The organism is Alkaliphilus flagellatus, from assembly GCF_018919215.1.
Lineage (GTDB): Bacteria > Bacillota > Clostridia > Peptostreptococcales > Natronincolaceae > Alkaliphilus_B > Alkaliphilus_B flagellatus.
The window spans coordinates 1-57671 of the sequence record NZ_JAHLQK010000008.1; the positions used below are offsets into that span (position 1 = coordinate 1).

At 34.2% G+C, this 57671-nt stretch carries 73 protein-coding genes and 3 other annotated features (1 of these 76 running past the window's edge); all 73 genes read right to left on the minus strand.

Features of this window, described 5'->3' with window-relative positions; translation table 11 throughout:
* Positions 1–916: 916 nt before the first annotated feature.
* Positions 917–1105, minus strand: a complete 189-nt coding sequence (locus KQI88_RS16890; protein WP_216419409.1) for a hypothetical protein — start codon at positions 1103–1105, stop codon at positions 917–919.
* Between the two features lie 218 nt (positions 1106–1323).
* Positions 1324–1716, minus strand: a complete 393-nt coding sequence (gene rpsI, locus KQI88_RS16895; RefSeq protein ID WP_216419411.1) for a 30S ribosomal protein S9 — start codon at positions 1714–1716, stop codon at positions 1324–1326.
* Between the two features lie 29 nt (positions 1717–1745).
* On the minus strand, positions 1746–2174 hold the full coding sequence (rplM, locus tag KQI88_RS16900) for a 50S ribosomal protein L13 (protein ID WP_216419413.1): 429 nt from the start codon (positions 2172–2174) through the stop codon (positions 1746–1748).
* Positions 2175–2301: 127 nt separating this feature from the next.
* Positions 2302–3048: a tRNA pseudouridine(38-40) synthase TruA gene (gene truA / locus KQI88_RS16905; protein WP_216419415.1), complete on the minus strand. Its 747-nt coding sequence runs from the start codon at positions 3046–3048 to the stop codon at positions 2302–2304.
* 25 nt (positions 3049–3073) lie between these two features.
* Positions 3074–3874 carry an energy-coupling factor transporter transmembrane component T family protein gene (locus KQI88_RS16910; RefSeq protein WP_216419417.1) on the minus strand — a complete coding sequence of 267 codons (801 nt, stop codon included), beginning with the start codon at positions 3872–3874 and terminating at the stop codon, positions 3074–3076.
* Positions 3867–4730: an energy-coupling factor transporter ATPase gene (locus tag KQI88_RS16915; RefSeq protein WP_216419419.1), complete on the minus strand. Its 864-nt coding sequence runs from the start codon at positions 4728–4730 to the stop codon at positions 3867–3869. The genes KQI88_RS16910 and KQI88_RS16915 overlap by 8 nt, the downstream gene beginning before the upstream one ends.
* Positions 4715–5554: an energy-coupling factor transporter ATPase gene (locus tag KQI88_RS16920; RefSeq protein ID WP_216419420.1), complete on the minus strand. Its 840-nt coding sequence runs from the start codon at positions 5552–5554 to the stop codon at positions 4715–4717. The genes KQI88_RS16915 and KQI88_RS16920 overlap by 16 nt, the downstream gene beginning before the upstream one ends.
* 353 nt (positions 5555–5907) lie before the next feature.
* Entirely contained in the window at positions 5908–6249 is a 342-nt protein-coding gene (gene rplQ / locus KQI88_RS16925) for a 50S ribosomal protein L17 (protein WP_216419422.1), read from the minus strand.
* Between the two features lie 22 nt (positions 6250–6271).
* Positions 6272–7219 carry a DNA-directed RNA polymerase subunit alpha gene (locus tag KQI88_RS16930; RefSeq protein WP_216419424.1) on the minus strand — a complete coding sequence of 316 codons (948 nt, stop codon included), beginning with the start codon at positions 7217–7219 and terminating at the stop codon, positions 6272–6274.
* 62 nt (positions 7220–7281) lie between these two features.
* A complete protein-coding gene (rpsD, locus tag KQI88_RS16935) occupies positions 7282–7905 on the minus strand; it encodes a 30S ribosomal protein S4 (RefSeq protein WP_212375637.1) in 624 nt (207 codons plus the stop codon).
* Between the two features lie 23 nt (positions 7906–7928).
* A complete protein-coding gene (gene rpsK / locus KQI88_RS16940) occupies positions 7929–8330 on the minus strand; it encodes a 30S ribosomal protein S11 (RefSeq protein ID WP_212375634.1) in 402 nt (133 codons plus the stop codon).
* 22 nt (positions 8331–8352) lie between these two features.
* Positions 8353–8724, minus strand: a complete 372-nt coding sequence (gene rpsM, locus KQI88_RS16945) for a 30S ribosomal protein S13 (RefSeq protein ID WP_212375631.1) — start codon at positions 8722–8724, stop codon at positions 8353–8355.
* A gap of 219 nt (positions 8725–8943) precedes the next feature.
* On the minus strand, positions 8944–9057 hold the full coding sequence (gene rpmJ / locus KQI88_RS16950; RefSeq protein WP_013382261.1) for a 50S ribosomal protein L36: 114 nt from the start codon (positions 9055–9057) through the stop codon (positions 8944–8946).
* 16 nt (positions 9058–9073) lie between these two features.
* On the minus strand, positions 9074–9292 hold the full coding sequence (gene infA / locus KQI88_RS16955) for a translation initiation factor IF-1 (RefSeq protein ID WP_212375628.1): 219 nt from the start codon (positions 9290–9292) through the stop codon (positions 9074–9076).
* Between the two features lie 21 nt (positions 9293–9313).
* Entirely contained in the window at positions 9314–9598 is a 285-nt protein-coding gene (locus tag KQI88_RS16960) for a KOW domain-containing RNA-binding protein (protein ID WP_216419426.1), read from the minus strand.
* A 22-nt stretch (positions 9599–9620) separates the two neighbouring features.
* On the minus strand, positions 9621–10367 hold the full coding sequence (gene map / locus KQI88_RS16965) for a type I methionyl aminopeptidase (RefSeq protein ID WP_216419428.1): 747 nt from the start codon (positions 10365–10367) through the stop codon (positions 9621–9623).
* Entirely contained in the window at positions 10367–11017 is a 651-nt protein-coding gene (locus KQI88_RS16970; RefSeq protein WP_216419430.1) for an adenylate kinase, read from the minus strand. Before KQI88_RS16970 ends, map begins: the two co-directional genes overlap by 1 nt.
* 72 nt (positions 11018–11089) lie before the next feature.
* A complete protein-coding gene (secY, locus tag KQI88_RS16975; RefSeq protein ID WP_216419432.1) occupies positions 11090–12364 on the minus strand; it encodes a preprotein translocase subunit SecY in 1275 nt (424 codons plus the stop codon).
* 1 nt (position 12365) lies between these two features.
* Positions 12366–12809 (minus strand): 50S ribosomal protein L15, encoded by a 444-nt coding sequence (gene rplO / locus KQI88_RS16980; protein ID WP_216419435.1) that lies wholly within the window; start codon positions 12807–12809, stop codon positions 12366–12368.
* A 17-nt stretch (positions 12810–12826) separates the two neighbouring features.
* Positions 12827–13006 (minus strand): 50S ribosomal protein L30, encoded by a 180-nt coding sequence (gene rpmD / locus KQI88_RS16985; protein WP_212381975.1) that lies wholly within the window; start codon positions 13004–13006, stop codon positions 12827–12829.
* Positions 13007–13019: 13 nt separating this feature from the next.
* Positions 13020–13526: a 30S ribosomal protein S5 gene (rpsE, locus tag KQI88_RS16990; RefSeq protein WP_216419436.1), complete on the minus strand. Its 507-nt coding sequence runs from the start codon at positions 13524–13526 to the stop codon at positions 13020–13022.
* A gap of 18 nt (positions 13527–13544) precedes the next feature.
* Positions 13545–13913: a 50S ribosomal protein L18 gene (rplR, locus tag KQI88_RS16995; protein WP_212381971.1), complete on the minus strand. Its 369-nt coding sequence runs from the start codon at positions 13911–13913 to the stop codon at positions 13545–13547.
* 19 nt (positions 13914–13932) lie between these two features.
* Complete coding sequence (gene rplF, locus KQI88_RS17000; RefSeq protein WP_216419438.1) at positions 13933–14472, minus strand: 50S ribosomal protein L6; 540 nt, start codon at positions 14470–14472, stop codon at positions 13933–13935.
* Between the two features lie 29 nt (positions 14473–14501).
* Complete coding sequence (rpsH, locus tag KQI88_RS17005) at positions 14502–14900, minus strand: 30S ribosomal protein S8 (RefSeq protein ID WP_212381967.1); 399 nt, start codon at positions 14898–14900, stop codon at positions 14502–14504.
* 23 nt (positions 14901–14923) lie between these two features.
* Positions 14924–15109 carry a type Z 30S ribosomal protein S14 gene (locus tag KQI88_RS17010; protein WP_212381965.1) on the minus strand — a complete coding sequence of 62 codons (186 nt, stop codon included), beginning with the start codon at positions 15107–15109 and terminating at the stop codon, positions 14924–14926.
* Positions 15110–15126: 17 nt separating this feature from the next.
* Complete coding sequence (gene rplE, locus KQI88_RS17015; RefSeq protein WP_216419440.1) at positions 15127–15666, minus strand: 50S ribosomal protein L5; 540 nt, start codon at positions 15664–15666, stop codon at positions 15127–15129.
* A gap of 28 nt (positions 15667–15694) precedes the next feature.
* Positions 15695–16006: a 50S ribosomal protein L24 gene (rplX, locus tag KQI88_RS17020; protein WP_216419441.1), complete on the minus strand. Its 312-nt coding sequence runs from the start codon at positions 16004–16006 to the stop codon at positions 15695–15697.
* A 17-nt stretch (positions 16007–16023) separates the two neighbouring features.
* Positions 16024–16392, minus strand: a complete 369-nt coding sequence (gene rplN / locus KQI88_RS17025) for a 50S ribosomal protein L14 (protein ID WP_212381958.1) — start codon at positions 16390–16392, stop codon at positions 16024–16026.
* Between the two features lie 26 nt (positions 16393–16418).
* Positions 16419–16673 carry a 30S ribosomal protein S17 gene (gene rpsQ, locus KQI88_RS17030; RefSeq protein ID WP_216419443.1) on the minus strand — a complete coding sequence of 85 codons (255 nt, stop codon included), beginning with the start codon at positions 16671–16673 and terminating at the stop codon, positions 16419–16421.
* Between the two features lie 33 nt (positions 16674–16706).
* The gene (gene rpmC / locus KQI88_RS17035) at positions 16707–16910 is read right to left on the minus strand and encodes a 50S ribosomal protein L29 (protein WP_212381954.1); all 204 of its coding nucleotides are present in this window, start codon (positions 16908–16910) and stop codon (positions 16707–16709) included.
* Positions 16900–17343 carry a 50S ribosomal protein L16 gene (gene rplP, locus KQI88_RS17040; protein ID WP_216419445.1) on the minus strand — a complete coding sequence of 148 codons (444 nt, stop codon included), beginning with the start codon at positions 17341–17343 and terminating at the stop codon, positions 16900–16902. The genes rpmC and rplP overlap by 11 nt, the downstream gene beginning before the upstream one ends.
* Before the next feature lie 32 nt (positions 17344–17375).
* Complete coding sequence (gene rpsC, locus KQI88_RS17045; protein ID WP_216419447.1) at positions 17376–18098, minus strand: 30S ribosomal protein S3; 723 nt, start codon at positions 18096–18098, stop codon at positions 17376–17378.
* 19 nt (positions 18099–18117) lie between these two features.
* Positions 18118–18450: a 50S ribosomal protein L22 gene (gene rplV / locus KQI88_RS17050; RefSeq protein ID WP_212381948.1), complete on the minus strand. Its 333-nt coding sequence runs from the start codon at positions 18448–18450 to the stop codon at positions 18118–18120.
* Positions 18451–18483: 33 nt separating this feature from the next.
* The gene (rpsS, locus tag KQI88_RS17055) at positions 18484–18765 is read right to left on the minus strand and encodes a 30S ribosomal protein S19 (protein WP_216419448.1); all 282 of its coding nucleotides are present in this window, start codon (positions 18763–18765) and stop codon (positions 18484–18486) included.
* Positions 18766–18808: 43 nt separating this feature from the next.
* Positions 18809–19639, minus strand: a complete 831-nt coding sequence (gene rplB, locus KQI88_RS17060; RefSeq protein WP_216419450.1) for a 50S ribosomal protein L2 — start codon at positions 19637–19639, stop codon at positions 18809–18811.
* A 35-nt stretch (positions 19640–19674) separates the two neighbouring features.
* Positions 19675–19965, minus strand: coding sequence for a 50S ribosomal protein L23 (gene rplW, locus KQI88_RS17065; protein ID WP_212381941.1), 291 nt, complete (start codon positions 19963–19965; stop codon positions 19675–19677).
* Positions 19965–20588: a 50S ribosomal protein L4 gene (rplD, locus tag KQI88_RS17070; protein WP_216419452.1), complete on the minus strand. Its 624-nt coding sequence runs from the start codon at positions 20586–20588 to the stop codon at positions 19965–19967. The genes rplW and rplD overlap by 1 nt, the downstream gene beginning before the upstream one ends.
* A gap of 26 nt (positions 20589–20614) precedes the next feature.
* Entirely contained in the window at positions 20615–21247 is a 633-nt protein-coding gene (gene rplC, locus KQI88_RS17075) for a 50S ribosomal protein L3 (RefSeq protein WP_216419454.1), read from the minus strand.
* A 95-nt stretch (positions 21248–21342) separates the two neighbouring features.
* Positions 21343–21657: a 30S ribosomal protein S10 gene (rpsJ, locus tag KQI88_RS17080; RefSeq protein ID WP_212381936.1), complete on the minus strand. Its 315-nt coding sequence runs from the start codon at positions 21655–21657 to the stop codon at positions 21343–21345.
* A 340-nt stretch (positions 21658–21997) separates the two neighbouring features.
* Positions 21998–23191: an elongation factor Tu gene (gene tuf, locus KQI88_RS17085; RefSeq protein WP_216419456.1), complete on the minus strand. Its 1194-nt coding sequence runs from the start codon at positions 23189–23191 to the stop codon at positions 21998–22000.
* A gap of 99 nt (positions 23192–23290) precedes the next feature.
* Positions 23291–25363: an elongation factor G gene (fusA, locus tag KQI88_RS17090; RefSeq protein ID WP_216419458.1), complete on the minus strand. Its 2073-nt coding sequence runs from the start codon at positions 25361–25363 to the stop codon at positions 23291–23293.
* A gap of 81 nt (positions 25364–25444) precedes the next feature.
* Positions 25445–25915: a 30S ribosomal protein S7 gene (rpsG, locus tag KQI88_RS17095; protein WP_212381932.1), complete on the minus strand. Its 471-nt coding sequence runs from the start codon at positions 25913–25915 to the stop codon at positions 25445–25447.
* 143 nt (positions 25916–26058) lie between these two features.
* A complete protein-coding gene (gene rpsL / locus KQI88_RS17100) occupies positions 26059–26481 on the minus strand; it encodes a 30S ribosomal protein S12 (protein ID WP_216419460.1) in 423 nt (140 codons plus the stop codon).
* Positions 26482–26587: 106 nt separating this feature from the next.
* Positions 26588–26830 carry a ribosomal L7Ae/L30e/S12e/Gadd45 family protein gene (locus KQI88_RS17105; protein ID WP_216419462.1) on the minus strand — a complete coding sequence of 81 codons (243 nt, stop codon included), beginning with the start codon at positions 26828–26830 and terminating at the stop codon, positions 26588–26590.
* A 132-nt stretch (positions 26831–26962) separates the two neighbouring features.
* Positions 26963–30502, minus strand: coding sequence for a DNA-directed RNA polymerase subunit beta' (gene rpoC / locus KQI88_RS17110; protein ID WP_216419465.1), 3540 nt, complete (start codon positions 30500–30502; stop codon positions 26963–26965).
* 97 nt (positions 30503–30599) lie between these two features.
* Entirely contained in the window at positions 30600–34322 is a 3723-nt protein-coding gene (rpoB, locus tag KQI88_RS17115; RefSeq protein WP_216419522.1) for a DNA-directed RNA polymerase subunit beta, read from the minus strand.
* A 553-nt stretch (positions 34323–34875) separates the two neighbouring features.
* Positions 34876–35241, minus strand: coding sequence for a 50S ribosomal protein L7/L12 (gene rplL / locus KQI88_RS17120; protein WP_212381924.1), 366 nt, complete (start codon positions 35239–35241; stop codon positions 34876–34878).
* A 61-nt stretch (positions 35242–35302) separates the two neighbouring features.
* Positions 35303–35806 carry a 50S ribosomal protein L10 gene (gene rplJ, locus KQI88_RS17125; protein ID WP_216419467.1) on the minus strand — a complete coding sequence of 168 codons (504 nt, stop codon included), beginning with the start codon at positions 35804–35806 and terminating at the stop codon, positions 35303–35305.
* Between the two features lie 44 nt (positions 35807–35850).
* Positions 35851–35981: a sequence feature (ribosomal protein L10 leader region), on the minus strand.
* Positions 35982–36050: 69 nt separating this feature from the next.
* The gene (rplA, locus tag KQI88_RS17130) at positions 36051–36749 is read right to left on the minus strand and encodes a 50S ribosomal protein L1 (protein WP_216419469.1); all 699 of its coding nucleotides are present in this window, start codon (positions 36747–36749) and stop codon (positions 36051–36053) included.
* Between the two features lie 68 nt (positions 36750–36817).
* Entirely contained in the window at positions 36818–37243 is a 426-nt protein-coding gene (gene rplK / locus KQI88_RS17135; RefSeq protein WP_212381918.1) for a 50S ribosomal protein L11, read from the minus strand.
* Positions 37244–37323: 80 nt separating this feature from the next.
* A complete protein-coding gene (nusG, locus tag KQI88_RS17140; protein ID WP_212381916.1) occupies positions 37324–37842 on the minus strand; it encodes a transcription termination/antitermination protein NusG in 519 nt (172 codons plus the stop codon).
* 59 nt (positions 37843–37901) lie between these two features.
* On the minus strand, positions 37902–38120 hold the full coding sequence (gene secE, locus KQI88_RS17145; protein WP_212381914.1) for a preprotein translocase subunit SecE: 219 nt from the start codon (positions 38118–38120) through the stop codon (positions 37902–37904).
* A 40-nt stretch (positions 38121–38160) separates the two neighbouring features.
* Entirely contained in the window at positions 38161–38310 is a 150-nt protein-coding gene (rpmG, locus tag KQI88_RS17150) for a 50S ribosomal protein L33 (protein WP_012158354.1), read from the minus strand.
* 257 nt (positions 38311–38567) lie between these two features.
* Entirely contained in the window at positions 38568–39761 is a 1194-nt protein-coding gene (gene tuf / locus KQI88_RS17155; protein ID WP_216419456.1) for an elongation factor Tu, read from the minus strand.
* Positions 39762–39937: 176 nt separating this feature from the next.
* Positions 39938–40579, minus strand: coding sequence for an RNA polymerase sporulation sigma factor SigH (gene sigH, locus KQI88_RS17160; protein WP_212381912.1), 642 nt, complete (start codon positions 40577–40579; stop codon positions 39938–39940).
* An 87-nt stretch (positions 40580–40666) separates the two neighbouring features.
* Entirely contained in the window at positions 40667–41179 is a 513-nt protein-coding gene (locus KQI88_RS17165) for an NYN domain-containing protein (RefSeq protein WP_216419471.1), read from the minus strand.
* Between the two features lie 15 nt (positions 41180–41194).
* Positions 41195–41941 carry a 23S rRNA (guanosine(2251)-2'-O)-methyltransferase RlmB gene (gene rlmB / locus KQI88_RS17170; RefSeq protein ID WP_216419473.1) on the minus strand — a complete coding sequence of 249 codons (747 nt, stop codon included), beginning with the start codon at positions 41939–41941 and terminating at the stop codon, positions 41195–41197.
* 28 nt (positions 41942–41969) lie between these two features.
* Positions 41970–42746, minus strand: coding sequence for an FAD-dependent thymidylate synthase (gene thyX / locus KQI88_RS17175; protein ID WP_408629731.1), 777 nt, complete (start codon positions 42744–42746; stop codon positions 41970–41972).
* 1 nt (position 42747) lies between these two features.
* A complete protein-coding gene (locus KQI88_RS17180; RefSeq protein WP_216419476.1) occupies positions 42748–43125 on the minus strand; it encodes a hypothetical protein in 378 nt (125 codons plus the stop codon).
* Positions 43126–43127: 2 nt separating this feature from the next.
* Entirely contained in the window at positions 43128–43568 is a 441-nt protein-coding gene (locus tag KQI88_RS17185; RefSeq protein ID WP_216419477.1) for a Mini-ribonuclease 3, read from the minus strand.
* 18 nt (positions 43569–43586) lie between these two features.
* Entirely contained in the window at positions 43587–44981 is a 1395-nt protein-coding gene (gene cysS, locus KQI88_RS17190; RefSeq protein ID WP_216419479.1) for a cysteine--tRNA ligase, read from the minus strand.
* Positions 44981–45646 (minus strand): serine O-acetyltransferase, encoded by a 666-nt coding sequence (cysE, locus tag KQI88_RS17195; protein WP_216419481.1) that lies wholly within the window; start codon positions 45644–45646, stop codon positions 44981–44983. The genes cysS and cysE overlap by 1 nt, the downstream gene beginning before the upstream one ends.
* Before the next feature lie 56 nt (positions 45647–45702).
* Positions 45703–45922, minus strand: a binding site (T-box leader).
* 5 nt (positions 45923–45927) lie between these two features.
* A complete protein-coding gene (gene gltX / locus KQI88_RS17200) occupies positions 45928–47406 on the minus strand; it encodes a glutamate--tRNA ligase (RefSeq protein WP_216419483.1) in 1479 nt (492 codons plus the stop codon).
* A gap of 76 nt (positions 47407–47482) precedes the next feature.
* The gene (locus KQI88_RS17205) at positions 47483–48355 is read right to left on the minus strand and encodes a DUF1002 domain-containing protein (protein WP_216419485.1); all 873 of its coding nucleotides are present in this window, start codon (positions 48353–48355) and stop codon (positions 47483–47485) included.
* Between the two features lie 105 nt (positions 48356–48460).
* The gene (locus KQI88_RS17210) at positions 48461–49879 is read right to left on the minus strand and encodes a sensor histidine kinase (RefSeq protein WP_216419486.1); all 1419 of its coding nucleotides are present in this window, start codon (positions 49877–49879) and stop codon (positions 48461–48463) included.
* A gap of 2 nt (positions 49880–49881) precedes the next feature.
* Positions 49882–50592: a response regulator transcription factor gene (locus tag KQI88_RS17215; protein ID WP_216419488.1), complete on the minus strand. Its 711-nt coding sequence runs from the start codon at positions 50590–50592 to the stop codon at positions 49882–49884.
* Between the two features lie 261 nt (positions 50593–50853).
* Positions 50854–51642, minus strand: coding sequence for a TraX family protein (locus KQI88_RS17220; RefSeq protein WP_216419490.1), 789 nt, complete (start codon positions 51640–51642; stop codon positions 50854–50856).
* 298 nt (positions 51643–51940) lie between these two features.
* Positions 51941–53383 (minus strand): proline--tRNA ligase, encoded by a 1443-nt coding sequence (gene proS / locus KQI88_RS17225; protein WP_216419492.1) that lies wholly within the window; start codon positions 53381–53383, stop codon positions 51941–51943.
* 62 nt (positions 53384–53445) lie between these two features.
* Positions 53446–53658: a binding site (T-box leader), on the minus strand.
* A 171-nt stretch (positions 53659–53829) separates the two neighbouring features.
* Positions 53830–55026, minus strand: coding sequence for an ABC transporter permease (locus KQI88_RS17230; protein ID WP_216419494.1), 1197 nt, complete (start codon positions 55024–55026; stop codon positions 53830–53832).
* Positions 55019–55744, minus strand: coding sequence for an ABC transporter ATP-binding protein (locus tag KQI88_RS17235; protein WP_216419496.1), 726 nt, complete (start codon positions 55742–55744; stop codon positions 55019–55021). Before KQI88_RS17235 ends, KQI88_RS17230 begins: the two co-directional genes overlap by 8 nt.
* A 9-nt stretch (positions 55745–55753) precedes the next feature.
* Positions 55754–56233: a 2-C-methyl-D-erythritol 2,4-cyclodiphosphate synthase gene (gene ispF / locus KQI88_RS17240; protein WP_216419498.1), complete on the minus strand. Its 480-nt coding sequence runs from the start codon at positions 56231–56233 to the stop codon at positions 55754–55756.
* Between the two features lies 1 nt (position 56234).
* On the minus strand, positions 56235–56945 hold the full coding sequence (gene ispD, locus KQI88_RS17245; protein ID WP_216419500.1) for a 2-C-methyl-D-erythritol 4-phosphate cytidylyltransferase: 711 nt from the start codon (positions 56943–56945) through the stop codon (positions 56235–56237).
* A 224-nt stretch (positions 56946–57169) separates the two neighbouring features.
* On the minus strand, positions 57170–57671 hold the 3' end of the coding sequence (locus KQI88_RS17250; RefSeq protein WP_216419502.1) for a PIN/TRAM domain-containing protein. It continues 605 nt past the right edge of the window; only the last 502 of its 1107 coding nucleotides appear in the window; its start codon lies beyond the right edge, outside the window; the stop codon is at positions 57170–57172.

Here is a 57671-nt window from a genome sequence, read left to right on the forward strand (position 1 = left end):
GTTTAATCTTACTGGATTATTGTCACAATCTCCTAGAGTTTCAGCTTTAACTTCAACGCAAGATGTCTTACATTCAGGTTTTTTGTGTATTATAGCATTTTCAAATCTATTATTATGACAATCTACATCTCTTTTATTTACGAAAACTTCTCTATTATTCAATTTAATTTCCTCCTATCAGTCTTTTATGATGTCTAAAATCCTATTGTCCTCTTACCTAGTACATAGTATTCTGTCATTATATTTTGGTGAATTTTATTTAAGAATTTTTTAAAGTTACTTAAGTTTACACAAGATTTCTTTACAATCTTTCATTTAAAAACCATGGTACAACAATATTTGATCATATTAAATGATTGGACATAAAGGTACTCTAGCTAAAACTAGTTTTATATCAGAAAAGTTGCTTATTGCTTTGCTTCTTTCCCAATACAAGTATATTGTAGATTTGAAAAAATGTTCCTATAAAAATTTTTAAAAATGTGCATCTCTAGTTCGACTCTATTTTTAAAATATTTGTACAAATCAAGGTATTAATATAATTTTGTTCTATAGCATACATTCCATATAGCTCAATATAATGTAGTATAAAACGGCATAAAAACTGTGTATGTTTTACAAATCATTAATAGAGATCTGAAACCATGTACTACTCAAATAGATCCACTAAGTTTACTACCTTAATTGAGGATCCTTTAGCATAAGAGATTGTTTAGGCAATTTGTCGATACTAGGCAAGTTGCCTTTTTATAATCCCTACCAATCTTTTAATTTGTTATATACCAAAATCATCAGTTATTTCATAAGAGAATCCATAGAGTTTTGGTAAGTAAGCATGTATTATAGCATATGATATTTTTTATGCAGAATAAAAAATAGGGTAAAGCCTAAGCTCTACCCTTATTCATCTACCTTTTTAGCATCCAAAAATTCCACGTCCACAAAATAGTACAACAAGTAATAGGAAGAAGAAAAGTAGGCTATCTCCTGATCCTTTAAAAATACCACAGTTACAGAAAATTATCACCAATATCAAGAAGAAGAAAAGTAAACTACTTTGAGTTCCTCCAAACAAACCACCTAAACCTAGATTACATTCACCCATATATTACACCTACCTTTTCGAATTTTAGGTACCGCTAAATACACAACCTTTTTCTCTTTCAGTCCTAAGACTATCTATAGTTGTAATATATATTATGAAATTATCTATAAATTGTTCTATATTTTTCTATAAAAAATAAAAAGGGGGAACCTAAGTTACCCCAACATTAATAAATCCCCCAAACATCAATGTTTGAGGGATTTTGTATTTTATAAATATTATCTCTTTGAGAATTGTGGTGCACGTCTTGCTGCTTTTAAACCGTATTTCTTTCTTTCCTTAGCTCTTGCATCTCTAGTTAAGAAACCAGCTTTTTTAAGAGTTCCTCTTAATTCTTCATCAGACTTTACTAATGCTCTAGCGATTCCGTGTCTTAAAGCTCCAGCTTGTCCAGTGTATCCTCCACCTGCCACTGTTGCGATTACATCGAATCTACCTAATGTTTCTGTAATTGTTAGAGGCATTCTAACATCTCTCTTTAAAGTTTCATATTTAAAATATTCTTCGATATCTCTGTTGTTTATTTTAACATTTCCTTCACCAGGAACTAATCTTACTCTAGCGATAGATTGCTTTCTTCTACCTGTTCCGTAATAAGCTACTCTTGCCATCCATAACTCCTCCTTTCAAATTTCCTACTTTATATATCTAATGCTTCTGGTTTTTGAGCTTCGTGATTGTGGTTTGGTCCAGCATATACTTTTAATTTTGTAAGCATTTGTCTTCCAAGTCTATTTTTTGGAAGCATACCTTTTACCGCATTGTAAACAAGCTTTTCAGGTTTTTCAGCAAGAAGTCTTCTAAAAGAAACTTGTTTTAATCCACCTGGATGTCCTGTATGATAAGTATAGAAAGATTGATCTAATTTCTTACCAGTTAAAACTACCTTCTCTGCATTAACAACGATTACAAAATCACCAGTGTCTACATAAGGTGTAAATTCTGGCTTGTTTTTTCCTCTTAAAATTGTAGCGATTTCTGTTGAAAGTCTACCTAAAGTTTTTCCTTCAGCATCGACAATATACCACTTTCTTTCAACTTCATTCGGTTTTGCCATATATGATTTCATTGTTTTCCCTCCTTGTAAATCATCGATTTTTAAATGTTATCTTGTTTTTGTCACGTTCTATATATGTGTCAAGATCCGGGGCAGTGGATCATATTTACACACTCTCGTATATTTTAATACAATGCGCCTAGTGTGTCAAGGGGTAAAATACCTTATCTAAAAATAATCCTTGGGGTGGCGCTGTATGACCTGCCACTGTTCTATCCTTGGTTTCAAGCGCCCTATTAATATGCTCTATCGATATTTTTCCCATACCAACTTCCACTAAAGTCCCTGTAATAATTCTAACCATATTGTATAGAAAACCATCGCCCTCTATATAAACATATAGACTATTATCTTTAATTATAATATCTAAATTTCGGATAGTTCTCACTGTATTTTCAACACTACTGCCACTGGACATAAAGCCTCTAAAGTCATGGGTTCCTAGTAAAAGTTTTGCTCCATCTCTCATTTTTTTATGGTCTAACTTATAATGGACATGATAGCTATAGTTCCTAAGTAAGGGGTTTCTATACCTACCTTCATAAATATGATAAATATATCGTTTGCCAATAGCACTATACCGAGCATGAAAATCCATAGGAACCTCCATTGCATTAATAATAGAAATATCATTTGGTAGGTTGCTATTAAAAGCTAATGGAAGCCTATCTACTGGAATATTGCTTTCAAGTATAAAACTTGCCACTTGACCATAGGCATGAACACCAGCATCTGTTCTTCCAGACCCATTAATACTAAGTTCTTTACCTGTAAGTTTTTTTAGAGCTCTCATTATTTCTTCCTGTATTGTTCTACTATTAGGTTGAATTTGCCATCCACTATAGTTTGTTCCATCATATTGAATTTCGACCATAATGTTTTTCATTGTATCATTCCTAACGGCTAACATCTTATAATGCAACTCGATGAAAAATTAAAACTGCTAATAAAAATGTGGTTACTACTAGAGCTACTGTATCTTTCCCTGTCATTTTTAATTCCTTCATTCTAGTACGATTTTCGCCACCACGATAGCATCTTGCTTCCATAGCCATGGCTAATTCATCAGCTCTTCTAAATGCACTAATAAACAAGGGAACTAATAAAGGTACTAAGCTTTTTGCTCTACTAATAATATTCCCACTTTCGAAATCAGCTCCACGAGCCATTTGTGCTTTCATAATCTTATCAGTTTCTTCAAGTAAAGTAGGGATAAACCTAAGAGCAATTGTCATCATCATAGCTAACTCATGGGCTGGTACACCTATCTTTTTAAATGGGTTTAATAGATGTTCTATCCCATCTGTTAGTGCTATTGGTGAAGTAGTTAATGTTAATAAAGAAGTTCCCATAACTAATAATACTAGTCTAATAGCCATAAAAAACGCCTGATATAAGCCTTCTCTTGTCATAACTAAAGGGCCTAGATTGAAAATAGGTTCTCCTTGTGTCATAAATATATTAATTATAAATGTAATTATTATTATTATTCTTAAAGGTTTTAATCCTTTAATAATGTATTTTATAGGTATTTTAGATATATATACAGAAACAAATATAAAAGCAATAATATAAGCATAAGGAATAAAGGTATTAATAATAAATAATCCTATTATTAATGCAAAGGTAATCAGTATCTTAGTCCTCGGGTCTAATTTATGAACATAGGACCCTGTTGGATAATATTGACCAATTGTAATGTCTTTAAGCATTTTTATTACTCCTTATCCATTTTAAAATTTCTTCCTTAGCTTCTTCCACTGTAAATATATCTTCCCTTAGCTCAATACCCTTTGCCTTTAACGCTCTAATTAAATAGCTTATTTGTGGAACTCCAAGTCCTATAGATTCTAAGGTTTCTACCTGTTGGAATACTTCTCTAGGATCCCCAAGAAGTGCAATCTTTCCTCTATGCATAACAATAATACGGTCTACTAGCTTTGCAATATCCTCCATACTATGAGATACTAAAATAACCGTATTTTTATATTGGCTATGCAGCATTTTTATTTCTTCTAAAATTTCATCCCTTGTTCTAGGATCTAAGCCTGCCGTAGGTTCGTCTAATATTAACACTTCTGGTTTCATAGCGAATACTCCAGCAATAGCTACCCTTCTTCTTTGACCCCCACTTAGTTCAAATGGAGATCTGTCTTTTAATTCTTCAAATGAAAGCTTTACAAATTCCATAGCCTCCTTAATCCTTTCTTCTACTTCAGATTCTGATAACCCTAAGTTCAGAGGTCCAAAGGCAATATCCTTATATATTGTTTCTTCAAATAGTTGATGTTCTGGATATTGAAAAACTAAACCAACCTTTTTTCTTACATCTCTTAACTTAACTGATTTGTCGGTAATATCAGTACCACTAATAATAATTTTACCAGAAGTGGGTTTTATCAATCCATTTAAATGCTGAGTTAAAGTAGACTTACCTGATCCAGTATGACCTATGAGACCTATAAATTCTCCAGATTTAATCTCAACATTAACATTATCTAATGCCTTAGTTTCAAATGGGCTACCTGGGTTATATACATATGTTAAATTTTCTATTTTAATTGACATAATCTCATCACCATTTCATCAACAGTTAATATATCTTGAGGTAAATCAATTCCCTCTTTTATCAATTCATTAGTTAAGTCTGTTATTTGAGGTACATCTAATCCTAACTCTTTTAACTGCTCAACTTTAGAGAACACTTCTTTGGGTTTACCTTCCAAAACTATTTGCCCATTTTCCATTACTATAACCCTATCTGCATCTACAGCTTCTTCCATAAAGTGGGTAATATGAACTATTGTAATATTTTCTTCTTTATTAAGCTTTTTTATAGTATTAATTACTTCCTTACGACCCGATGGATCTAACATCGCAGTTGGCTCATCAAAGATTATACAATTAGGTCTCATAGCAATGACTCCTGCAATAGCAATTCTTTGTTTTTGTCCACCAGATAATAAATGTGGAGCTTTACCTCTATATTCTAGCATATCTACAATATTAAGAGCTTCTTCTACTCTTCTTATAATCTCTACTGGAGGAACACCTAAGTTTTCAGGCCCAAATGCAACATCTTCTTCTACAATTGTAGCTACAATTTGATTGTCAGGATTTTGGAATACCATTCCAGCTGTCTGCCTAATATTCCATATGTTTTCTTCCTCTTTTGTATTTAATCCTTTAACAAGTACGTCTCCCTTTGTAGGTAATAAAAGAGCATTCATATGTTTAGCCAAAGTTGACTTTCCTGAACCATTGTGTCCAATTACTACCACAAATTCACCGGACTCAACCGTAACTGTAACATCATTTAGGGCTAGCATACCTTCATCATCATTATTTTTATACTGAAATTGTATATTATTAACCTCTATCATTTTACTCATCCTATAGTCCCTTCTTTATTTTCATATAATCATACGTCAAAATCTAAACATCTTATATTATAACTTATTTTCTACTTGTTGACTATGATTTATGTGTAAAAAGTCGTCTATCACTATGGAAGCAACTCCTATCACACTTATAATTATGCTATTATTTTTACAATACTTCATGCCCATCTTAAACTTTTAACCTAGTTCAAAATTTCAAGTGCTTAGGATTTATTTTTAATTTAAAGTTATCAAAACTCACCAATCTACTGCTTCTATAGAGAATCTTAATGATTAAAGGATTATACTTGTTTAAACAATAAAAAAACAGGGACTAAGCCTATTAACTTAATCCCTCCTATCTATTATACTAATTCGATGATTACCATCTCTGCAGCGTCGCCTTTTCTTGGTCCAAGCTTCATAATACGTGTATATCCACCATTACGCTCTTGATATTTTGGCGCAATTTCATCAAATAAATTCTTAACTACAGTTTCTTCTGTTATAAAGCTAAGAACTTGTCTTCTAGCATGTAGATCTCCTCTTTTTGCAAGAGTAATCATTTTTTCAGCTAGTCTTCTTGTTTCTTTAGCTCTTGTTTCTGTTGTTTCAATTCTACCGCTTTTTAATAAACTAGTTACTAGGTTTCTAAGCATTAAATTTCTATGAGCGCTTACACGTCCTAATTTACGATAATGTGCCATGTCTATCCCTCCTTACTACATCCTATTCATCGCTAGGTTTTAATCCAAGACCTAACTCGTCAAGCTTTTTCTGAACTTCTTCAAGAGACTTTCTTCCAAGGTTTCTTACCTTCATCATATCCTCTTCAGACTTTTGAGCAAGTTCATCTACTGTATTAATGCCTGCACGTTTCAGACAGTTATAGGATCTTACTGAAAGGTCAAGCTCTTCTATAGTCATTTCAAGAACCTTTTCCTTTTTATCCTCTTCTTTCTGTACCATGATCTCTACATCATTAACATGCTCAGTTAATGTAATGAATAGATTTAAGTGTTCATTCATTATCTTTGCTGCCAAAGATATAGCTTCATCAGGCATAATACTTCCATCGGTAAAGACTTCAATAATCAGTCGATCATAGTCAGTAACTTGACCTACCCTTGTGTTCTCAACATAATAACTAACCTTTGTTACAGGAGTAAATATTGAGTCTATAGGTAGTACACCGATAGGCATTCCTGGGGTTTTGTTGTTTTCTGCTGGTACATATCCTCTTCCTTTAGCAATGGTTAATTCCATTGTTAGAGTTCCATCACTATCTAAGGTAGCAATATGCATTTCTGGACTAAGGATTTCAACGTCTGCATCTGCAATGATATCACCTGCAGTTATAGTTCCTTCGCCTTTTGCTTCAATACGAACCGTTTTAGGCTCATTTCCGTGCATACGAATAGACAAGCCTTTTAAGTTAATTATAATCTCTGAAACATCCTCTTTTACACCTGGGATTGTAGAAAATTCATGTAAGACACCATCAATTTTTACAGACGTTACCGCCGCCCCAGGTAATGAAGATAACATAATTCTTCTTAGGGAATTCCCTAATGTGGTTCCATAACCTCTCTCTAGCGGCTCCACTGTAAACTTTCCATAGGTATTTTCTTCATTAATCTCTACTACTTCTACCTTTGGCTTTTCCATTTCTATCATTGATTTGAACCCTCCTTTAGCATTTTCTCTATTATATTGAGGGCAACTGATTCTAAAAATTATTATTTAGAGTATAGCTCTACGATTAAGTTTTCTGCGATTGGTAAATCTATATCTTCTCTTGAAGGTAATGAAACTATTTTTCCCTCTAATTTTTCTGCATCAGCTGTTAACCAATTTGGAACATTTCCTTTAAAGTTTTCAGCTAAAGCTTTGAATTTATTTGATGACTTAGACTTTTCAGCAACAACAATAGTATCTCCTGCACTAACTAAATATGAAGGGATATCTACTTTTTTACCATTTACTAAAAAGTGTCCATGAACAACTAATTGTCTAGCTTCTGCTCTAGAAGCTCCAAAACCTAATCTATAAACAACGTTGTCTAGACGAGTTTCTAATATTCTTAAAAGGTTTTCACCTGTAATACCAGCTTGCTTATCAGCCATCTCAAAGTATTTTCTAAATTGAGACTCTAATACACCATAGAATCTTTTTGCTTTTTGTTTTTCTCTTAATTGAATTCCATAGTTTGATAGTTTTTTTCTACTGTTACCGTGCTGTCCTGGAGCATAAGCTCTTTTAGAAATTGCACATTTATCTGTGTAGCATCTATCGCCTTTTAGGTATAATTTCATACCCTCTCTACGACATAATCTACATACCGCTTCTGTATATCTTGCCATTTACTTACACCTCCCGATCTTCATTAAACTCTTCTACGTTTTGGCGGTCTACAACCGTTATGTGGAATTGGAGTTACATCTTTAATAAGGTTAACTTCAAGTCCTGCAGCTTGTAGTGAACGAATTGCAGCTTCTCTTCCTGCACCTGGTCCCTTAACATAAACTTCTACAGTTTTTAATCCGTGCTCCATAGCAGCCTTAGCAGCAGTTTCTGCAGCCATTTGAGCAGCGAAAGGAGTTGATTTTCTTGATCCTTTGAATCCTAATTGACCTGCACTAGCCCAAGAAATTACATTTCCTTGCATGTCAGTTAAAGTAATAATTGAATTGTTAAATGTTGATTGAATATGTGCTTGACCACGTTCTATATTTTTACGTTCTCTTCTTCGAGTACGAACGCCTTTTTTCTTAGCTACCTTTGCCATTCTCGCTGTACCTCCTTACCTACTATTTTTTCTTCTTACGACCAACAGTTTTCTTAGGACCTTTTCTTGTACGAGCATTAGTTTTTGTCTTTTGTCCTCTTACTGGCAATCCTTTAATATGTCTTAATCCTCTATAACATCTGATCTCTTTTAATCTCTTAATGTTTAAAGCGATTTCTCTTCTTAAATCCCCTTCAACATGATGATCTGAGTCGATAATTTTTCTTAAGTTATTTACTTCTTCCTCTGTTAAATCCTTTACTCTTGTATCAGGATTAATACCTGCAGCAGCTAATATACCATTTGATGTTTTTCTACCGATACCAAATATATATGTTAAGCCAACTTCAACTCTTTTATCTCTTGGCAAGTCAACACCAGCTATTCTAGCCATATTGATTTACACCTCCTAATTCTATTGTTCCACCATCTTATATTCTCTGTATTACTAGTCTTTTTCTAATGTAAATTTAGATTTAAAATGAATATTTTGTATCGCAATAGCTTTTGGGGAATCAGTTAGAAACTGACGCAGCCGCTCCCGCAAGCTTATAACTACAATACTGTATTATACTATAAAACAACTGAAAGTTCCAGTAGTATTTAAACTAGTTTAACCTTGTTTTTGTTTGTGTTTAGGATTTTCGCAGATAACCATAACTCTGCCATTCCTTTTGATTATTTTACACTTTTCACAAATTGGTTTAACCGATGGTCTAACCTTCATTGTTATCCCTCCTTGACTACTTCTTTCGCCATGTTATTCTACCACGAGTCAAATCATATGGAGATAACTCTACCGTAACCTTATCCCCAGGCAGAATCCTAATAAAGTTCATTCTTAATTTTCCTGATATGTGTCCTAAAACCTCATGACCATTTTCAAGTTCTACAATAAACATCGCATTTGGTAATGCTTCTTTTACTGTACCTTCTAATTCAATTACATCTTGCTTCGACATTGAGCAATCAAACCTCCATTTCTAACCCCAGGATTTTACACCTAGTCTTTCAAGCTCTCTACGTATAAAGGCATTATTTATTTTCTCATTGTTTAAAATTGCATCTTTAATTTCTTTAGATACAATATTCAACTTTGCCAAGTGTTTAATCTTTTTTTTCTTAGGTCTATCTATTCTTCTTAATGATCCATCAACAATTAAGACATGATTGTTATCAGCTTTACCAAACACGACAAAAACTCTTCCCTGATCACGTCCAGTTTTTGACTTAACTATTTGTCCTATGTCTAAATCAGTTTGTTCCATATAGTCACCTCATTTGTCTGGATTATAGCTTTGTAAGAATCTCAGGTTCTCCATCCGTAATTGCTACGGTATGTTCGTAATGAGCTGAGTATTCACCATCTAAGGTTACTACTGTCCAACCATCTGAAAGTACTTTAACTTCGTAGGTTCCTATGTTAATCATTGGTTCTATAGCTAAGACCATTCCTTCTTTTAATCTTGGTCCTTTTCCTGGAGGACCATAGTTAGGAATTTGTGGTTCTTCATGCATACTTGTACCGATTCCATGGCCTACGTAGTTTCTAACCACTGAAAAACCCCTGTCTTCAACATGGGTTTGAATAGCATAGGATATATCTGATAACCGATAGCCTAACTTTGCAAACTTAATTCCCTCATAAAAGCTTTGCCTAGTTACTTCTATAAGCTCCTGTGCTCTCTGACTAATCTTTCCTATGGCATGAGTTTTTGCAGAGTCACCATAATAACCTTTGTAGAGTGCCCCGATATCTATACTGATAATATCGCCATCTTCTAGTGTTTTTAATCCAGGTATACCATGGACTACTTCGTGATTAACGGAGGCACATATGCTAGCTGGAAAACCTCCATATCCTTTAAATGCAGGAATTGCTCCTTTTTTAAGAATATGTTTTTCAGCTATCGCATCTAGTTCCTTTGTCGTAATTCCCGGTTTTATTGCCTCTCTAACAAGTTCATGGGCTTCAGCAACAATTTTTCCAGCTTCTCGCATTAATTCAATTTCTTGACGCGATTTTATATATATCATTATAGCTCGCTCCCTAAAGAGGTCACAATATCTTCAAACACTTCATTTATTCTTCTGTCGCCATCTATAGTAACTAGCTTATCTTGTTTACTGTAGTACTCTATTAATGGAGTTGTTTCCTTCAAATAAACTTCGATACGTTTTGTTACTGTCTCTTCGTTATCATCATCTCGTTGATAAAGATTACCACCGCATTGGTCGCAATTTTCTCCCTTTGTTGATGGATTATATTTTACGTGGAATGTGGCACCGCATTCTCTACATATTCTTCTTCCAACGGCTCTTTCCACTAAAATGCCTTTATCAACTTCTATATTTATTACTCTATCTAAGGCTCCATCCATATTTGCTAACACTTTATCTAAAGCTTCAGCCTGCACTACCGTTCTTGGAAATCCATCTAATAGAAATCCACCTGTACAATCTTCTTGCTTTAAACGATCTTCCACAATTTCCACTACAACTTCATCTGGAACTAAAAGACCTTGATCCATGTAACCTTTAGCTTTTTTGCCAAGTTCAGTACCTTGTTTAATGTTATATCTAAAAATGTCTCCAGTGGAAATATGAGGAATGTTGTATTTTTCAACAATAGCTGCAGCCTGTGTTCCTTTCCCCGCCCCTGGGGGACCAAGTAAAATTAATCTCATTATACCATCTCCTGGTTAAATTATAAGGATTAGATTCATGGGGTAAACGCCCCATGAGTCCTTTTCTTATTCTTACTTCAAGAATCCTTGGTAATGTCTCATTAAAAGTTGTGCTTCAATTTGCTTCATTGTTTCTAATGCAACACCTACAACGATTATAATTGTTGTACCACCAAAAGCAATTGGTATTTTTGTTGCACCAAGAATAATTGTAGGAACAATTGTAATTACTGCTAAGAATACTGCTCCTGCTAATGTAATTCTTGTAAGAACCTTATTTAAATAATCCGCTGTAGGCTTTCCTGGTCTAATACCTGGTATAAATCCACCATTCTTTTTCATATTGGTAGATACTTCTACAGGATTAAATGTTACTGCAGTATAGAAATAAGTAAAGAATATAATTAATACTGCACTTAAAAGGTTATAAATAAACACTCCTGGCATAGCATTAGGTGATAACCATGTTGCTAAAAATCTAGAGAACCCATTATCTTGACCAATAAAGTAGGCAATTGTATGAGGGAACTGAAGAAGTGACATAGCAAAGATTACTGGAATAACACCTGATTGATTTACTTTTAGTGGAATATGAGAACTTTGTCCACCATACATTTTTCTTCCAACAACTCTTTTAGCATATTGTACAGGAATTTTTCTTGTTCCTTCTTGAATAGCAATAACACCAACTACCATTAGTAACGCTATAGCTATAAATACTACAATAGCTAGGGGATTTAATTCTCCTTGTTTTGCTAAAGCAAAAGTACTGTAGATACTATTAGGTAGTCCTGATACAATACCAGCAAAGATTAAAAGAGAAATACCATTCCCAATTCCTTTTTCTGTTATTTCTTCTCCTAACCACATTAAAAATGCAGTACCAGCAGTTAAAGTAAGAATAACTACTATAATACTAAAAGTATCTTGATTGATTAATGCTCCTTTAAATAAACCTATACTAATACCTGTTGCTTGTATTAAAGCTAATACGATAGTTGCATATCTTTGATATTGAGCAATTTTTTTACTACCTTCCTCGCCTTCCTTCGCCATTTCTTCAAGACTAGGGATTGCTATAGTTAGTAGTTGCATAATAATAGATGCTGTAATGTAAGGTGTAATGCTTAGTGCAAAAATCGTCATATTACCAAAGGCCCCACCGGATACTAGATTGAAGAATGAAAGTAGTCCAGCATTATCTACTATATTTTTTACATACTCAATATTGATGCCAGGTACTGGAATAACAGAACCTAGTCTGAAAATAGCAAGCATCATAAAGGTGTATAAAATCCGCCTACGTAAATCTGGGATTTTCCAAGCATTTTTTAGTGTTTGTATCACCTTACATCACCTCTGCCTTTCCTCCAGCAGCTTCAATTTTCTCAGCAGCTGACTTAGTGAATCTTTGTGCTTGTACTGTTAAGCTTTTCTCTAAGTTGCCATTGCCTAGAATCTTGATTCCGTCTTTTTCTATCTTTTTAATAACACCTGTTTCTTTTAAAAGCTCTGGTGTAACTACTGTGCCATTTTCAAAGGCATTCAATCTTTCAATACTAATTTCATTGTAAACTTTTGCAAATATATTTGTAAATCCACGTTTTGGTAATCTTCTGTATAGAGGCATTTGACCCCCTTCAAATCCTGGTCTTACTCCTCCACCACTACGAGCTTTTTGACCGTTTGATCCACGACCAGCAGTCTTTCCAAGACCACTTGCAGTACCTCTACCTTTTCTTTTTCTATCTTTAACGGCACCTTCTGCAGGTCTAAGTTCATGTAGTTTCATGTCTACACCTCCTCAGTTTATATTTCCTTTACTTCTACTAAATGTTTTACTGTTTCAATCATACCTCTTATTTGAGGAGTAACTTCTTTTTCAGTTGTTTGCCCAATTTTGTTAAGTCCTAAAGCTTCAACTGTTTTTCTTTGATTAGGCTTTGTACCAATCACACTTCTTATTAGTTTTATACTTACCTTTGCCATCGTATCTTCCCTCCTAACCTAAGAGTTCTTCTACGGACTTACCTCTTAGTTTTGCTACTTCTTCAGCTCTCTTTAACTGGCTTAATCCATCTATTGCAGCACTTACCATGTTTTTGGAGTTGTTTGTTCCTAGAGATTTAGCTCTAACATCTTTAAGTCCTGCTAATTCTAATACAGTACGCACTGGTCCACCAGCGATAATTCCTGTACCTTCTTTAGCTGGCATAATTAAAACGTTTCCGGCTCCAAAATGTCCAATAGCTTCGTGAGGAACTGTAGTTCCAACTATTGGTACATGAATAAGGTTTTTCTTAGCATCTTCAATTCCTTTTTTAATAGCATCTGGAATTTCCATTGCCTTACCTGAACCAACTCCAACATGACCATTTTCATCTCCAACGATCACTAGGGCCGCAAATCTAAAGTTTCTACCGCCTTTTACAACCTTTGTAACACGTTTTATATCAACAACTTGCTCTTTTAAATCAAGTTGGCTAGCATCGATTCGCTTGTTGTGCATTACTTTCCCTCCTTCTTATTAAAACTTAAGTCCAGCTTCTCTAGCACCTTCTGCTAAAGCCTTGACTCTACCATGATAAATATTTCCACCACGGTCAAATGTTACATTGTCTATTCCTTTTTCTACAGCTCTCTTTCCAACTAATTGACCAACCAATTTAGCAGCTTCTGCATTTCCAGTTGACTTAACTTGATCTTTGATTTCTTTATCTAAAGATGAAGCGGCAACTAATGTTACTCCAGCTACGTCATCAATTAATTGAGCATAGATGTTTGTTAAGCTTCTATATACGTTTAATCTTGGACGTTCCTGAGTTCCAGTAATTTTGTTACGAACTCTTTGATGTCTAGATAATCTGTTAGCGTTTTTGCTCACTTTTTTAAACACCTTGTTTCACTCCTTTCCCTTACTTACCTGTCTTACCTACTTTACGTCTTATTACTTCACCAGCGTATTTTACTCCCTTACCTTTATATGGCTCAGGCTTTCTTAATTCTCTAATTTTAGCAGCATAGTTTCCTACTAATTGTTTGTTAATTCCCTTAACGAAGATTTCAGTTTGGGAAGGAACTTCAACGGTGATACCTTCTGGGTCCACCATTTCTACTGGATGAGAGAAACCAAGGCTTAGTACAAGTTTATCTCCTTGCTTGTTTGCTCTATATCCAACACCTACTAATTCAAGTTTCTTTTCGTATCCCTTAGTTACTCCTTCTACCATGTTAGAAAGAAGTGTTCTTGTTAAACCATGTAATGATTTATGTTTTTTATTATCAGTAGGTCTTACAACATTAATTATATTTTCTTCAATCTTTATTTCCATATCTCTGCTTAATTGCTGCTCAAGTTGTCCTTTTGGACCTTTTACAACAGCAAAGTTTTTTTCATCTATTTTAATTTCCACACCTTGTGGTATTTCAATTGGCTTTAAACCTATTCTTGACATATTCGCACCTCCTTGTAAGTTGATTGCTATTACCAGATGTAAGCAATAACCTCTCCGCCAACGCCTTCTTTTCTAGCTACTTTATCAGTAATAATTCCTTTTGAAGTGGAGATGATTGCAATTCCTAATCCACCTAATACTCTAGGAATTTCATCCTTCTTCGCATATACTCTTAATCCAGGCTTAGATATTTTCTTAATACCTGTAATTACTTTTTCTTTGTTTTTTCCGTACTTTAATTGCATTCTAATAAGACCTTGTTTGCCGTCTTCAATAACGTCGAACCCTTTTATGAAACCTTCTTCAAGAAGGATGTTTGCAATTTCTTTCTTCAGGTTTGAAGCTGGAACATCAACTGTTTCATGTTTTACCATATTAGCATTTCTTATACGAGTCAGCATATCCGCAATTGGATCTGTCATTGTCATATCGTAACCCTCCTTCCTCTACTTTACCAGCTTGCTTTTCTAACACCTGGTATTTGGCCTTTATAGGCTAATTCTCTAAAACAAATACGGCAGATACCAAATTTTCTTAAATAAGCATGTGGTCTACCACAAATTTTACATCTACTATATTCTCTTGTTTGGTATTTTTGTGTTCTTTGTTGTTTTACTTTAAGAGACGTTTTTGCCACGTTTTTCCCTCCTTACATTACTTTGCAAAAGGCATTCCCATTAATCTTAATAATTCACGACATTCTTCGTCAGTTTTTGCTGTTGTTACAAAGATGATGTCCATTCCATGCACTTTTTCTACTTTATCATATTCAATTTCCGGGAAAATTAATTGCTCTTTAATACCTAATGCATAATTTCCTCTACCATCAAAAGCATTAGGATTAACACCTCTAAAGTCTCTTACCCTTGGAAGAGCAATGTTTAATAGTCTGTCAGCAAACTCATGCATTTTTTCTCCTCTTAGAGTTACTTTAGCGCCGATTGGCATTCCTTGACGAAGTTTAAAGTTAGCAACTGATTTCTTAGCTCTTGTAACTACAGGCTTTTGTCCTGCTATGATTCCTAATTCTTTAACTGCTGCTTCAAGCGCCTTCGGGTTGTCTTTTTCACTACCAAGACCCATATTTATTACTATTTTTTCTAGTTTTGGAATTTCCATTACACTTTTATATCCGAACTTCTCCATCATACTAGGAGCAATTTCACTTTTATACATATCTTTAAGTCTAGCCATGCTCAAGCGGACCTCCTTTCATATATCCTTAGTCGATTACTTCGCCGGTCTTTTTACTTACTCTTACTTTTTCACCATTAGCTAAAAATTTATATCCTACTCTAACACCTTGGTTAGCTTTTTTATCCCAAAGCATTATATTTGATGCATTAATTGCTGCTTCTTGATGGATTATTCCACCTTGTTGCATTTGTTGATTCGGCTTTTGGTGCTTAGTTACCATATTTACACCTTCAACAATTACTCTATTTTTCTTTGGTAGTACTTGAAGTACTTTTCCTTTTTTGCCTTTATCTTTTCCAGTTATAACTACTACTGTATCGCCCTTCTTAACGTGCACTTAAAACACCTCCTCGACTATAGTACTTCCGGAGCTAATGATACTATTTTCATAAAGTTTTTATCTCTAAGTTCTCTTGCTACTGGTCCAAATATACGTGTTCCTGTAGGTTGTTTATCATCTTTGATTACAACCGCAGCATTTTCATCGAACTTAATATAGCTTCCATCTTTTCTTCTTGTAGTGCTCTTAGTTCTTACTACTACAGCTTTAACGACTTGTCCTTTTTTAACAACTCCGCCTGGTGTTGCACTTTTAACCGAACAAACGATTACATCACCAATATTAGCGTATCTTCTTCTTGTTCCACCTAATACACGAATACAAAGTAATTCCTTTGCTCCAGAGTTATCAGCAACTTTAAGACGTGATTCTTGTTGTATCATGACAATACCTCCCTTCGCTACTTATCCTACTTAGCTTTTTCTACAATTTTAACTAATCTCCATCTCTTATCCTTAGATAATGGTTTGGTTTCCATAATTCTTACACGATCACCAATTCCACACTCATTCATTTCATCATGAGCTTTGAATTTTTTTGTTCTTTTAACGGCTTTTCCGTATAATGGATGTCGAACAAAATCTTCAACTAAAACAACAATTGTTTTATCCATTTTATCGCTTACAACTCGACCTACTCTTGTTTTTCTTAAATTTCTTTCCACGAGATTGGCCTCCTTCCTTGTGAACTTTATATATTACGCTCTTGCCTGCTTTAATTCATTTTCCCTAATGATTGTTTTGATTCTAGCAATATCCTTACGAACATTTCTAATTCTCAAAGGGTTTTCAAGCTGGCCTGTTGCTAATTGAAAACGTAAATTAAATAATTCACCTTTTAATTCTGTCAGCCTTTGATCTAATTCAACATTAGTCATATCTCTCATTTCTTTAGTTTTCATTAGCTTCACCACCCTTTACTTCTTGATCTTCACGTGCTACAAACTTACATTTAATTGGGAGTTTATGTGCAGCAAGTCTCATAGCTTCTCTCGCTCTTTCTTCAGAAACACCTGAAAGTTCGAACATAATTCTTCCCGGTTTTACAACTGCTACCCAATATTCTGGTGAACCTTTCCCGGCACCCATACGAGTCTCAGCTGGTTTTTTAGTAACAGGTTTGTGAGGGAAAATTTTAATCCAAACTTTACCCCCTCTTTTAATATATCTTGTCATCGCAATACGCGCTGCTTCAATTTGATTTGAAGTAATCCATGCAGGCTCCATTGCCATTAAGCCGAAGTCACCATAGGAAACAGTGTTCCCTTTGTGGGCTTGACCTCTCATTTTTCCTCTATGCACTCTTCTTCGTTTAACTCTTTTAGGCATTAACATGAACTATTCCTCCTTCCCGAAAGGCATTACACTTATTTCGCTTCTCTTCTTCTACCTCTTGTATTTTTATCATTATTTTCTTGTTTTTCTTGATTATCACCCATAGAAGCTACTTTTCCTTTAGTAGGAAGTACTTCTCCTTTGTATATCCAAACCTTTACTCCTAATTTACCATAGGTAGTATCAGCTTCTGCAAATCCATAATCGATATCTGCTCTTAATGTGTGTAGTGGTACGTTTCCTTGATTATATCCTTCTGTACGCGCCATCTCAGCTCCGCCAAGTCTACCTGATGTGGATACTTTAATACCCTTTGCACCAGATTTAACCGCTCTTTGCATAGCTTGCTTCATTGCTCTTCTAAATGAAACCCTTCTTTCAAGTTGGAAAGCAATGTTTTCAGCTACTAATTGTGCATCTGTTTCTGGACGTTTTACTTCTACTACGTTTACAGCAACGCTCTTTTTAGTTAACTTTTCAATATCTTTTCTTAAGTCTTCAACGCCTTGGCCACCCTTACCTATAACCATTCCTGGTTTAGCTGTGTGAACGTTTACTTTAACTCTATTATTAGCTGCTCTTTCTATTTCAATCTTAGCAATTCCAGATAAGAAAAGCTTTTTCTTAACAAATTTACGAATGTTATTATCTTCTACAAGAAGATCTCCGAAGTCTCTTTTGTTGGCATACCATTTTGTATCCCAGTCCTTAATGACACCAACACGCAATCCATGTGGATTTACTTTTTGACCCATTCTTTTCCCTCCTTAAGCCTTATTTTTCCTTCAATACAACCTCGATGTGACTAGTTCTTTTTCTAATAGTTGTTGCACGACCCATAGCTCTTGGTCTGAATCTCTTCATTGTTGGTCCTTGATTTGCATATATCTCAGAAATATACAAACGATCTATGTCCATGTTATTATTGTTTTCAGCATTGGCGATAGCAGACTTTACTAACTTCTCAACGATTGGAGCTGCTGCCTTTGGAGTATACTTCAAAATTGCTAATGCTTCATCAACCTTTTTACCTCTTACAAGGTCAACTACTTGTTGTGCCTTTCTAGGAGCGATTCTTACGTATCTAACGATTGCTCTTGCTTCCACAACAACTACCTCCTTCCTTATAGAAAATCTTAATTATTTTCTCTTAGTTGTTTTTTCGTTATCATCATGGCCTCTATAAGTTCTTGTTAGAGCGAACTCTCCAAGCTTATGACCTACCATATCTTCAGTAACATATACTGGAACGTGTTTTCTTCCGTCATGAACAGCAATTGTATGACCGATCATTTGTGGGAAAATTGTGGACGCCCTAGACCATGTCTTAATTACCTTTTTTTCGTTCTTATCGTTCATCTCTTCTATTTTCTTAAGAAGTCCTTGGTGAACAAAAGGTCCTTTTTTAAGCGATCTGCTCATTACTTTTCCTCCCTTCAGTTGCTTACCATTCTAGGATTTTATCCTATTTCTTTCTTCTTGATACAATCATCTTATTTGAAGCTTTTTTCTTATCACGAGTTTTGTATCCAAGTGCAGGTTTACCCCATGGTGTAACAGGAGCTGGTCGTCCAATAGGTGATCTACCTTCTCCACCACCGTGTGGATGGTCATTAGGGTTCATTGCAGATCCTCTAACTGTAGGTCTAATACCCATGTTTCTTTTTCTACCTGCTTTTCCGATTGTAATATTTTCATGCTCTTGATTACCAACTTGACCAACTGTTGCTTTACAATTTACTGGAAGATATCTTACTTCACCAGATGGTAGTCTTACTAGAGCGTGTTTGCCTTCTTTAGCCATTAGCTGCGCTGAGTTTCCAGCTGATCTAACAAGCTGACCACCTTTTCCAGGCTTCATTTCGATATTGTGTATAATCGTACCAACAGGCATATTTTGAAGTGGTAGTGCATTACCAATCTTAATATCTGCATTTGATCCAGATTCTAACATATCCCCAACTTTTAATCCTTGTGGAGCTATAATATATCTTTTCTCACCATCAACATAGTGTAATAATGCTATATTAGCACTTCTATTTGGATCATACTCAATTGTTGCAACCTTTGCAGGTATACCATCTTTATTTCTCTTAAAGTCAATAATTCTATAATGTCTTCTTGCTCCGCCACCTCTATGACGTACAGTAATTCTACCGTATGAGTTTCTACCACCGCTTTTTTTAATAGGTTCTAATAATGACTTTTCTGGTTCAACTCTAGTTATTTCTTCAAAAGTAGAAACAGTCATTTGTCTTCTCGCAGGTGAAGTAGGTTTTAACTTCTTAATAGACATTTCGGTTTCCCTCCTTCTTATTCCAGATCGGCTAATTACATACCTTCGAAGAATTCAATTTCTTTACTCTCTGGTGTTAATGTTACAATAGCCTTTTTCCAGTCAGCACGTTTTCCTTCTTTCGCGCCCATTCTTTTTACTTTACCAATCATATTCATGGTGTTTACTTTTTCCACTTTTACACCGAAGATTTTTTCAACTGCTTGTTTAACTTCGATTTTATTAGCTTTTTTGCTAACAACAAATGTATACTTTTTATTAGCCATATCGTCCATACTGTTTTCAGTAATTACAGGCTTTAGAATAATATCATGTGGATTTGTCATTATGCGTACACCTCCTCCACTTTTTGAACAGCATCCTTTGTAATAATGAACTTGTCATATTTTAAGATATCATACACGTTTATTGTGTTAACTAATGCTGTTTGTACTCCAGGAATATTTTGAGCCGATTTGATAACAGCCTCACTCTTTTCGCTCATTACGATAAGAGCTTTCTTATCCACATTTAAGTTTTTAAGGATGTTTACCATTTCCTTTGTTTTTGGAGTTTCTAAGCTTAATTCATCTAATACTATTATTTCATTGCTGTTTACCTTTGAAGTAAGTGCAGATTTCATTGCTAATCTTCTTACTTTCTTTGGTATTGTGTAGCTGTAATCTCTTGGCTTTGGTGCAAATACAGTACCTCCACCAACCCATAATGGTGAACGGATACTTCCTACACGAGCTCTACCTGTTCCTTTTTGTTTCCAAGGTTTTCTACCGCCACCTCTTACCTCAGCTCTTGTCTTTGCTGATTGTGTTCCTTGTCTTTTATTTGCTAGTTGGTTTTTTACAACCTCGTACATTGCATGTTCATTTACTTCTACTCCGAACACACTGTCATTTAATTCAATTTCGCTAACTTGTTGTCCTGAAACGTTATATATAGCTACTTTAGGCATTTTACATCCTCCTTCCTCTTGCCAGATTATTTACCTTGCTTTATACTTTCGTTAATTGTTATTAGGCCTTTCTTTGGACCTGGCACCGCACCTTTTACAATTAACAGATTTCTTTCAACATCCACTTTAACAACTTCAAGATTTTGAATTGTTACATTTTCACTACCCATATGCCCTGGAAGGTTTTTACCTTTAAATACTCTTGCTGGGTATGATGCTGCTCCCATTGATCCTGGTCCTCTATGATATCTAGAACCATGACTCATAGGTCCTCTACTTTGGTTATGTCTCTTAATAGTACCTTGGAATCCTTTACCTTTAGATACTCCAGAAACATCAACCTTATCTCCTGCCTTAAAAAGATCCGCTTTTAACTCTTGACCAGCAGTAAATCCTTCAGTACTTTCTACTCTAAATTCTTGTAGAGTTCTCTTTGGACCTACCCCTGCTTTATCAAGATGACCTTTTTGTGGTTTGTTAATATTTTTTTCTCTAACATCCCCATGTCCAACTTGAAGAGCATTGTAGCCGTCTTTTTCAATAGTTTTTACTTGTGTTACAACGTTTGATTCAATTTCAATTACTGTTACTGGAATAACAAGACCGATTTCATCAAACATTTGTGTCATCCCAATTTTTCTTCCTATTAAACCTTTCATATCTACACCTCCTATTAATCTTACAGAGGATTAGCTCTTGCTAATCATTCTAAGATAGGATGAATATCCATCTCTTTATCTTAGCTCTATTGAGTTTATAACTTAATTTCAATGTCAACTCCTGCTGGTAAATCTAATCTCATTAATGAATCAACAGTTTTTGGAGTTGGGTTTAAGATATCAATTAATCTCTTATGTGTTCTCATTTCAAACTGTTCTCTAGAATCTTTGTACTTGTGAACAGCTCTTAGAATAGTGATAACTTGTTTTTCAGTTGGTAATGGTACTGGACCGGATACCTCTGCTCCACTTCTTTTAGCTGTTTCAACAATTTTTTCAGCAGATTGATCTAATGCTTTGTGATCATATGCTTTTAATCTGATTCTGATTTTCTGATTGCCTTTAGCCATTTAATTTCCCTCCTTCTCATCGCACGTGATTTCCTTTACGTACGACTCAGGCCATGATACACTGTCCCGGGTGTGTTGATATGTTTTTAAAAAACAGGACAATTAGGCCTTGTCGCCCGATTCTTTGATCAAGACATGCTCAGTGAAAATTTCCCCTTTGGGCAACCTTTCACATCATCGCCTCTTAACACACTAATATATTTTATAATATACTGTTGTAAATTTCAAGTCTTTTTTCAACTCTTTTTTCATTTTTATAATTATTTTTATTTCACATAATGCAAATTTAGAAGAAGAGCTAACCCTTCTTCTAAATTTGTATATATTATTAGTTATTTAATTATTCTATAATAGAAGCAACTACTCCAGATCCAACTGTTCTTCCACCTTCACGAATAGCAAATCTTAGTCCTTCTTCAATAGCGATTGGGTGAATTAATTCGATTTCCATTGTAACGTTATCTCCTGGCATTACCATTTCCATTCCTTCTGGTAATTTTGTTGATCCTGTTACGTCTGTTGTTCTAAAGTAGAATTGTGGTCTGTATCCATCAAAGAATGGTGTATGTCTTCCACCTTCTTCTTTCTTTAATACGTATACTTCTGCTTTGAACTTTGTATGTGGCTTAATTGTTCCTGGTTTACATAATACTTGTCCTCTTTGAATCTCTGTTCTTTGGATTCCTCTTAATAGTAATCCTACGTTATCTCCAGCTTGTGCTTGGTCTAATAACTTTCTGAACATCTCTACTCCTGTTACTACTACTTTTCTTGATTCTTCTGCAATTCCTACAAGTTCTACTTCGTCTTGTACTTTTATTACTCCTCTTTCTACTCTTCCTGTTGCTACTGTTCCTCTACCTGTAATTGAGAATACGTCCTCTACTGGCATTAGGAATGTTTTGTCTGTTGCTCTTACTGGTTCTGGAACGTATGTGTCGATTTGCTCGAATAATTCTACGATCTTATCTCCCCATGGTCCTTCTGGATTGTTTAATGCTTGTAATGCTGATCCTCTGATGATTGGTGTATCATCTCCTGGAAATTCGTATTCGTTAAGTAAGTCTCTTACTTCCATTTCTACTAGTTCTAATAACTCTTCGTCATCTACCATATCACATTTGTTTAAGAATACTACGATGTATGGTACCCCTACCTGTCTTGATAATAGAATGTGCTCTCTTGTTTGTGGCATTGGACCATCTGCTGCTGAACATACTAAGATTGCTCCATCCATTTGCGCTGCTCCTGTAATCATGTTCTTTACATAGTCAGCGTGACCTGGACAGTCTACGTGTGCGTAGTGTCTGTTTGGTGTTTCGTACTCTACGTGTGATGTAGAAATTGTGATTCCTCTTTCTCTTTCTTCTGGTGCCTTGTCAATTTTATCAAACGCTACAGCTGCACCTGTTCCGTATCTTACATTTAATGTATTTGTGATCGCTGCTGTTAATGTTGTTTTACCATGGTCAACGTGTCCAATTGTTCCAATATTAACATGTGGTTTACTTCTATCAAATTTTGCCTTTGCCATTCTTATTTTCCTCCTTAATATACAATTTAAATTTATTATATATGTTAGAATAGCAGAACAAAATATCTTATCTGCTATTCTATTATTAAAAACTTTATATTACTTACCAGCAGTAATTTTTTCAGCAATGCTTGCCGGTACTGCTTCGTAATGATCAAAGTGCATTGAGTATACTGCACGTCCTTGTGTCTTAGAACGAAGATCAGTTGCATAACCAAACATTTCAGATAATGGTACATATGATTTTATAACCTGCATACCATTTGTTCTCGCTTCCATACCTTCAATCTTACCACGTCTTGAGTTAAGGTCACCAATAACATCCCCCATATAATCTTCAGGTGTAGTAACTTCAACCTTCACATATGGTTCTAATAATACTGGTTTCGCTTTTTTCATACCGTCTTTAAATGCCATAGAACCAGCAATCTTAAATGCCATTTCTGAAGAGTCGACTTCGTGGTAAGAACCATCATAAAGTTCAACCTTAACGTCAACAACTTCATAGCCTCCAAGAATACCACTTTCCATAGCTCCTTGGATACCTGCATCAACAGCTGGGATATATTCTCTTGGAATAGCTCCACCAACAACACTGTTAACAAATTCGTATCCTTTGCCTGGTTCTTGAGGTGTTAAACGGATCTTAGCATGACCGTATTGTCCACGACCACCAGACTGACGAGAGTACTTAGCTTCTACCTCTACTGCTTGAGTAATTGTTTCTTTATATGCAACCTGTGGCTTACCAACGTTTGCTTCAACCTTAAACTCTCTTAGAAGTCTATCTACAATAATCTCTAAGTGAAGTTCACCCATACCTGCAATAATTGTTTGGCCTGTTTCTTCATCTGTATAAGTTTTAAATGTTGGGTCCTCTTCTGCAAGCTTTTGAAGTGCAACACCCATCTTTTCTTGACCAGCTTTTGTTTTTGGTTCAACCGCAACATGGATAACTGGCTCTGGGAAAACCATAGACTCTAGTATAACAGCACTGTTAGGATCACATAATGTATCTCCTGTAGTTGTATCTTTAAGGCCTACAGCTGCTGCAATATCTCCAGCATAAACAGTTGATATTTCTTCTCTTGTATTGGCGTGCATTTGAAGAATACGTCCTATTCTCTCTTTTTTACCCTTTGTTGAATTTAAAACATAGGAACCAGATTCAATTGTTCCAGAGTAAACTCTGAAGAAAGCTAGTTTTCCTACATAAGGGTCAGCCATAATTTTGAACGCTAAAGCAGAGAATGGTTCATTATCGTCTGAATGTCTTTCAACTTCTTCTTCTGTATCTCCACAAATACCTTTAATTGCTGGAATATCTAATGGTGATGGCATATATGCCACTACAGCATCAAGAAGTAATTGTACTCCTTTATTTTTATAGGATGATCCACAGAAAACCGGAGTAAATTGAACGTTAATTGTACCTCTTCTTAGTCCATTAACGATTTCTTCTTCAGTTAGCTCTTCACCTTCTAAATATTTCATCATCAATTCTTCATCAGTTTCAGATACTGCCTCAACCAATTTTTCTCTATATTCAGCAGCTAATTCCTTCATATCTTCAGGAATTTCTACGATTTCCATTTGTTGTCCTAAATCATCTAAATACATTACTGCATGCATTTTAACTAAGTCAACAATTCCTTTAAAAGTATCTTCCTTACCTATTGGTAATTGAGCAGGAACTGCATTAGTACCTAATCTATCCTTCATCATGCCTACAGCTTGGAAGAAGTCAGCACCTAAAATATCCATTTTATTAATAAATGCGATTCTTGGTACTCTATATTTATCCGCTTGTCTCCAAACAGTTTCAGATTGAGGTTCTACTCCACCTTTAGCACAAAATACTGCTACAGAACCATCAAGTACTCTTAGTGAACGTTCTACTTCTACAGTAAAGTCCACGTGACCTGGTGTGTCAATAACATTTATTTTATGATCTTTCCAGTGACATGTTGTAGCCGCTGAAGTAATAGTGATACCTCTTTCTTTTTCTTGTTCCATCCAGTCCATTTGCGCTCCACCCTCATGAGTTTCAGCAACTTTACGGATTTTACCTGCATAGAACAAAATTCTTTCAGTAGTTGTTGTTTTTCCGGCGTCAATATGCGCCATTATGCCAATATTTCTTGTATTCTCAAGTGAAGTTTGCCTTGGCACAGTAATCCTCCTCTCATGCAAATCTGTAGCTTGTGACCCTTCTACAGATAGCATATGCAAAATGCCTTTATAAGCATTTTTTTACCATCTGTAGTGTGCAAAGGCCTTGTTAGCTTCTGCCATTTTGTGTGTATCTTCTTTCTTTTTAACAGTTGCACCAGTACTATTAGATGCATCTATAATTTCCTTAGCTAGTCTTTCAACCATACCTTTTTCGCCTCTAGCTCTAGTATAGTTTACTAACCATCTAAGTCCTAATGTTTGTCTTCTCTCAGGTCTTACTTCTATTGGTACTTGATAGTTGGATCCTCCAACACGTCTAGCCTTAACTTCTAGTACAGGCATAATGTTGTTCATAGCCTTTTCAAATACTTCCAGTGCATCTTCACCTGTTCTTTCGTGTACTAGCTCTAGAGCATCATAAACGATTTTTTGTGCAATACCCTTTTTACCATCTAGCATAATAGCATTGATTAATTTTGATATTACCTTGCTACCGTATAATGGATCAGGTAATACTTCTCTTTTAGGTACATTTCCTTTTCTTGGCACTTTTCTTCCCTCCTCAATAATAAATAGAGTTGTTCATCGGTACTCGACAATTAACTATTGCCGTAGTGCGCTGTTTTTATATTGTATCACTTATTTATAAACTAAATAGGTGAAGTCTATATTAATAACCGCTCCGATATCAATTACTTCTTAGCTGCTTTAGGTCTCTTAGCACCATATTTAGATCTTGATTGCATTCTATTAGCAACTCCTGCTGTATCTAATGCACCTCTAACAATATGGTATCTAACCCCTGGTAAGTCTTTTACTCTTCCACCTCTAATTAGAACAACACTGTGTTCTTGTAGGTTATGACCAATACCTGGGATATAAGCTGTTACTTCAATACCATTTGTTAATCTAACCCTAGCTACCTTTCTTAGGGCTGAGTTAGGTTTTTTAGGAGTAACAGTTTTAACAGCAGTACAAACTCCTCTTTTTTGTGGTGAACTTAAGTCAGTTGTTCTTTTTCTTAAGGAGTTCATTCCTTTTTGTAACGCTGGGGCTGTTGATTTGTACTCTTCTTGCTTTCTTCCCTTACGTACTAACTGGCTAATTGTTGGCATCTATTGCACCTCCTTCCAATAGTAAAGGTTTAAATAAAATAAAAGATTTATCTGATAGACATGCTACAGATAAACTGTCTTTACCTAAGTTGTATTGTGTAATCAGTTACTTTAAAATTGCAGCAACAGCTGCACCTACATCAATACCGCAGGCTTTTCCTAGCTTTTTCATGGAATCAACATGAACCACTTCGACATTTTTTTCCTTCGCAATCTGCTTCATATGTTGTAGTAAATGATTATCTGCATCCTCTGCAACAAATAAAATTTTTACTTTGTCTTGGTTTAATGCTTTAGTGGATTGTTTAATCCCAACAATCTTGTTTTGGACTTCTAAATTTTCTAACATGAAAAGTTTCCTCCCTTTTTAAATACCTGGGAGATGATATCATCTCCCAGACCATAAAAAAGTCAACTTTTAATTAACACACTTTAATATTTTAACACTTGTTAAAATATGTGTCAACTATTTATTTCTAAACTATAAGCATTCATTTATTGTATCATCACTAATTTCATTGATTACTTCAACTTCTGTTTTCTCGGTATTTAGGGCAATATTTTTATATCGCTTCATTCCAGTTCCTGCTGGAATAAGTTTACCAATAATTACATTTTCCTTAAGACCAATTAGGTGATCTTCTTTCCCTTTAATTGCAGCTTCCGTTAATACTCTAGTAGTTTCTTGGAAAGAAGCAGCAGATAGGAATGATTCTGTGGCAAGAGATGCTTTTGTAATTCCTAATAATACTGGTTTACCCTCAGCTGGCTCTCCACCTTCGGTAACTACTTTAGCATTTTCCTCTTCAAATGCAAATATTGTCTCTAAACTTCCTGGCAATAGATTTGAATCCCCTGCCTCTTCAATTTTTACCTTATTTAACATTTGACGTACAATTACTTCGATATGTTTATCATTAATATCAACACCCTGTAGACGATATACTCTTTGCACTTCTTTAATAATATAGTTTTGTACACCAGCCACGCCCTTAATTCTTAAAATATCATGTGGATTGACTGAACCATCTGTAATTTCATCTCCAGGCTCTAAAACTGCTCCATCTCTTACATTTAGTCTTGATCCATAAGGAATAGTGTAGTTTATGCTTTCCCCGTGTTCATCAGTAATTACAACTTCACGTTTTTTCTTAGTTTCAACAATCTTAACAGTTCCTCCGGTTTCACTGATAATTGCAAGTCCTTTTGGCTTTCTAGCTTCAAAAAGTTCTTCAACCCTTGGAAGACCTTGGGTAATATCTGCACCTGCAACCCCACCGGTATGGAATGTACGCATTGTAAGCTGAGTACCAGGTTCACCGATGGACTGTGCAGCAATAATACCTACTGCCTCACCCACCTTAACAGGCTCTCCAGTTGCCAAGTTTCTACCATAACAATTTGCACAAACTCCGTGTCTTGTATTACATTTTAAAGTTGATCGAATCTTAACAGCTTCAATACCAAGAGAGCATATTTCCTCTGCTTCATCCTCTAGTATCATTTCATTCTTTGGAACAATAACCTCTCCTGTTTGAGGATTAATTATGTCTTCTAGTGCATATCTTCCTACTATACGATCGTATAGTTCTTCAATTACTTCATTTCCATCTTTAAAAGCCTTAACTAAGCTTCCATCTTCAGTACCACAGTCTATTTCTCTTATTATAACGTCCTGACTAACATCAACTAAACGTCTTGTTAAGTACCCAGAGTCGGCAGTACGTAATGCAGTATCCGCTAAACCCTTTCTAGCACCGTGGGTAGAAATGAAGTACTCAAGTACTGTAAGTCCTTCACGGAAGTTAGCTTTAATTGGAATTTCTACAGTTTTACCAGTGGCGTTGGCCATTAGACCACGCATACCACCAAGCTGACGAATTTGGTTTTTACTACCCCTAGCACCAGAGTGTGCCATAATAAACATATTATTCATAGAGCCCAAGTTCGCCATCAAGGCTTCTGTCACCTTTTCAGTAGTTTCACTCCAAGTTTCAATAACCTTTTCATATCTCTCTTCGTCAGAAATCAATCCTCTTCTGAATGCCTTCTCATACTTATCGACCTTTTCTTCTGCCAAAGATATAAGTTCTGTCTTCTCTTTTGGAACTTCCATATCTCCTACTGCTATTGTAATAGCTCCTCGGGTAGAAAATTTGAATCCTATTCGCTTAATATAGTCAAGCATAACAGAAGTGATTGTATTTCCATGTTTCCTAAAGCACTTGTCTATAACTTTTCCTAATGCCTTTTTATCACATAGGAAATCAACTTCTAGTGCATATGGATCCTTCTTACGATCAACAAAACCTAAGTTTTGAGGAATTTCTTCATTAAATATGAATCTTCCAACAGTGCTTTCAACTAATTTACCTGGGTCATCCTTGTGAAGTTTCATTCTTACCTTTACTTTAGCATGTAAGCTAACAACATCATTTGCATAGGCCATTAGCATTTCTTCAAAGTCTTTAAACACCATTCCTTCACCTTTGGCACCCTCTCGCTCTATAGTTAAATAGTAGCTTCCGAGTATCATATCCTGAGTTGGTGTTGTAATCGGTTGACCATCCTTAGGTGCTAAAATATTATTAGGCGCAAGCATTAAGAATCTAGCTTCTGCCTGAGCTTCTACAGACAAAGGTACGTGAACTGCCATCTGGTCACCATCGAAGTCTGCATTATATGCAGTACATACTAATGGATGAAGTTTAATAGCCTTTCCTTCTACTAGTACTGGTTCAAAAGCTTGGATACCAAGTCTGTGCAGCGTAGGGGCACGGTTAAGAAGCACTGGATGTTCCCTAATTACTTCTTCGAGTACATCCCAAACTTCTGGCTTAACCTTCTCTACCATCCTTTTTGCACTTTTTATATTGTGAGCGTGGTTTTCTTCAACTAGCTTTTTCATAACAAATGGTTTAAATAACTCTAGTGCCATTTTTTTAGGTAATCCACATTGATAAAACTTAAGTTCAGGACCAACAACAATAACAGAACGGCCAGAGTAATCTACACGTTTACCTAATAAATTTTGACGGAAACGACCTTGTTTTCCTTTCAACATATCGGAGAGTGATTTCAATGGTCTATTTCCAGGACCTGTAACAGGTTTACCTCTTCTACCATTGTCTATAAGTGCATCCACTGCTTCTTGAAGCATTCTTTTTTCATTTCGCACAATAATATCTGGTGCTCCTAAATCTAATAATCTTTTTAGTCGATTATTACGGTTAATTACTCTTCTATATAAGTCATTTAAGTCAGAAGTAGCAAAACGTCCACCGTCTAATTGAACCATTGGTCTTAAATCTGGTGGTATAACCGGGACTACATCTAATATCATCCATTCTGGTAAATTTCCTGAATGTTTAAATGCATCAACTACTTCTAATCTTCTAATAGTACGTACTCTTTTTTGTCCGGTACTTTCCTTTAACTTGTGTCTTAAATCTTTATATAGTCCCTCAAGGTCTATATTCTCTAGCAGTTTCTTAACTGCCTCTGCTCCCATTCCAGCTTTGAAGCTGTTACTGCCATATTTTTCAATGGCTTCGCTGTATTCCTTCTCTGTTAAAACCTGTTTTTCCGTCAAGGCAGTTTCACCTGGATCGATTACAATATAGGCTGCAAAGTACAATACCTTTTCTAAAGATCTAGGTGACATATCTAAAAGCAATCCCATTCTACTTGGTATTCCTTTGAAATACCAAATATGGGAGACAGGGGCAGCAAGCTCTATATGCCCCATTCTCTCTCTTCTTACTTTAGATTTTGTTACTTCAACGCCACAACGATCACATACAACCCCTTTGTATCTAACCCTTTTATATTTTCCGCAATGACATTCCCAGTCCTTAGTAGGTCCAAATATTTTTTCGCAAAACAGACCTTCTTTTTCTGGCTTCAATGTTCTATAATTAATAGTTTCAGGTTTTTTTACTTCTCCCTTAGACCACTGTCTAATCTTTTCTGGAGAAGCCAAAGCTATTCTAATTGATTCAAAATTATTTAATTCGTACAAGGAGTTTCTCTCCCTTCTATATAGTCTACTAAGCTTCCTTATTAACTTAACCGACTATTTAAAAGTCATCATAGGAATTAAAATCGCATCCGACTATTTAAAAGTCATCATAGGAATTAAAATCATCATCTAGGTACTTTGCATCAAACTCTATATCTTGATCTGGGCTTTCAAAATCTTCTTCTGTCATATAGTCGATGTCAGAGTCTTGTTCCTCTTCATTTGTGTCTGGCTGCTCAGCAACTTCTTCTGCCTCATAGCCAAAATCTGCATATTCCATATTAAGCTCACTACTATCATCTTCTACAGATTCCTTAATCTCAATTTCAGAATCTTCTTCTGTTAATACCTTTACATCTAAGCATAAACTTTGTAATTCCTTAATTAATACTTTAAAGGACTCTGGCACTCCTGGTTCAGGTATATTTTCACCTTTAACAATGCATTCATAGGTTTTAACACGACCTATTACGTCGTCAGATTTTACAGTCAAGATTTCTTGAAGTGTGTGGGCAGCACCATAAGCTTCAAGTGCCCATACCTCCATCTCACCAAATCTTTGACCACCAAATTGAGCTTTACCACCTAATGGTTGTTGTGTAACCAATGAGTACGGACCTGTACTTCTAGCATGAATCTTATCATCAACAAGGTGATGTAACTTAAGCATATACATATATCCTACGGTTACATCATTATCGAAGGACTCACCTGTTCTTCCATCGTATAATTTTACCTTTCCACTTCTTGAATAACCTGCTATTTCTAATGCATCCATAATATCATGCTCGTTAGCACCGTCAAATACTGGTGTAGCAACTTGCCAACCTAAGGTTTTAGCAGCTAACCCTAAATGCACTTCAAGTACCTGACCAATATTCATACGAGATGGTACGCCTAATGGGTTAAGAACTATTTCTAGTGGAGTACCATCAGCTAAGAATGGCATATCCTCTGCTGGAAGTACCCTAGAGATAACCCCCTTATTACCATGGCGACCAGCCATTTTGTCCCCAACATTGATTTTTCTCTTTTTAGCAATATATGCCCTTACAAGCTCATTTACTCCTGGAGGTAATTCATCTCCATTTTCACGAGAGAATACTTTAATATCTACGATGATACCAGATTCACCGTGTGGTACTTTTAAAGAAGTATCTCTTACTTCTCTTGCCTTTTCTCCAAAGATTGCTCTTAGAAGTCTTTCCTCAGCCGTAAGTTCGGTCTCTCCTTTTGGCGTAACCTTACCAACCAAAATATCTCCAGACTGAACTTCAGCACCAATTCGGATTATTCCTCTTTCATCTAGATCCTTTAGGGCTTCTTCTCCAACATTCGGAATATCTCTTGTTATTTCCTCAGGACCTAATTTAGTATCTCTTGCCTCCGCCTCATATTCCTCAATATGTATAGAGGTTAAAGCATCTTCTTTTACTAACTTTTCATTAATTAATATAGCATCTTCGTAATTATAACCTTCCCAAGTCATAAATCCTATTAAACAGTTTCTGCCAAGGGCAATTTCTCCTTGATTTGTAGAAGGACCGTCTGCTATTACATCTCCAGCCTTAACCACTTCACCTTTATTTACAATAGGACGTTGATTGATGCAGGTTCCCTGATTAGACCGCTTAAATTTCAATAGTTTATAGCGCTCTTTCTGGCCATTATCATCTCTTTTAATTACAATTTCATTAGATGCTACCTTATCTACAATACCACTATGTCTAGCTACAACAACAACTCCTGAATCCTTTGCAGATTGATATTCCATTCCTGTACCGATAATTGGAGCATCGGTAATTAGAAGGGGTACTGCCTGACGTTGCATGTTTGATCCCATTAAGGCACGGTTAGCATCATCATTTTCAAGGAAAGGAATCATAGCGGTAGCAACGGACACTACTTGTTTAGGTGATACATCCATATAGTCTACCTCATTAGCTGGCATAACATCTATACCACCGAAATGGGTTCTACAAGTTACTCTCTTATTTACAAATCTACCCTCTTCATCTAAAGGTTCATTTGCTTGGGCTATAATTAGTAGATCTTCTTCATCAGCAGTTAAGTACTCAATGTCATTAGTTACAACATTTCTCTTTTTATCTAGTTTTCGATAAGGTGATTCAATAAATCCATATTCGTTGACTCTTGCATAGGTACTTAATGAGTTAATAAGTCCTATATTAGGTCCCTCTGGAGTTTCAATTGGACACATGCGTCCATAGTGGGAGTGATGAACGTCACGAACCTCAAATCCAGCTCTTTCCCTTGAAAGTCCTCCTGGTCCTAAAGCTGATAATCTTCGTTTATGGGTTAATTCCGCTAAAGGATTAGTTTGATCCATAAACTGTGATAATTGTGAACTTCCAAAAAACTCCTTAATTGATGCCGCTACTGGCCTAATATTAATCAGAGCCTGCGGTGTTGCGAGATCAACATCTTGTATAGTCATACGCTCTTTTACAACTCTTTCCATACGAGAAAGTCCAATCCTAAATTGGTTTTGTAAAAGTTCTCCAACAGAACGTAATCTTCTGTTTCCTAAATGGTCAATGTCATCCACATTACCAGTTTCATGAGCTAAGTTAAACTCATAACTTATAGAAGCTACAATATCTGCAACAATAATATGTCTTGGAGAAAGTTCTCTCATTCTCTCTTTAATAGCCTCTTTAATTTCATTCTCTGTATTAAAGGTATCAAGAATTTCCTTAAGAACTGGATAATAAACCTTACCAGTAATTTTTAATTCGTCTATATTAAATGGAACATGTTTCTTGATATTAACGAAATGATTTCCTAAAACCTTTATTTGTTTATTATCTTCTACATAGACTAGCACCTCATTTATACCAGAATCTTGTATAAATATAGACATATCACGATCTATCTTAGTACCTTCTTCTACTAATATCTCTCCAGTATTTGGATCTACTATATTACTAGCTGCACGTTTGCCCAGAATTCTATTAGCCAATGATAGCTTTTTATTAAACTTATATCTACCTACTTTAGCTAAGTCATATCGTTTAGGATCAAAAAATAAAGTATTTAATAAAGACTTAGCATTTTCAACTGTAGGTGGTTCGCCTGGACGTAATTTCTTATATATTTCTAATAATGCTTCATCTGTAGTTTTAGTACTATCCTTTTCAAGTGTAGTTAATAAACGTTCATCTTCACCTAACAATTCCTTTATTTGAGTATCCGATCCATAACCTAATGCTCTAAGTAGTACTGTAACAGGTTGTTTACGAGTACGATCAATTCTTACAGATACTATTTCATTAGAATCTGTTTCATATTCAAGCCATGCTCCTCTATTAGGAATAACGGTAGCAGAGAAAAGTTGTTTTCCGGTTTTATCAAACTCTCTACTATAATACACTCCTGGAGAACGTACTAGCTGACTAACAATTACCCTTTCTGCTCCATTAATAATAAAGGTTCCAGTATCAGTCATTAAAGGAAAATCTCCCATAAAGACCTCTTGCTCCTTAACTTCTCCAGTTGCCTTATTGATTAGCCTAACCTTTACTTTTAATGGTGCCGCGTATGTAACGTCTCGTTCCTTTGAATCTTCGATATCGTACTTTGGTTTTTCATCAAGTGAATAGTCAACAAACTCTAAGATAAGATTACCTGTATAGTCTTCAATTGGTGAAACATCATTGAAAACCTCTTTTAATCCTTCATCTAGAAACCATTGATAGGATTCTTTCTGCAGTTCGATAAGATTAGGCATTTCTAAAACCTCATCAATTTGTGCATAGCTCATTCTAGTTTTCTTACCGAGCTGGACAGGATGTGGCATCATACAATTCACCCCTTGTAATATAAAATTCCGCTATTGCTTTCGCAACGCTCAATGTCGCACTTAATTCTCTAAATTTCGTTAAAAACTTCAAAAGCTCAAAATATTTCTAACCTCCTGCTTCTTTTAAAAGCACTCAACTATTAGAAAATTTGCATCAATGTAGTTCTATCCTTAAAATATCCAAATGCTTTTATACTTTATGGTTTTTTTTCCATATATAACTATTCCTATACTATTGCCTTTTAGCTTTTTTTTATACTAGTGCCAATAAAAAAACTCTAAATTAAAGACTAGTATGCAATTTATAATTCTACCATAGGGTTGTCAAGTTGTCAATATTTTATTTCTATGGGTTTAAATACTTTTTAATATTTGTTTAACATAACACTAGCGTTTTTTTGAAAATTATAGTATAATTTAGAAAAGATTAATATTTATTGTCGAAATTTATTTATTACAACCTCTGGCGAAAGCAGGAGGTTATTTTTTTGAAAAAATACAAAAAGGTACTCCAGTTTCCTGGAGTCCCTTTTTAATTATAAAAGATTAATTACTTAACTGTTACAGTTGCGCCTGCTTCTTCTAATTTAGCTTTAATTTGATCAGCTTCTTCTTTAGCTACGCCTTCTTTTAATGTCTTAGGAGCGCCATCTACAACTTCTTTAGCTTCTTTTAATCCAAGACCTGTTAATTCTCTTACTACTTTGATTACGTTGATTTTAGATGCACCAGCACTTTCAAGAACTACTTCAAATTCTGTTTGTTCTTCAGCTACTGCTCCTCCAGCTACTGCTCCTCCAACTACTACTGGAGCTGATGCTGATACTCCGAATTTTTCTTCAGCTGCTTTAACTAACTCGTTTAATTCTAATACTTTCATATTCTCAATTGCTTCTAAAATTTGTTCAATTGTCATTACAAGCACCTCCGCTTTTCCATTTCATTTTTATAATTTTTATTGTTTTAAATTAATCCTATTACGCTTGTCCTTCTGCCTCTTTTTTATCAATGATTGCTTTAACTAAGTAAGCAAAGTTTGATAATGGAGCCTTGAAGCTTCCAAGAAGTTTTGCAATAAGCTCTTCTCTTGATGGAATAGAAGCAAACTCTGTAAGCTTATCTTCTTTATAAAGTACGCCTTCTACAATCCCGGCTTTTAACTCTAAGTTTTTATGAGTTTTTGCAAATTCACTTGCAATTTTAGCAGCAGCTACAGGATCATCATAGCTAAATACAATTGCGTTAGGTCCTACTAACTCTTGTACAAGTTCGTTCATACCTGCATTTTCAGCAGCCATTCTAGTTAAAGTGTTTTTATACACCTTATACTCAAGACCTTTTTCCCTACATTGCTTTCTAAGCTCTGTTACTTCCTCTACCTTTAAGCCTCTATAATCTACTACTACAGCTGCAGCAGATCTTTGAAGTTTATCAGTAATTTCCGCTACTACTTCTTTTTTAATGTCAATTGCTTTTGCCATTAGGGGATCCACCTCCTTTTTAATTATTTACACCGTACTTTGCCGTTTTATTAAAATAAGGCCTCATTTTGCCTTTTCATAGACATAACGAGACCTTTGATTTTATTTATTCAAAGCCTCGGTAGGATGTTTAAGCATTAGCACCTACTATCTACGGCAAAATATTCAAATTTAACAACGTAAATAATTTTATCAATAAATTTGATATATGTCAACGGTTAATTCTTGCTTTATAACAAGTAAATTATTCCATTACCTTAACTGGGTTAACTTTAATTCCAGGGCTCATTGTCGCTGTTACTGTAATACTCTTTAAGTATTGTCCTTTAGCAGCCGCTGGCTTTGCTTTTACAATAGCATCTAATAATGTTCTAAAGTTATCTACTAATTTTTCTTTTTCGAATGAAGCTTTTCCAATTGGCACATGGATAATATTTGTTTTATCCAATCTGTACTCAACTTTACCAGCTTTAATCTCATTAACAGCTTTTACTAAATCAAATGTTACTGTTCCTGACTTAGGGTTTGGCATTAAACCTTTTGGTCCTAATACTCTACCTAATTTACCTACAACACCCATCATATCAGGAGTTGCAACTACTACGTCAAAATCGAACCAGTTTTCACCTTGAATCTTTGCTACTAATTCATCTCCACCTACATAGTCTGCTCCTGCCTTTTCAGCTTCAATTGCCTTTTCACCCTTTGCAAATACAAGGATTTTAACAGTTTTACCAGTACCATGTGGTAATACAACAGCACCTCTTACTTGTTGATCAGCGTGTCTTGAGTCAACACCTAATTTTATGTGTGCTTCTACAGTTTCATCAAATTTAGCAGTAGCAACTTTTTTTGCAAGTTCTATTGCTTCTGCTGGGTCATATAATCGCATTTTATCAATTTGTTTTGCTGCTTCTTGATATTTTTTACCTTGTTTAGCCATTTCTTTACCTCCTTGTGGTATTAACGGTTTTTAGTGAGAACCTCCCACTTCTATAAACTACTTATAAATTAGTCTTCTACTACAACACCCATACTTCTTGCTGTTCCAGAAATCATGCTAATAGCAGCTTCTATAGATGCAGCATTTAGGTCAGGCATTTTTAATTCAGCAATTTCTCTAATTTTATCTTTAGAGATTTTTGCAACTTTTTTCTTATTTGCTTCACCAGATCCACTTTGAATACCAGCAGCTTTTTTAATTAATACTGCAGCAGGTGGAGTTTTTGTAATGAAGCTAAATGATCTGTCTTGGTAAACTGAAATAACAACTGGAATAATTAAACCAGCTTGATCAGCAGTTTTAGCATTAAATTCTTTACAGAATCCCATTATGTTTACACCATGTTGTCCAAGTGCTGGTCCAACCGGTGGTGCTGGAGTAGCTTTTCCTGCAGAAATTTGTAATTTGATTTGTCCTATTATTTTCTTTGCCATATTGTTTTACACCTCCTTAATCATTGCAATACACTTAAAAATTTACATAAAAAAACTATTCTCTCGAACTATTATTGGGTCTAAATTTTCTCAATTTGATCAAATCCTAGTTCAACTGGTGTTTCTCTTCCGAACATTGAAATGCGAACTTTAAGGGTTTGTTTTTCCATATTGATATGTTCAATAGTTCCAATGAAGGTTTCAAAAGGACCTGAAGTAACTTTTATACTTTCTCCAACTTTAACATCTACTTCAATTCTAGGCTCTTCTACTCCCATAGACTTTATCTCTTGGTCTGTTAGTGGTATTGGTTTTGAACTTGGACCAACAAAACCTGTAACACCTCTTGTATTTCGTACTAAATACCAAGATTCATCAGTCATAAGCATTTTAACAAGTACATATCCCGGAAACAGTTTGGACTCTTTTATCTTTTTCTTGCCATTTTTAATCTCGACTTTTTCTTCTGTAGGTACTTTTACCTCCAAAATAATGTCTTCCATCCCTCTGTTTTCAACCATTTTTTCAATATTCATTTTTACTTTGTTTTCATGACCTGAATAGGTATGCATAACATACCATCTTGCTTTTTCGGACATATATCAGGAGCATCCACCTTTATAACCGGATACTCTCCCCTCCTTTTAAGCATAATATATTATCGTATGATAAGATTTAACCCAAAACCAAAGGCTGAGTCTAGCGCCCATAATGCAAGTGTGGCTAATGCAACAGAAACAACTACAACAATAGTGTTGTTTGTTAATTCTTTCCGATTAGGCCAATTTACTTTCTTAAGTTCTGATCGAACACCTTTTAAAAACTTACCAAGATTTCTTGCCTTTTCTCCATTGTTGGCATTTGCTTGGGTAGTCATTGTTTACTTCACATCCTTTTAAAGAAGTTCTAGCGCTATCCTACTTTGTTTCTCTGTGGGCAGTATGAGTTTTGCAGAACTTACAATATTTTTTAAGCTCCATACGATCTGGATTGCTTTTTTTATTTTTGCTTGTGTTGTAGTTTCTTTGCTTGCACTCTGTACATGCTAATGTAATATTCACTCGCACCAGTTACACCTCCTATTACAGTTGCCTAACGAACATATCTATTGCTTAAGCACATAGGTAGCTCTTATTATATAATTGATTACTTTTTAAAATCTATCATATTTTTAATTTTATGTCAATAAAAAAATTAGACTGATGCTATCGCAAAAGTATTTTTGCATTCTTAAGCCATAAGAACATTCGCTACTAGGTAGGTTATTGTTTTTTAAAGGACTAGGTTAACCTAGTCCCTTTATTATCGTTCTAATAGCATTTAATTATTCTATAATAGAAGCAACTACTCCAGATCCAACTGTTCTTCCACCTTCACGAATAGCAAATCTTAGTCCTTCTTCAATAGCGATTGGGTGAATTAATTCGATTTCCATTGTAACGTTATCTCCTGGCATTACCATTTCCATTCCTTCTGGTAATTTTGTTGATCCTGTTACGTCTGTTGTTCTAAAGTAGAATTGTGGTCTGTATCCATCAAAGAATGGTGTATGTCTTCCACCTTCTTCTTTCTTTAATACGTATACTTCTGCTTTGAACTTTGTATGTGGCTTAATTGTTCCTGGTTTACATAATACTTGTCCTCTTTGAATCTCTGTTCTTTGGATTCCTCTTAATAGTAATCCTACGTTATCTCCAGCTTGTGCTTGGTCTAATAACTTTCTGAACATCTCTACTCCTGTTACTACTACTTTTCTTGATTCTTCTGCAATTCCTACAAGTTCTACTTCGTCTTGTACTTTTATTACTCCTCTTTCTACTCTTCCTGTTGCTACTGTTCCTCTACCTGTAATTGAGAATACGTCCTCTACTGGCATTAGGAATGTTTTGTCTGTTGCTCTTACTGGTTCTGGAACGTATGTGTCGATTTGCTCGAATAATTCTACGATCTTATCTCCCCATGGTCCTTCTGGATTGTTTAATGCTTGTAATGCTGATCCTCTGATGATTGGTGTATCATCTCCTGGAAATTCGTATTCGTTAAGTAAGTCTCTTACTTCCATTTCTACTAGTTCTAATAACTCTTCGTCATCTACCATATCACATTTGTTTAAGAATACTACGATGTATGGTACCCCTACCTGTCTTGATAATAGAATGTGCTCTCTTGTTTGTGGCATTGGACCATCTGCTGCTGAACATACTAAGATTGCTCCATCCATTTGCGCTGCTCCTGTAATCATGTTCTTTACATAGTCAGCGTGACCTGGACAGTCTACGTGTGCGTAGTGTCTGTTTGGTGTTTCGTACTCTACGTGTGATGTAGAAATTGTGATTCCTCTTTCTCTTTCTTCTGGTGCCTTGTCAATTTTATCAAACGCTACAGCTGCACCTGTTCCGTATCTTACATTTAATGTATTTGTGATCGCTGCTGTTAATGTTGTTTTACCATGGTCAACGTGTCCAATTGTTCCAATATTAACATGTGGTTTACTTCTATCAAATTTTGCCTTTGCCATTCTTATTTTCCTCCTTAATAAAAAGCCTTATTTTATTTTTTACATCTTTTTATTTAAACGACGCCGGGTGTTTTTAAAACCTAATTATATCCTATAATCACTTATACCCAACATCATTTTACTATTTGTAATGCGATGTTGTCAATATTGTTATGTATTGTTAATACAGTATAGGCTTATCCATTTCTTGACTCCAAATATTTCTCTAATTTTCTTTTCACCCTTTGAAGGGCATTGTCTATGGACTTTACATGTCTATCTAAATCACAGGCAATTTCTTGATAGGACCTTCCTTCTAAATAAAGAGCCAATACCTTCCATTCCAAGTCACTCAAAATTTCGCCTATTTTTCCTTCTATGTGACCTAACTCTTCTCTACAGATTACCAACTCCTCAGGATCAGTAACCTTTTGTCCAGAAATCACGTCTAATAGTGTCCTATCAGACTCCTCATCATATATTGGTTTGTTTAGCGATACATATGAGTTTAAAGGAATATGTTTTTGCCTAGTAGCTGTTTTTATAGCAGTTATTATTTGGCGTGTAATACAAAGTTCAGCAAAAGCTCTAAATGAAGACAGTTTATCGGGTTTAAAATCACGAATTGCCTTATATAATCCAATCATGCCTTCCTGTACAATATCTTCACGATCGGCACCAATTAAAAAATAAGATCTAGCTTTAGCACGAACAAAATTTTTATATTTTTTAATCAGATATTCTAAAGCTTCCAAATCACCATCTTTAGCAATTTCAACCATAACCTCATCTACTATTTCATAATTTTCAACAGTTTCTTTTGCTATGCCAGCACCCATACCCATCGCCTCCAACACTTTTGTATAATCCGCAATTTTCATGATTTCATTATAACTGAACAGATTATGTTAAGTCAAGGAGTTTCCTTATCCTCGTCGGAATTTTTCAAGTTTTTCCAAAATTGATGGATCAATCCTGTCGGATAATGTATCTTTTTGTTTTCTAGGAGTTTCAATCTTCTTATTTATTTTATTTTTTATTTGATCAAAATCCAATACCATTTCTCTAACCGAGACTCTTGTAGCTCCTCCACCTAACACCATCTGCTGTTCTGTCCAGTCATTAGTTACAACTGATACTCTATTTCTCCTATTTTTAGATAGTTCAACAATAAGTCTTTCTATATAAGAGTCAGCTGTTTCTCTCTCCTTAGTAAACACAATCTCTACTCCTCTTAATTTCTCACTCTTCTTTATGCTTCCTTTTACTAAATAAGCATCGAATACAATAATGACATTAACACCCTTGAATGCCCTGTATTCTGCCATTATTTCAATCAGTTCACCTCTCGCAATTTCTAAGCTTTCATTCATTAGTAGCTTTAATTTAGGCCAAGAATTAATCACATTATAACCATCTAAAATTAAATATTCATTCAAAGCTATTTCCTCTAGCTAATTATCAGCAGTTGATCTTTGTCTGAAGACTTCATACATCAAAACAGCTGCTGCTACTGAAGCATTTAATGAAGATACTTGACCAGCCATAGGAAGCTTTACTAAGAAATCACATTTTTCTTTAATTAATCTTGAAATCCCCTGACCTTCATTCCCTATAACTAAGGCAAGGGGGCCATTTAAATCAGTATTATAATGTTCTTTAGCTCCACTCATATCTGCTCCAGCAACCCATATACCCTTCTCTTTAATACGATCAATTGTCTGCGCAATATTAGAAACCTTTGCTACAGGAACATATTCAATAGCCCCAGCAGAACTCTTAGCAACAGTTGCTGTTAAACCTACAGATCGCCTTTTAGGAATAATAATACCATCTACTCCTACTGCATCAGCTGTTCTCATAATAGATCCTAAATTGTGAGGATCCATAATTTCATCTAAAATTAGAATAAAAGGATCTTTACCTCTTTGTTTAGCTCTATCAAGAATATCCTCTAAGTCGCTATATTCGTAAGCAGCTACAGTTGCTATAATTCCTTGATGTGCATTAGATTCCGATATTTCATTTAATTTTTGTCTTTCAACATATTGAATGGGTATGCCCCTATCCTTTGCTTTCCCAATTATTTTAATTAAAGAACCACCTTCAGTTCCTTTGGCGATTAAAATTTTATCAATCTCTCTACCAGATTTTAGTGCCTCCATTACTGGATTTCGTCCTACTATTTTATCTGTTGACATATTATCCTTCCTTCCTCTATACACTACCCTATATTTCCCTAATAGATAGGTTTCTAAACCTGTCCTTAACCGCTACACTCTCCCCACAGCTCATATTTCCTTCTGGACATTTTCCAGTTAAACAGCCCGGTCCTGCAATTTTAAATATATTAGGAGCAACTTGTAGTACAAGTTTTAACATTTCTATAGCAAGTTCTCTAATTTCCCACTGAGCACGATTGCAGCATCTCTTTTTAAAGAAATTAAATAGAGCCCTGGCATTCATCGTTACTACTATTTTAGTTTCACAGCTATTAGGTAAAACATATCTCGCATCTTCAATGGCTTGCTTCTCAGCCGCACTTTTTGCAGCCTTCTCTGATTTTCCTCTATTTAAATAATACTTATAATGTCTTTCAAACAAAATACTTGTTAAACTATCATAGGCTATTTGAATATCATCCATAGTCTTAATATACATTTCCTTTGCCTCAGGTATATCCGCAATATGAGGAGGAACTACATATTCAAAACTGCCTTCTTTAACATATCTCTGACTTTTTTGAGAATAGCTAGATCCAATACGGTGCCGAACTAACTGGTGTGTTAGACTTCTAGATACTCCTTCTATACCAAATGTAAAGTTAATATGCTCAAAAGGGGATTCATGTCCCATAATCGCGAGCATAGCAATAAATTTTTCAATATTACCTTGCTCCAAATTACTCATTAACTCATCTATTCCACTATGGGAATAACAGAGTTTAGCAGCTCCAGCAACTAACTTTTCTGGCTCAGGTGTATAGGTAATTAAACTAACCTTCATCTTACTTTTCATCTTTTACAAATCCCCCTCTAAAATTTATATCTTTAACCGGAATAAAGTAAAATAAATATGCACGTACTTTTCCGCTGTATTGCCCTTCTAAAATATCACTAGTCCATTCATCGCTATTTTCAATCTTTAGTAACACTTCCGTATTACCCTCTATACTATCTTGCTTAACCTTAACAACCCTATAGGTAAGTAGTCCTGTTCTTTCTAAAAGCCCTCCACTTAATGGAGAAGTTTGAAGTGCATATAGTCTATATTTTTCTGAATCTCCTACTAACTCTCCTACAGGATCAATTACAGTAGACTTAATTATAAGAAGAAATAAAAGAAAGATCGTAACTATAATCATAGTTTTAGAACGCTTGTCCATATTTACACATCCATTCCATTATTAATAATCTCTACAGCCCTATTCATTAATAGAGATAATCTACTGTACTCTCCTATATAGAATAAATATCCTAGTAATGCTTCAAATCCTGTGGCATATCTATAGTCAGCTAAATTTGCATTTTTAGGTACAGTTGCTGATTTTTGATTTCTCCCTCTTTTCACTATTGTCCACTCTGCCTCCGTTAGTTCCGTCTCAAGAGCATGTACAACTTCAGCCTGAGACTTAGCCCGTACATAACGGGTAGCCCTTTTATGATATTGATGCACGGATGCATTCATTTCCTTCACTAAATAATTACGAATAAACACTTCAAATATGGCATCCCCCACATATGCAAGTACTAATGGAGCCATCATCCTAACTTCTGACTCAGTTTTTATTTTCCTATTTTCCTGTATATTATTCAAAAATTCATCCATATTATAATTTTTTCACTCCTATATCCGTCTCCATTTAACTCCTTGTGGAGTATCTTCTAATACAATTCCTTTTTTCTTTAAATCATCTCTAATTTTATCAGAAAGAGCAAAGTTTTTTTCTTTTCTAGCATTCTGTCTTTGTTCTATAAGTCTTTCTATTTCTTCTTCTAAAACTTCCCCTTCTTTGTTTAATAATCCTAGTACTCCTGTTAATTCCATAAATAGATCATAAGCTTCTTGTAATACTGTTTTTGCAGTCTTTTCAGATATATTAGTATTTATATCTCTTATTAAATCAAATATAACCGCAATACCATCAGCGGTATTAAAATCGTCATCCATTACTTCATTGAAACGTTCTTTATACGAAACTAAACTTTGAGTCCATTTTATCTCCTCGGCAACTGGAGATAAGTCCTCCGAATTATTTAATAGATATTCTAAATTATTTTTTCCAGTATATAATCTATCTAAGCCATTTTTAGCTGACTCTAATAACTCCCTACTAAAGTTAATAGGGTTTCTGTAATGAGCAGAAAGCATGAAAAATCTAAGGTTTTCTAAGTCAAATTCTTCAGCAATCTCACGGGGAGTAAAGAAATTATTTAATGACTTAGACATCTTTTTGTTATCCACATTTAAATAACCTACATGTAGCCAATATTTTGCAAATGGTCTCCCTGAGCAAGCTTCACTTTGAGCAATTTCATTTTCATGGTGTGGAAACACTAAATCTCCACCACCTCCATGGATGTCAATAGTTTCTCCTAGATATTTTTTAGACATAGCAGAGCACTCTATATGCCAACCAGGTCTACCTAATCCCCAAGGACTTTCCCAACTAGGCTCACCTGGCTTTACTTCCTTCCAAAGTGCAAAATCTAAAGGATTTCTTTTTTGTTCGTTTATTTCTATCCTAGCTCCAGCCTGTAAATCCTCTAAGCTCTGTTTTGAAAGCTTTCCATATTCCTTATATTTCGATACATCAAAATATACATCACCACCAGACTGATAAGCATAGCCTTTATCTACTAGTTCCTTAACGAATTCAATAATTTCCACCATATTTTCAGTTACCTTCGGATGAATATCGGCCTTCTCTATCCCTAGAGTATCAGCATCGTAAAAGTAAGCATCAATAAATCGCTGGCTAATTTCCTCTGGAGATACACCTTCCTCCTTAGCCTTATTTATTATTTTATCATCAACATCAGTAAAGTTTTGAACAAAGGTTACATCAAATCCCCTATATTTTAAATATCTTCTTAGAGCATCAAACACCATAAATGTTCTAGCATTCCCTATATGGAAGTAGTTATATACAGTAGGCCCGCAAGCATACATTTTAACCTTTCCAGCAATTAACGGAATAAATTCTTCTTTTTTTCTAGTCAATGTATTGTAAAACTTCATTATTTTTTCTCCTCCAATTCAATAATTTTATTCTGAAGTTCTAAAACTTTATCCCTCAAATAAATCAATTCCTCCATAATCGGATCTGGCAGTTTAACTTGATCTAAGTCTATACTTATATCTTCCTTATTAACTTTTTTATCGTCTTTAACTACAATTCTTCCAGGCACCCCAACCACCGTACAATTTGGAGGTACCTCCTTTAGTACAACAGATCCTGCACCAATTTTCGAGTTATCTCCTACTGTAAAAGGTCCTAAAACCTTTGCCCCTGAAGAAATAACCACATTATTTCCTATAGTAGGATGTCTCTTACCCTTTTCCTTTCCAGTACCGCCTAAGGTTGATCCTTGGTAAATTGTTACATTATCCCCAACCTCAGATGTTTCTCCTATTACTACCCCCATTCCATGATCAATAAAAACCTTTCTTCCAATTTTAGCTCCAGGATGTATTTCAATTCCAGTAAAAAACCGTGCTATATTGGAAATAATCCTTGGAAGAACTATAAGTCCTCTTTTATATAGACCATGAGAAATACGATGAAGCATAACAGCATGAAGACCTGGATAACACAACAATACTTCTATAAGACTTTTAGCCGCAGGGTCTCTTTCAAATATCGCATCAACATCATCTTTAATTGTTCTAACAAACCTAAGCATACATATCTCCCTTTCAATAAAATATATCTGCAAAAAACAAAAAACGCCCTGAAAAATTCAGAGGCGTTTTTATTCCGCGGTTCCACTCTGGTTGGATCATAAAAAGCATCCCACTCTAAGTTTTTAACGGAACCACCCGACTAGCCCTACTAAAAATTTCAAGCTATAGCTCCCAGATGCATTTGGGTCTATCTTTTCTCGAAAGCTGCTTTCAGCCAATGACAGCTTATCTCTTGCAAGGAGTATAGACTTACTTCTTCTGTTCTTTGCCTTTAACTTTATTAAATTAAATGTTCCTTTACATATTGTATGCGCTTAAGTATGTTTTCGCTACCTAAAACTTTCATAACTAGAGGTAAATCTGGCCCATGTACCTCTCCAGTTAGCACTACACGAATTGGCTTAAATAGATTCGGTCCTTTAATACCAGTTTCTTTTTGTATTTCTTTAAATACCTTTTTACCAAAGTCCTCATCTATAGCCTCTGCTTCTTCTACTTTACTTTGAAACACATCTAATAACTGCGGCAAATGTTCTACCTTAATAAGCTCCTTAGACTCATCATCCTTTAGCTCAATTTCCGTCTTAAAGAAAACATCTGACTTATCCTTAATTTCTGCAACATAGGATATTCTATCCTGAAGTACGCTTACTAAGTCCTTTAGCCATTCATATCTTTCTTTAGCCTCGTCTTCAGTAATATAACCTACTTCAATTAAATGAGGTATAGCAAGATCCGTAATACGCTCTACACTACTTTCTCTAATATAGTGTCCATTTACCCAATTTAGTTTATTAACATCAAAAACTCCACCACTTTTAGAAACTCTTTCTAAGGAAAAGCTTTCCTCAAGCTCCTTCATAGAGAAAATTTCTTGGTTATCTTCTGGACTCCAACCTACTAAAGCAATATAATTTACTAGACCTTCTGGTAAATATCCCTTATTTAAAAAGTCCTCTACAGCTACATCTCCTTGACGTTTACTAAGCTTTTTACGATCTGCATTTAAGATATTAGGTAAATGTACATACTGTGGTGCTTCCCATCCAAATGCTTCATATAAATAAACATGCTTTGGTGTAGATGGTAACCACTCTTCTCCCCGAATTACATGTGTAATTCCCATTAAATGATCATCAACTACTACAGCAAAATGATAGGTTGGAAAACCGTCAGATTTCATTAATACTTGATCATCTAAATCTACAGTGTTCATAACTACTTCACCACGTACTATATCAGTAAACTTAATATCTTTGTTTTCAGGTAGTCTTAATCTAATAACATGAGGATGCCCAGCCCTTATTTTTTCTTCTACCTCTTCTTTAGAAAGATTACGACAATGACCATCATAACCAGCGGTAAGGCCTTCAGCTTTTTGTTTTTCTCTTACCTCATCTAATCTTTCCTTAGAACAGAAACAATAATAAGCATACCCATTTTCCAATAGTATCTTAATATATTGTTTATAGATATCTAATCGCTGTGACTGGATATAAGGCCCAAATTCTCCTCTTTGCCCTAAATGTTCTCCATTTAGAATAACACCTTCATCATGGTTAACTCCTGCCCATTCCATAGAACGAAGCATTCCTTCAATTGCTCCTTCAACATAACGACTTTGATCTGTATCTTCTACTCTTAAAATATATTTACCATTGTTTTTTCTGGCAAATAAATAATTATACAATGCGGTTCTCAAACTTCCTATATGTACGAATCCCGTAGGACTCGGTGCAAATCTTACTCTTACAGACATGATATCCCTCCAGTTTACCCTCTAATATCATATTATTATAACCTATTCCTTAATTTCAAGCAAGAAAAGGTTAAGTTTATTTAAACATACTAAACAAAGAACTAAATAAACTTTTTATCATGTCTATAATCCTTTGAAGCAAAGACTTTACCTGTTCGTTATCCTTTAAAGTTTGATCAATCTTTTTACCAATCCCTTTAAGCTGTTCTTTAATTTCTTCTGTGTTTAAATTTAATTTATTTATTCGCTCCATAAGCTTAGAAATTTCTTCAATTTGATTTGCATTCAAATTTATATCTAAACGTGCAGCTATATCTAAAACAATTCTCTTTATTTCTTCTGGATTTTTTACTCTTTTTTCGATAACTTCTTCTTTTACTACCCTTATTAATTCAGTAGCCTTTTCTTTCCCGATTTCTTCACCTAATTTTCCAGTTTGAATAACTTCTTGGTTAGCTACTTTTTTCTGTTCATCACTGATTTTCTTTCCCGTAGCTTGCTCAAATGCTTTTAATATTCCAGTAAGAGCACCCGTACCAGAAACCGGAAACGGTGCTGCTGCAATAACCTTAGCATCTTTTACACCAGCAGTAACTAATGCACTTTGATACATTTCTTTTGTTACCCATGATATATTATAAGTTTCTACTTCAATTCCAGATCCTGCTTCTAGTAGTTCAACATAAGCTGATGACATAGTTATTTTACCCAACTGTGCTTCCGTAGCAACGCCTTCTAAATATGCTCTTTCTTCTTGATTGTTTACTTCAATTATTGTTGCTTCATTTTCAGAAACCTTAAAAAGATCTAATATCTGTTTTCTTTGAGCCTCATTTAAATCTTTTCCTAATGTTACAACCCTACTGCTATCTGCATAGGCAAAAATATTAAATATAAAAATAAAAACTGTCATTATAGTTGTATACTTTATTAATCTGCTGTTTTTCATTTTTTCCACCTCACTAAGTTTTATTTGTTATTCTACCACATACTATACACTTTATACAAACTATACATTTTATACAAAAGCAACATATATGATTAACTTAAGGATTTAACAGATAATTATAATCTTAAAAGTAGTTCCTTTACCTAGTTCACTCTCTACTAAAATATCTCCTCCATGGGCCTTTATTATATCTCTAGCTATAGCCATTCCTAATCCTGAGCCTTCATGTTTTTTACCAGTATTAGTTCCTCTATAATATCTAGTAAATATATATTTTAGTTCTTCATTGCTAATCCCTTTCCCATTATCTTTTATGGTTATATGGGCTTGATTATTTTTATTTTCAATCTTTACTTGTACATTTACATTTTCATCATTATGAACAATAGCATTGTGTATTATGTTATTTATTGCTCTTTTAAATAAAATTACATCTATTTTCTTGTCTATATTTTTTATATCGCTTATAAATTCAATATTCCTGTTACTGTTTTCAGGAATATTTAGTATATCAATTACTACGCCCTTTATAACTTTTACAATATTACATTTTTCTAGATTGAGGGTTATGTTTTTGTTTTTTAATCTAGCACTTAAATTAAAATCATCAACTAACTCTTTTATGTATATGGACTTTTGTTCAATTATTTCAGAGTATTCCTTAATTTCTTCATTAGTAAAGTCATATTCACTATTCAATAGTTCTGCATATCCTTTTATAGAAGCTAGAGGAGTTTTTATATCGTGAGAAATATTAGCAAACCATTCTTCCCTCATACGATCTAAATTCATTCTCTCTATTTTATTTTCTTGTAGGATGAAAGCTAAATTATTCATATTAGAATATACTTCCTTATACAAACCATGTTCCTCATAATGAGTCCTATAATCTCCATTATATAAATTGCGTATACCTTCAATAATAACCTTGACAGGTTTTGTTAGCTTTTCACTAAAATATAATCCAAATATTAGGGCTATTATTAAATCTATTCCTAATAATAAAACAAAAATGCTACCAATAATAGTTTTAAATTGCTGTTTATTATATGTAATTACATTTTTTCCAACTGTTTGATATGGGAATCCTACTAGATAACTATACTGATATCCGTTTATTACCTTTTCACCCACAAATACAGAGGATGGGTTTGCATATTTATAATTATGAATAAGCTCTATTGGTGTATATTTAGTAGGAACAGTTTTCACTTTTTTGTAACTATAAATTTCAGTACTATCCTTATCTAATATTTGTATCCATGCTTTATTTTGATCTAAGGATTTTTTTCCATTTTCAGTAATAAAGATTTGTCCATTATTTATTTGTATATTTTCATTAAAATCTCTAACGTATTCCTCTGGTTTCAGATAATCTGTATTTTGCATATTATAAAAAAACAAATCCATATTATTAGAGCTAGAAATAAAAAACAATAGTATAACTATTGAATTTATAAAAATAACAATTGTTACTATCAAAACTATACTAATAATAAAGCTAGATGTAAGTTTCCATTTCATGTCTATTTATCCTCTGGTACAAGCTTATACCCCAACCCCTTTACAGTAACTAAAAATTTAGGATTAGAGGGATCCTCTTCAATTTTCTTCCTAATCTTCCTTATATGAACCATTATAGTATTATCGTAGCCTATGTATTCATCTCCCCAGACTGCATCACACAATTGTTCCTTACTTACAATCTGATTTTTATGTTTAGCTAAATACTCTAAAATTCTATACTCTTTAGGCTTTAACTCTATCACCTTATTATTTTTTAAAAATTCAACTTTTTTTGTATCCATTATAAATGGACCAAATTTTAATATAGTATTATCTGAAGACTCTATTTGATATTCGCTTCTTCTTAAATGTGCCTTCACCCTATATGCCAATTCTTTTGGACTAAATGGTTTAGTGATATAATCATCTCCACCAATGGCAAATCCCAATATTTTATCCAACTCTTCAGATTTAGCCGATAAAAATAATATTGGTACTTTGGATGTGCTTCTAATTGTGCTGCATATTTCATAGCCTTCAGAGTCTGGAAGCATTATATCTAATATAATTAAATCTGGCAAAATTTCATTGAAAAGTCTTAAGCCTTCATTTCCAGTCTCTGCTGTATATACCTTTGTAAATCCCTCTTTTATTAAAACAGTATGTATTAATTTCAAAAGATCTTTTTCGTCATCTATTATTAAAATCTTTTTATTTAATATATTTTCCATACTATACCTCTTTTCTTAAGCTTAACTTAAATATAAAATATAAATTATTTATCCTAGGCTACTATAATGTTTATCCTAAATAGCTATATTTAATCTAAAGCTAATTATATAATAATTCTAAAAATCTACATAATCAAATATAAATCTTAGTTTAAACTTGCATTTTATATTACAAAATATCCTTTTAAGTATATACTTAAAAGGATATTTTTATTTTTTATTACATAAACCCTAAATTTACAACTCTATTATTTATTAGAGCTATAAAGTTGAAATTATATAAAGTATATATATATGAACTGGATAGAATATATAAAATAAATATTTCATTCCTCTACCCTTTTGCCCGTTGTATAGATATAATAACGGAGCTGCAAATACCATCATCCACTGAAAATTATCGTACAATATTCCTTGTATACTAAGTTGGCCAGTAAACATAATTGCTAAAGAAATTATTGCATATATTAACAATTGTTTCTTTCTATTTTTCCTTAATAAATACATTACTATACCTATAAGTAAAAACAGAGGGCCTCCTTCAATAAATAGAGGATTAGGAATAAAAAGTACTAAATGTCCTAGAATCTGCACACTTAATAGAGTTTCTATATTCATAATTATTAATATTCCTAAAGCTACTGGTAAAATAAACAGTGCTATTCCTAAAGTAATTTTTAATATATTTTTCTCTTTTATAGCTCTAATTATAAAATCTACTATACATAAATATATAGTAATCATAAATAATGTGCTAAATATATTAGCTGTTAGTGCTATATTATTTGCTGAGGGAAAATATTTTGGTACTATTAAATTTCCTAAGTTCATAACAAAGGAACCTATAAATAATCTAAGCATATATTTCTTTTTGTTACTTGTATGATAATACCCCTCCACAGTCATAAATATAAATATTGGTGCTACTATCCTTCCTATCCATTTAAATTGAATTGGCATATTATCTAAAAAGCTATACAGATGATCAAATACCATCAATATTAATCCTATCATTTTTAATTGAAATCCTGTAAGTCCTTTTTTATCCATAATTATCCTCCTGTAAATTAATCTTTAAGCATATTATAAAAGGACAATTTTAACTCCTTATTACTTTAACCTTAAATAAACCTTAACTATTATGAGTTTTGTTCATATTCTAAAAAATAAAGTTGCTCTTAAACTCTAATATGAGTTTAAGAGCAACTTTTTATACAGATAAGCAAAGACTTAGTTGAGATGGAGTCTTAGAATTGTTAGCTATCGGATAAAAGTTTTACCTAATTTCAAATTGATAATAATAGTATTTATCTTCTAATTCTAATCTCTCCATATTGAAAGTTATATATTAGTATGCTTTAGCTAAATATACCATATGTTTTGCTTCTTTACCACAGAATGCACAAGTATGGCCTAAGTCCTCCTGCTCAAATGGGATACATCTTATAGTAACACCAGTTTCAGCTTTAATATGTTCTTCACATTCTCTTTCTCCACACCACATGGCTTTAACAAAGCCAGGTTTTATATCCATAACTTCCTTCATTTCATCAAAACTTTTTACTATATAGGTTTTTTCATCCCTCATTTTTTTAGCTTTATATAGCAAGTTGTTATTAATATCTCTTAGTAGATTATCTACCGCTTCCTCTAGATTATCTAGAGAAACAGCTTCTTTTTCTAATTCATCTCTTCTAAATAACATGGCTTGATTTTTTTCGATATCTTTTGGTCCGATTTCTATTCTTATTGGAACACCCTTCATTTCCCATTCATTAAACTTCCAACCTGGAGAGTAATTATCACGATCATCTAGCTCAACTCTAAACTTGCCTTTTAACTGACTAAATAGTTCATTAGCTTTATCTAACACACCTTCCTTGTGGGATGCTATTGGAACTATAACAACCTGAACAGGAGCTACCCCTGGAGGTAATACAAGTCCCCTATTATCCCCATGAACCATAATGATTCCACCGATTAACCTTGTAGAAACACCCCAAGATGTATGATAAGGATGTTTAAGATCCCCATTTCTATCTGAGTAAGTAATATCAAAAGCTGTTGTAAAGTGTTGACCTAAGTTGTGTGAAGTACCGGCTTGAAGTGCTTTACCGTCATGCATTAAAGCTTCCATTGTATAAGTAGCATATGCTCCAGCAAATTTTTCCTTCTCACTCTTTTGTCCCACAACAACTGGCATGGCTAATAATTCTTCTGCAGTTTCTTTATAAATATTTAACATTTGCAAAGTTTCTTCTTGTGCGTCTTCATAGGTTTCGTGTAGAGTATGTCCTTCCTGCCATAAAAATTCTGATGTTCTAAGGAATGGTCTCGTGCTCTTTTCCCAACGAACAACTGAACACCATTGGTTATATAAAAATGGTAAATCTCTATAGGACTTTAACCATCTTGAATACATTTCACAAATAATAGTTTCTGATGTCGGTCTAACACAAAGTCTTTCTGCTAGTTCTTCATCTCCCCCATGAGTAACCCATGCCACTTCAGGAGCAAATCCTTCTACGTGCTCGGCTTCCTTCTTTAGTAAACTTTCTGGAATAAGTAGCGGAAAATAACAGTTTTTATGTCCTGTTTCTTTAAATCTGTTATCCATATACTTTTGAATGTTTTCCCAGATAGCGTAACCATAGTGCTTAATAACCATAAAGCCTTTAACTGGTGAGTAATCAACTAAGTCTGTTTTCTTAATTACATCTGTATACCATTGTGCAAAGTCTACCTCCATTGGGGTAATTTCTTCAACAAATTGTTTATCTTTTTTTGACATACTTATATCTCCTTCCTAATATTATTCATTTCAAAAACAAAAATCTCCCATCTCTATACAACAATAGAGACGAGAGATTATATTTCACCCGCGGTACCACTCTAATTAACCTAAAAAGGTTCTCTTAATCGTATAACGGCACGAACCGAAAGGACCTACTTATTTTCAATCCTTCACTCAAGGATGGGTTCAAAAACTAAAGCTTAAAAACCTTCCACCAACGGTTTTCTCTCTGTAAAGCATCGCTTTTTACTATTTCCTATCATAGATTTGTAATTATTTTATTATATTCTTCTTAATAGAATAGCCAATTATTCATATAATGTCAATATTTTTCTAACACATAGAAAATTATGTACTAAAAAAATGTTAATAAGTTATAATTTCCATAATCTATTTCAACAAAATTAAAATTTAGACCTCCTAAAGGAAGATTTTGTTATCTACTAAGATCTAAAAATAACAGATTCTTTATTAAACATGTATTTCATAAATAGAAGTGATGCCACTACCAATAGGATAGAAATACCAAATGTAGTCGCAATATGAAGTGGGTTAATAATATCCACCAATACTTCCTTCATTAGCAACACAGCATTAAGTAGTGGTACGAAAAACATGCTATTTGGTAAGGTACGAATATCCATAAACATAGTTAAATACGCAGGAACCATTAGCACAATTGTAACAGGACTTAAGTAAGTACCTGCTTCCTTGTAAGATTTAGCAAACACGCTTATAGAAAGCATTAACCCACTTAACATCATAGCTATAAGTAAGGATGTAACTACCAAAATTAACATAGGCAGCGGAGAAATGCGAACTTCTAAAGGCATTACATTTGGAGCTATTTTAGCTGCTGCAAGAACACCAATTAACGAAGTAATTGTCCCTAGTACAGAAGCTAACAGTACAGTTAAGTATTTACCAGTTAGTATAGAAAGTCTATCAGCACCACTTGCCAATAAAGGTTCTAAAGACATCCTCTCTTTTTCTCCTGCTCCTAGATCTATTGCCGCTGGCATACCACCTACCACAGGATACATCATTAAGAAAAATGGAAGCAAAAATGTTATCATCATTAAAGCTGTAGCATCTCCCTTAGATTCCTGTCCCTCGGGTACATAGGCTTCTCTATTTATAATGGTAGGTTGAAGAATCTTTGGATCAACGCCTATATCTGCTAGTCTTTCAAGTCTAACCTCTTCATTATATTTATTAATAATTCCTTCTACAATAGATGTAGCCATGCTGGATTCATTACTTACCTCATCGAATATTATTTTAATATCTCCAGGTACTTTCTCATTTATTTTACTCTGAAAATTTTCTCCTATTTGTATTATCGCTTTAATATCTCCCTTTTGTAAAGCTTCATAGGGATTATCAACATCAACTACTTTAAGTCCTACTCCACTTTTCAGATATTGGATAATATCTGCCTCTTGCTCATTTGTTTCAATAAAAACAACAATATCATTTTGTAAGTTTTTCTCTATCTTACTTACGCCCATATTCATAAAGAAAAATAAGAGTGGAAAAATTAACATAGGTATTAACACACTTGCAATCCAGGTTCGTTTATCTCTAAAAATATCTTTAACTTCTTTTTTAAAAACAAGCCCTATATGTTTACTATTCATTTGTTCCACCTACCAATTCTACAAATAAGTCTTCTAAATTTTTATTATACTTTATTTTAAGCTCTTCTATTGACCCCTCTTCTATTATATTACCTTTATGTATAATGGCTACACGCTCACATAATTTTTCGACCTCTACCATAGAGTGGGATGAAAATATTACAGTCTTACCTTCCTTTCTACACTCTTCAATAAAACTATGTATAGTTCTAGCAGCTGTAACATCTAATCCAGAAGTAGGTTCATCGAATAACATAATAGGCGGATTATGCACAATAGAACGTGCAATAGCTACCTTTTGCTTCATACCCTTAGAAAATTTACCTACCCTTCTGTCTATATACTCTTCCATATCTAGTATCTTTGTTAAATAGTCTATTCTTTCCTTAATTTCTTCCTTAGATATGTCATTTAATTCAGCATAGTAAGCAATATTCTCTCTAGCAGTAAGTCTGTCATATAAACCGCTTTCACCACCGAATAAAATACCAATTTCCCTTCTTACAGCTTGTTGATTTTTCAAGATATCATGACCACTTAAAATTGCAGTACCCTTAGTAGGTTTTAGCATAGTTGCTAAAATACGTAAAGTTGTAGTTTTACCCGCACCATTTTCACCTAAAAGCCCTAGCACCTCTCCCTTTGGTACCTTAAAGCTTATACCTTTAAGTGCGTGTACATCTTTAAAAGACTTTGTAAGACCTTTTACTTCAATCATTCAATCACCCTATTCCGATTTTTTTATAATACTAGCTATCGAGTTAGCAGCTATACCGTCTCCTACACCTACAAAACCTAGTCCCTCTGTAGTTGTAGCCTTAATGTTTACCCTATCTACTTCAATATTTAAAGCTAGTGCAATATTATTTCTCATTTCCTCAATATGAGGAGACATTTTAGGTTTTTGTGCAATAATGGTAGCATCTAAGTTATTAACTACATAACCTTTACTTTCTATTAATATTGCAACATATCGTAAAAGATCTAGGCTATTTGCCCCTTTATATTTGTCATCAGTATCCGGAAAATGTTTTCCTATATCTCCTAAGGCTGCCGCTCCCAATATAGCATCCTTAATAGCATGGAGCAGTACATCTGCATCAGAATGCCCCAATAGTCCCTTTTCATAAGGAATATCCACGCCCCCAATTATTAATTTTCTATCCTCTACTAATTTATGTACATCATATCCTATTCCTACCCTCATTTTATCCTTCAACCTTTCTATTTTTTAAAATTCCTTCACCTAATATTAAATCCTCTGGTGTTGTAATTTTTATATTTTCATAGCTTCCCTTTATAATCTTTACAGTATAGCCTAGTCTTTCAATAATCATAGCATCATCAGTAGCCTCTATATTGCTATTTTGCAATTTTTCATAGGCATTCATTACCAATTGATATTTAAAAGCCTGCGGCGTTTGAACAGCCCATAGAGTTTCTCTATTGGGAGTATTTACTACATCCATGCTTTCATTTGATACTTTAATAGTATCCTTTACGGGCACAGCAGCAATACAAGCACCAGTTTTATTTGCTACTTCTATACCTTCTTCTATAATATTATTAGTGATAAAAGGCCTAGCTCCATCGTGAATCAATACAATATTGCAATTATTATCTATAGCTCTCAGTCCATTGTAAACAGAATCTTGACGCCGCTCTCCTCCTTCTACAATACTAATAACCTTTTTAAAATTATATTTTTCTATAATAATTTGTTTAACTAAATCAACTTCACCCTTGCCTACAACTAAAATTATTTCATCTATCAAACTACTATCTTCAAAAACCTCTATAGTATGAGCAACTATTGGTTTGTTGCCTAAAAGTATGTACTGTTTATTATATTCTCTTCCCATACGGCGTCCTTTTCCTGCTGCTACAATAATAGCACTAGTTTTTAAAATCTCTTCCATCTCCCTTTATATATACTTTGTTTTATTTCCATTCGCACTTAAATTTTAAAACATAGTTTTAAAAATTTCAAGTGCTCAAATATTGCCAAGCTCCTGTTTCTTAGAAGCTCTCCGCAATCAGAAATTTTTCTCTTTATTATATGATAAAAGCCTCCTTACTTTCTTAGTAAGAAGGCTATATTTATTATTAGAATTTAAAATTCCATATTAGTTAAGTTTTTATTCTATGCTGATTTATCAACTAATGCCTTTGGTTTTGCAAAAATCATACGACCAGCTGCTGTTTGCAATACACTAGTTACTAATACATCTATAGTTTGGCCTATATATTTTTTACCACTTTCTACAACTATCATTGTACCATCGTCTAAGTAAGCTAACCCTTGGCCAGATTCCTTACCATCCTTCACTACCTGCACAAGCATTTCCTCCCCAGGCAGTACTACAGGTTTTACCGCATTAGCTAGCTCATTAATATTCAGTACTGGCACACCTTGAAACTCAGCTACCTTATTTAAATTATAATCATTAGTTATAACCTTGCCATCTAATACTTGAGCAAGCTTTAATAATTTAGAGTCTACTTCTGCAATATCTGGAAAATCCTTTTCGTACATTTTTACTTCAATATCTAATTCTTTTTGAATCATATTTAAAATATCTAATCCTCTTCTTCCACGATTACGCTTTAATGCATCAGATGAATCAGCTATATGTCTTAACTCT

Bases quoted from the DNA above. Each gene is read 5' to 3' on its own strand.
- KQI88_RS16890 (WP_216419409.1), bottom strand. From the start codon at position 1,105: ATGGGTGAATGTAATCTAGGTTTAGGTGGTTTGTTTGGAGGAACTCAA.
- rpsI (WP_216419411.1), bottom strand. From the start codon at position 1,716: ATGGCAAGAGTAGCTTATTACGGAACAGGTAGAAGAAAGCAATCTATC.
- rplM (WP_216419413.1), bottom strand. From the start codon at position 2,174: ATGAAATCATATATGGCAAAACCGAATGAAGTTGAAAGAAAGTGGTAT.
- truA (WP_216419415.1), bottom strand. From the start codon at position 3,048: ATGAAAAACATTATGGTCGAAATTCAATATGATGGAACAAACTATAGT.
- KQI88_RS16910 (WP_216419417.1), bottom strand. From the start codon at position 3,874: ATGCTTAAAGACATTACAATTGGTCAATATTATCCAACAGGGTCCTAT.
- KQI88_RS16915 (WP_216419419.1), bottom strand. From the start codon at position 4,730: ATGTCAATTAAAATAGAAAATTTAACATATGTATATAACCCAGGTAGC.
- KQI88_RS16920 (WP_216419420.1), bottom strand. From the start codon at position 5,554: ATGAGTAAAATGATAGAGGTTAATAATATACAATTTCAGTATAAAAAT.
- rplQ (WP_216419422.1), bottom strand. From the start codon at position 6,249: ATGGCACATTATCGTAAATTAGGACGTGTAAGCGCTCATAGAAATTTA.
- KQI88_RS16930 (WP_216419424.1), bottom strand. From the start codon at position 7,219: ATGATAGAAATGGAAAAGCCAAAGGTAGAAGTAGTAGAGATTAATGAA.
- rpsD (WP_212375637.1), bottom strand. From the start codon at position 7,905: ATGGCAAGATATACAGAAGCGGTATGTAGATTATGTCGTAGAGAGGGT.
- rpsK (WP_212375634.1), bottom strand. From the start codon at position 8,330: ATGGCAAAGGTAGCTAAGAAAAAAGGCGTTCGTACTCGAAGAAGAGAA.
- rpsM (WP_212375631.1), bottom strand. From the start codon at position 8,724: ATGGCTAGAATAGCTGGTGTTGACTTGCCAAGAGATAAAAGAGTTGAA.
- rpmJ (WP_013382261.1), bottom strand. From the start codon at position 9,057: ATGAAGGTTAGACCATCGGTTAAACCAATTTGTGAAAAGTGTAAAATA.
- infA (WP_212375628.1), bottom strand. From the start codon at position 9,292: ATGTCGAAGCAAGATGTAATTGAATTAGAAGGTACAGTAAAAGAAGCA.
- KQI88_RS16960 (WP_216419426.1), bottom strand. From the start codon at position 9,598: ATGGAACAAACTGATTTAGACATAGGACAAATAGTTAAGTCAAAAACT.
- map (WP_216419428.1), bottom strand. From the start codon at position 10,367: ATGATATATATAAAATCGCGTCAAGAAATTGAATTAATGCGAGAAGCT.
- KQI88_RS16970 (WP_216419430.1), bottom strand. From the start codon at position 11,017: ATGAGATTAATTTTACTTGGTCCCCCAGGGGCGGGGAAAGGAACACAG.
- rplO (WP_216419435.1), bottom strand. From the start codon at position 12,809: ATGAAACTACATGAACTTAGACCTGCAGAAGGTGCCGTTAAAGATAGA.
- rpmD (WP_212381975.1), bottom strand. From the start codon at position 13,006: ATGGCAAAGGTAAGTATAAAACTAATAAGAAGTGTGATTGGTACAAAG.
- rpsE (WP_216419436.1), bottom strand. From the start codon at position 13,526: ATGCACAACAAGCGAATCGATGCTAGCCAACTTGATTTAAAAGAGCAA.
- rplF (WP_216419438.1), bottom strand. From the start codon at position 14,472: ATGTCAAGAATAGGTTTAAAGCCAATTGAAATACCACAAGGTGTGGAA.
- rpsH (WP_212381967.1), bottom strand. From the start codon at position 14,900: ATGACAATGACAGATCCAATTGCGGATATGCTGACTCGTATAAGAAAT.
- rplE (WP_216419440.1), bottom strand. From the start codon at position 15,666: ATGGCTAGACTTAAAGATATGTATAAAAGTGAAATTGCTCCTAGTATG.
- rplN (WP_212381958.1), bottom strand. From the start codon at position 16,392: ATGATACAACAAGAATCACGTCTTAAAGTTGCTGATAACTCTGGAGCA.
- rpmC (WP_212381954.1), bottom strand. From the start codon at position 16,910: ATGAAAACTAAAGAAATGAGAGATATGACTAATGTTGAATTAGATCAA.
- rplP (WP_216419445.1), bottom strand. From the start codon at position 17,343: ATGTTAATGCCTAAAAGAGTTAAACGAAGAAGAGTGCATAGAGGAAAA.
- rpsC (WP_216419447.1), bottom strand. From the start codon at position 18,098: ATGGGTCAAAAAGTAAATCCACATGGATTGCGTGTTGGTGTCATTAAG.
- rpsS (WP_216419448.1), bottom strand. From the start codon at position 18,765: ATGAGCAGATCGCTTAAAAAAGGACCTTTTGTTCACCAAGGACTTCTT.
- rplB (WP_216419450.1), bottom strand. From the start codon at position 19,639: ATGTCTATTAAGAAGTTAAAACCTACTTCACCTGCGAGAAGACAAATG.
- rplW (WP_212381941.1), bottom strand. From the start codon at position 19,965: ATGACAAATCCACATGATATTATTCTAAAGCCTGTAATTACTGAAAAC.
- rplD (WP_216419452.1), bottom strand. From the start codon at position 20,588: ATGCCTAAAGTAGCTATATATAACGTTTCAGGACAACAAGTTAGCGAA.
- rplC (WP_216419454.1), bottom strand. From the start codon at position 21,247: ATGAAAGGTTTAATAGGAAGAAAAATTGGGATGACACAAATGTTTGAT.
- rpsJ (WP_212381936.1), bottom strand. From the start codon at position 21,657: ATGGCTAAAGGCAATCAGAAAATCAGAATCAGATTAAAAGCATATGAT.
- tuf (WP_216419456.1), bottom strand. From the start codon at position 23,191: ATGGCAAAGGCAAAATTTGATAGAAGTAAACCACATGTTAATATTGGA.
- rpsL (WP_216419460.1), bottom strand. From the start codon at position 26,481: ATGCCAACAATTAGCCAGTTAGTACGTAAGGGAAGAAAGCAAGAAGAG.
- KQI88_RS17105 (WP_216419462.1), bottom strand. From the start codon at position 26,830: ATGTTAGAAAATTTAGAAGTCCAAAACAAGATTGTTGGGATTAAACAA.
- rpoB (WP_216419522.1), bottom strand. From the start codon at position 34,322: ATGCCACATCCTGTCCAGCTCGGTAAGAAAACTAGAATGAGCTATGCA.
- rplL (WP_212381924.1), bottom strand. From the start codon at position 35,241: ATGACAATTGAACAAATTTTAGAAGCAATTGAGAATATGAAAGTATTA.
- rplJ (WP_216419467.1), bottom strand. From the start codon at position 35,806: ATGGCAAAAGCAATTGACATTAAAAAAGAAGTAGTAGCGGAAATTACT.
- rplA (WP_216419469.1), bottom strand. From the start codon at position 36,749: ATGGCTAAACAAGGTAAAAAATATCAAGAAGCAGCAAAACAAATTGAT.
- rplK (WP_212381918.1), bottom strand. From the start codon at position 37,243: ATGGCAAAGAAAATAATAGGACAAATCAAATTACAAATTTCTGCAGGA.
- nusG (WP_212381916.1), bottom strand. From the start codon at position 37,842: ATGTCCGAAAAAGCAAGATGGTATGTTATGCATACCTATTCAGGTCAT.
- secE (WP_212381914.1), bottom strand. From the start codon at position 38,120: ATGACTACCCAAGCAAATGCCAACAATGGAGAAAAGGCAAGAAATCTT.
- tuf (WP_216419456.1), bottom strand. From the start codon at position 39,761: ATGGCAAAGGCAAAATTTGATAGAAGTAAACCACATGTTAATATTGGA.
- sigH (WP_212381912.1), bottom strand. From the start codon at position 40,579: ATGGGTGCTGGCATAGCAAAAGAAACTGTTGAAAATTATGAAATAGTA.
- rlmB (WP_216419473.1), bottom strand. From the start codon at position 41,941: ATGTCAACAGATAAAATAGTAGGACGAAATCCAGTAATGGAGGCACTA.
- thyX (WP_408629731.1), bottom strand. From the start codon at position 42,746: ATGAAGGTTAGTTTAATTACCTATACACCTGAGCCAGAAAAGTTAGTT.
- KQI88_RS17180 (WP_216419476.1), bottom strand. From the start codon at position 43,125: ATGGACAAGCGTTCTAAAACTATGATTATAGTTACGATCTTTCTTTTA.
- KQI88_RS17185 (WP_216419477.1), bottom strand. From the start codon at position 43,568: ATGGATGAATTTTTGAATAATATACAGGAAAATAGGAAAATAAAAACT.
- cysS (WP_216419479.1), bottom strand. From the start codon at position 44,981: ATGAAGTTTTACAATACATTGACTAGAAAAAAAGAAGAATTTATTCCG.
- cysE (WP_216419481.1), bottom strand. From the start codon at position 45,646: ATGCTTAGGTTTGTTAGAACAATTAAAGATGATGTTGATGCGATATTT.
- gltX (WP_216419483.1), bottom strand. From the start codon at position 47,406: ATGTCTGTAAGAGTAAGATTTGCACCGAGTCCTACGGGATTCGTACAT.
- KQI88_RS17205 (WP_216419485.1), bottom strand. From the start codon at position 48,355: ATGAAAAACAGCAGATTAATAAAGTATACAACTATAATGACAGTTTTT.
- KQI88_RS17210 (WP_216419486.1), bottom strand. From the start codon at position 49,879: ATGAAATGGAAACTTACATCTAGCTTTATTATTAGTATAGTTTTGATA.
- KQI88_RS17215 (WP_216419488.1), bottom strand. From the start codon at position 50,592: ATGGAAAATATATTAAATAAAAAGATTTTAATAATAGATGACGAAAAA.
- KQI88_RS17220 (WP_216419490.1), bottom strand. From the start codon at position 51,642: ATGGATAAAAAAGGACTTACAGGATTTCAATTAAAAATGATAGGATTA.
- proS (WP_216419492.1), bottom strand. From the start codon at position 53,383: ATGTCAAAAAAAGATAAACAATTTGTTGAAGAAATTACCCCAATGGAG.
- KQI88_RS17230 (WP_216419494.1), bottom strand. From the start codon at position 55,026: ATGAATAGTAAACATATAGGGCTTGTTTTTAAAAAAGAAGTTAAAGAT.
- KQI88_RS17235 (WP_216419496.1), bottom strand. From the start codon at position 55,744: ATGATTGAAGTAAAAGGTCTTACAAAGTCTTTTAAAGATGTACACGCA.
- ispF (WP_216419498.1), bottom strand. From the start codon at position 56,233: ATGAGGGTAGGAATAGGATATGATGTACATAAATTAGTAGAGGATAGA.
- ispD (WP_216419500.1), bottom strand. From the start codon at position 56,945: ATGGAAGAGATTTTAAAAACTAGTGCTATTATTGTAGCAGCAGGAAAA.